40 protein-coding genes (2 of these 40 only partly in view) are annotated in these 57,671 nt (G+C 42.8%); 26 read left to right on the forward strand and 14 right to left on the reverse strand.

Going from position 1 to position 57,671, the window contains the following annotated elements; all coding sequences use genetic code 11:
- Positions 1–377 carry the start of a zinc metallochaperone GTPase ZigA gene (zigA, locus tag QUF19_RS06310; protein ID WP_286297634.1) on the reverse strand. Its footprint begins 823 nt before the window's first position, so 377 of the gene's 1,200 nt are visible here — the first part of the coding sequence; its start codon is at positions 375–377; its stop codon lies off the left edge, out of view.
- Positions 378–571: 194 nt separating this feature from the next.
- Between zigA and QUF19_RS06315 the strand changes: the two genes are divergently transcribed.
- The 7 genes from QUF19_RS06315 to QUF19_RS06345 all read left to right on the forward strand — a co-directional run bounded on the left by QUF19_RS06315 (position 572) and on the right by QUF19_RS06345 (position 7,925).
- A complete protein-coding gene (locus QUF19_RS06315) occupies positions 572–739 on the forward strand; it encodes a hypothetical protein (protein WP_286297636.1) in 168 nt (55 codons plus the stop codon).
- A gap of 517 nt (positions 740–1,256) precedes the next feature.
- Positions 1,257–1,466, forward strand: coding sequence for a MerR family transcriptional regulator (locus QUF19_RS06320; protein ID WP_010434910.1), 210 nt, complete (start codon positions 1,257–1,259; stop codon positions 1,464–1,466).
- Positions 1,467–2,729, forward strand: a complete 1,263-nt coding sequence (locus tag QUF19_RS06325; protein ID WP_286297666.1) for a site-specific integrase — start codon at positions 1,467–1,469, stop codon at positions 2,727–2,729. It abuts the gene before it with no gap.
- 468 nt (positions 2,730–3,197) lie between these two features.
- The gene (istA, locus tag QUF19_RS06330; RefSeq protein ID WP_286291968.1) at positions 3,198–4,730 is read left to right on the forward strand and encodes an IS21 family transposase; all 1,533 of its coding nucleotides are present in this window, start codon (positions 3,198–3,200) and stop codon (positions 4,728–4,730) included.
- Between the two features lie 10 nt (positions 4,731–4,740).
- Positions 4,741–5,463, forward strand: coding sequence for an IS21-like element helper ATPase IstB (gene istB / locus QUF19_RS06335; protein WP_171763054.1), 723 nt, complete (start codon positions 4,741–4,743; stop codon positions 5,461–5,463).
- A 101-nt stretch (positions 5,464–5,564) separates the two neighbouring features.
- Complete coding sequence (locus tag QUF19_RS06340; protein ID WP_286297668.1) at positions 5,565–6,440, forward strand: hypothetical protein; 876 nt, start codon at positions 5,565–5,567, stop codon at positions 6,438–6,440.
- 621 nt (positions 6,441–7,061) lie between these two features.
- Complete coding sequence (locus tag QUF19_RS06345) at positions 7,062–7,925, forward strand: phage integrase N-terminal domain-containing protein (protein WP_286297670.1); 864 nt, start codon at positions 7,062–7,064, stop codon at positions 7,923–7,925.
- 250 nt (positions 7,926–8,175) lie between these two features.
- Here the strand turns inward: QUF19_RS06345 and QUF19_RS06350 are convergent, their stop codons facing one another.
- Positions 8,176–10,893: an N-6 DNA methylase gene (locus tag QUF19_RS06350; RefSeq protein ID WP_286297671.1), complete on the reverse strand. Its 2,718-nt coding sequence runs from the start codon at positions 10,891–10,893 to the stop codon at positions 8,176–8,178.
- A 597-nt stretch (positions 10,894–11,490) separates the two neighbouring features.
- Complete coding sequence (locus QUF19_RS06355) at positions 11,491–12,369, reverse strand: DUF6602 domain-containing protein (protein ID WP_286297673.1); 879 nt, start codon at positions 12,367–12,369, stop codon at positions 11,491–11,493.
- Positions 12,370–13,386: 1,017 nt separating this feature from the next.
- Here QUF19_RS06355 and QUF19_RS06360 point away from each other — a divergent pair.
- Positions 13,387–15,480: a retron Eco8 family effector endonuclease gene (locus tag QUF19_RS06360; protein WP_286297676.1), complete on the forward strand. Its 2,094-nt coding sequence runs from the start codon at positions 13,387–13,389 to the stop codon at positions 15,478–15,480.
- A gap of 164 nt (positions 15,481–15,644) precedes the next feature.
- Entirely contained in the window at positions 15,645–16,706 is a 1,062-nt protein-coding gene (locus QUF19_RS06365) for a reverse transcriptase domain-containing protein (protein WP_286297678.1), read from the forward strand.
- 158 nt (positions 16,707–16,864) lie between these two features.
- On the opposite strand, the gene QUF19_RS06370 is transcribed toward QUF19_RS06365, so the two are convergent.
- The gene (locus QUF19_RS06370; RefSeq protein WP_286297681.1) at positions 16,865–18,304 is read right to left on the reverse strand and encodes a hypothetical protein; all 1,440 of its coding nucleotides are present in this window, start codon (positions 18,302–18,304) and stop codon (positions 16,865–16,867) included.
- Positions 18,305–18,805: 501 nt separating this feature from the next.
- On the opposite strand from QUF19_RS06370, the gene QUF19_RS06375 reads away from it, so the two are divergent.
- Entirely contained in the window at positions 18,806–21,382 is a 2,577-nt protein-coding gene (locus tag QUF19_RS06375) for an AAA family ATPase (protein WP_286297684.1), read from the forward strand.
- Between the two features lie 569 nt (positions 21,383–21,951).
- Here the strand turns inward: QUF19_RS06375 and rplY are convergent.
- Positions 21,952–22,230, reverse strand: a complete 279-nt coding sequence (gene rplY, locus QUF19_RS06380; RefSeq protein WP_017079048.1) for a 50S ribosomal protein L25 — start codon at positions 22,228–22,230, stop codon at positions 21,952–21,954.
- A 369-nt stretch (positions 22,231–22,599) separates the two neighbouring features.
- On the opposite strand from rplY, the gene QUF19_RS06385 reads away from it, so the two are divergent.
- The 3 genes from QUF19_RS06385 to QUF19_RS06395 all read left to right on the forward strand — a co-directional run bounded on the left by QUF19_RS06385 (position 22,600) and on the right by QUF19_RS06395 (position 25,256).
- Positions 22,600–23,328: a glycosyltransferase family 2 protein gene (locus QUF19_RS06385; RefSeq protein ID WP_286297695.1), complete on the forward strand. Its 729-nt coding sequence runs from the start codon at positions 22,600–22,602 to the stop codon at positions 23,326–23,328.
- A 14-nt stretch (positions 23,329–23,342) separates the two neighbouring features.
- On the forward strand, positions 23,343–24,650 hold the full coding sequence (locus QUF19_RS06390; RefSeq protein ID WP_286297697.1) for an LssY C-terminal domain-containing protein: 1,308 nt from the start codon (positions 23,343–23,345) through the stop codon (positions 24,648–24,650).
- Positions 24,651–24,875: 225 nt separating this feature from the next.
- Positions 24,876–25,256 carry a VOC family protein gene (locus QUF19_RS06395; RefSeq protein ID WP_017111624.1) on the forward strand — a complete coding sequence of 127 codons (381 nt, stop codon included), beginning with the start codon at positions 24,876–24,878 and terminating at the stop codon, positions 25,254–25,256.
- Between the two features lie 186 nt (positions 25,257–25,442).
- Here the strand turns inward: QUF19_RS06395 and QUF19_RS06400 are convergent, their stop codons facing one another.
- The 4 genes from QUF19_RS06400 to radD all read right to left on the reverse strand — a co-directional run bounded on the left by QUF19_RS06400 (position 25,443) and on the right by radD (position 29,975).
- On the reverse strand, positions 25,443–26,792 hold the full coding sequence (locus tag QUF19_RS06400) for an ATP-binding protein (protein WP_286297702.1): 1,350 nt from the start codon (positions 26,790–26,792) through the stop codon (positions 25,443–25,445).
- A gap of 102 nt (positions 26,793–26,894) precedes the next feature.
- The gene (locus QUF19_RS06405) at positions 26,895–27,554 is read right to left on the reverse strand and encodes a response regulator transcription factor (RefSeq protein WP_017111626.1); all 660 of its coding nucleotides are present in this window, start codon (positions 27,552–27,554) and stop codon (positions 26,895–26,897) included.
- A gap of 87 nt (positions 27,555–27,641) precedes the next feature.
- Positions 27,642–28,040 carry a PepSY domain-containing protein gene (locus QUF19_RS06410; protein WP_286297708.1) on the reverse strand — a complete coding sequence of 133 codons (399 nt, stop codon included), beginning with the start codon at positions 28,038–28,040 and terminating at the stop codon, positions 27,642–27,644.
- Positions 28,041–28,232: 192 nt separating this feature from the next.
- On the reverse strand, positions 28,233–29,975 hold the full coding sequence (gene radD / locus QUF19_RS06415) for a DNA repair helicase RadD (protein ID WP_286297712.1): 1,743 nt from the start codon (positions 29,973–29,975) through the stop codon (positions 28,233–28,235).
- Between the two features lie 97 nt (positions 29,976–30,072).
- Here radD and rsuA point away from each other — a divergent pair, with 97 nt between their 5' ends.
- The 3 genes from rsuA (at position 30,073) to QUF19_RS06430 (ending at position 32,860) form a co-directional block, all read left to right on the forward strand.
- Positions 30,073–30,768 carry a 16S rRNA pseudouridine(516) synthase RsuA gene (gene rsuA / locus QUF19_RS06420; protein WP_009847085.1) on the forward strand — a complete coding sequence of 232 codons (696 nt, stop codon included), beginning with the start codon at positions 30,073–30,075 and terminating at the stop codon, positions 30,766–30,768.
- 215 nt (positions 30,769–30,983) lie between these two features.
- Entirely contained in the window at positions 30,984–32,201 is a 1,218-nt protein-coding gene (locus QUF19_RS06425; protein ID WP_286297724.1) for a Bcr/CflA family multidrug efflux MFS transporter, read from the forward strand.
- The gene (locus tag QUF19_RS06430; RefSeq protein WP_017108238.1) at positions 32,201–32,860 is read left to right on the forward strand and encodes a DUF2913 family protein; all 660 of its coding nucleotides are present in this window, start codon (positions 32,201–32,203) and stop codon (positions 32,858–32,860) included. Before QUF19_RS06425 ends, QUF19_RS06430 begins: the two co-directional genes overlap by 1 nt.
- A 78-nt stretch (positions 32,861–32,938) precedes the next feature.
- On the opposite strand, the gene QUF19_RS06435 is transcribed toward QUF19_RS06430, so the two are convergent.
- Positions 32,939–34,411, reverse strand: coding sequence for a DUF2867 domain-containing protein (locus QUF19_RS06435; protein WP_286297730.1), 1,473 nt, complete (start codon positions 34,409–34,411; stop codon positions 32,939–32,941).
- Positions 34,412–34,509: 98 nt separating this feature from the next.
- Between QUF19_RS06435 and QUF19_RS06440 the strand changes: the two genes are divergently transcribed.
- From QUF19_RS06440 to nhaA, 5 genes are all read left to right on the forward strand, one after another.
- Positions 34,510–35,883, forward strand: coding sequence for an MATE family efflux transporter (locus QUF19_RS06440; RefSeq protein WP_286297732.1), 1,374 nt, complete (start codon positions 34,510–34,512; stop codon positions 35,881–35,883).
- A gap of 122 nt (positions 35,884–36,005) precedes the next feature.
- Complete coding sequence (locus QUF19_RS06445) at positions 36,006–36,677, forward strand: ABC transporter ATP-binding protein (RefSeq protein ID WP_017108235.1); 672 nt, start codon at positions 36,006–36,008, stop codon at positions 36,675–36,677.
- Positions 36,658–39,111: an ABC transporter permease gene (locus QUF19_RS06450; RefSeq protein ID WP_102439034.1), complete on the forward strand. Its 2,454-nt coding sequence runs from the start codon at positions 36,658–36,660 to the stop codon at positions 39,109–39,111. The genes QUF19_RS06445 and QUF19_RS06450 overlap by 20 nt, the downstream gene beginning before the upstream one ends.
- Positions 39,112–39,113: 2 nt before the next feature.
- On the forward strand, positions 39,114–40,250 hold the full coding sequence (locus QUF19_RS06455; protein ID WP_286297739.1) for a lipocalin-like domain-containing protein: 1,137 nt from the start codon (positions 39,114–39,116) through the stop codon (positions 40,248–40,250).
- 273 nt (positions 40,251–40,523) lie between these two features.
- Positions 40,524–41,687, forward strand: coding sequence for a Na+/H+ antiporter NhaA (nhaA, locus tag QUF19_RS06460; protein ID WP_029223633.1), 1,164 nt, complete (start codon positions 40,524–40,526; stop codon positions 41,685–41,687).
- A gap of 257 nt (positions 41,688–41,944) precedes the next feature.
- On the opposite strand, the gene QUF19_RS06465 is transcribed toward nhaA, so the two are convergent.
- Together QUF19_RS06465 and QUF19_RS06470 are read right to left on the reverse strand one after the other, a co-directional pair.
- Positions 41,945–42,556, reverse strand: coding sequence for an OmpA family protein (locus QUF19_RS06465; RefSeq protein WP_286297743.1), 612 nt, complete (start codon positions 42,554–42,556; stop codon positions 41,945–41,947).
- Positions 42,556–43,863 (reverse strand): TolC family outer membrane protein, encoded by a 1,308-nt coding sequence (locus QUF19_RS06470; RefSeq protein WP_102439040.1) that lies wholly within the window; start codon positions 43,861–43,863, stop codon positions 42,556–42,558. Before QUF19_RS06470 ends, QUF19_RS06465 begins: the two co-directional genes overlap by 1 nt.
- A gap of 308 nt (positions 43,864–44,171) precedes the next feature.
- Between QUF19_RS06470 and QUF19_RS06475 the strand changes: the two genes are divergently transcribed.
- The 4 genes from QUF19_RS06475 (at position 44,172) to fabV (ending at position 53,517) form a co-directional block, all read left to right on the forward strand.
- Positions 44,172–48,695 (forward strand): VCBS domain-containing protein, encoded by a 4,524-nt coding sequence (locus QUF19_RS06475; RefSeq protein ID WP_286297746.1) that lies wholly within the window; start codon positions 44,172–44,174, stop codon positions 48,693–48,695.
- Positions 48,696–49,137: 442 nt separating this feature from the next.
- On the forward strand, positions 49,138–49,767 hold the full coding sequence (gene psrA, locus QUF19_RS06480) for a TetR family transcriptional repressor PsrA (RefSeq protein WP_054546579.1): 630 nt from the start codon (positions 49,138–49,140) through the stop codon (positions 49,765–49,767).
- A gap of 55 nt (positions 49,768–49,822) precedes the next feature.
- Positions 49,823–52,105: an acyl-CoA dehydrogenase gene (locus tag QUF19_RS06485; protein WP_286297750.1), complete on the forward strand. Its 2,283-nt coding sequence runs from the start codon at positions 49,823–49,825 to the stop codon at positions 52,103–52,105.
- Positions 52,106–52,314: 209 nt separating this feature from the next.
- Positions 52,315–53,517 carry an enoyl-ACP reductase FabV gene (gene fabV, locus QUF19_RS06490; protein ID WP_029223635.1) on the forward strand — a complete coding sequence of 401 codons (1,203 nt, stop codon included), beginning with the start codon at positions 52,315–52,317 and terminating at the stop codon, positions 53,515–53,517.
- Between the two features lie 296 nt (positions 53,518–53,813).
- On the opposite strand, the gene QUF19_RS06495 is transcribed toward fabV, so the two are convergent.
- Positions 53,814–55,496, reverse strand: coding sequence for an aspartate:alanine antiporter (locus QUF19_RS06495; RefSeq protein WP_017077841.1), 1,683 nt, complete (start codon positions 55,494–55,496; stop codon positions 53,814–53,816).
- A 250-nt stretch (positions 55,497–55,746) separates the two neighbouring features.
- Complete coding sequence (locus QUF19_RS06500; protein WP_009847069.1) at positions 55,747–56,010, reverse strand: GrxA family glutaredoxin; 264 nt, start codon at positions 56,008–56,010, stop codon at positions 55,747–55,749.
- A gap of 406 nt (positions 56,011–56,416) precedes the next feature.
- Here QUF19_RS06500 and QUF19_RS06505 point away from each other — a divergent pair, with 406 nt between their 5' ends.
- Positions 56,417–57,671 carry the 5' portion of an iron-containing alcohol dehydrogenase gene (locus tag QUF19_RS06505; RefSeq protein WP_286297804.1) on the forward strand. Its footprint extends 47 nt past the window's final position, so 1,255 of the gene's 1,302 nt are visible here — the first part of the coding sequence; it begins with the start codon at positions 56,417–56,419; its stop codon lies beyond the right edge, outside the window.

Here is a 57,671-nt window from a genome sequence, read left to right on the forward strand (position 1 = left end):
TCTGAAAGCGAAAGCCCATTATCATCAGCGAAAGTAAAAGTCTCTGCAACGGGAAGTGGCTCAGCGATGCCAGTGGACTCAATCACTAAGTAATCGAATCTACCTTCTTGAGCGAGTTTGGTAACTTCTTCAAGTAGATCCTCACGCAGGGTACAACAGATACAGCCGTTACTCATTTCAACCAGTTTTTCTTCACTGTGGTTGAGAGAAACTTCATTCTGAACGGTCGCTGCATCGATGTTGATTTCACTCATGTCGTTGACGATGACCGCAACTTTTCTGCCTTGTCTGTTGTTAAGAATATGACTTAAAACGGTTGTTTTTCCTGCGCCGAGAAAGCCGGATAAAACCGTAACAGGGAGTTTTTGGGTTTTCATGCTCATGCTCTTTTTATTAGTGTAATGTTATAATATAACACTAAGCATGATCGGTGATCTTAACTCTGGCATCAAGCAGTTTATTTCTGTGTCGAGCACTGCACCTTATTGGAGCCTTTGTTCGTTTTTAAGTTGTGGAGGCTCAGATGCACGCAACAAAGGGCATCTGACTCTTATCTTGGTGTGGAGGTTCTATGAACGAAGAGAAAAGTAATGTCATGACAGAAGAAGAAATTGTTGCTGCGCCCGAGACGGATTATATGGATGAAGCTCAGCTCGCTTCTTTTGAAAACCGAGTGTTTGAGCTTGATGAATCGACATGTGCAGATATTCTTAAATCACACTCTACAAGAATTTTATAGTATCGGATGGTGGCATGGGGGAGAGGTGTTGTGAGGGCTTATAAGAGTGAATAACAAGCCATTTGAGCACTGTATATTGTCACCATAGTGATCTTTCGTGCTTTCACTATTTACCCATTTATCGTCTAAGGTTATGAAAAATCATAATATTCCTCGATTTTCTAAACCCCAGAAACGGTGAAACCCCGATGTTGGTAGTAATCTTAGCTGTATGGTATTGATTTATATGAATTTCATGTATTTAGAGCTGGTGATTAAGCTCTAATTGGCCTAAAAAACGGTTAAAAAGGCCAATGAAATAGTCAAATAAAATCAATGTATTAGCAACTCGGTACTACTGTATTAGTCCACCCTAAAGTGGGCTTGAAATCGATTCGTTGAATCGTTTTACGCTTCGGGAATCCTTTTCGTTAATTGCTGCGCAAATAGAATGTCACTGAAAAAATCGTGCATAGTTTTTCTACCAGTAGATGAAAAATCTTAATTTTCATGTAGTGAGAAAGGTAAGGAGAACGACATGGCGACGCGTAAAATCAGACCTAGACAATTTATTGATGAGTTTTACCCTGATTCAGGGATATGCAATACCACCATCATAAACTGGATTAAACACGGCAAGCTTGAGGGTACTAGAACGCCAACGGGCCGATATTTAGTCTGTGTTGACGACGAAATAGGGAACCCTGCAGACAGGGTCAGTGAACTTCTAAGATTCTTGGAGTCATAAATGGTTGGTAGAGCTAGAAGCAAAGAAACGGCTCATTACCCTCCATTCTTGGTGAAAATGAGCCATAGGGGCCAATCTCGATTTCGGTTTACGACCGTAGATGGTGTGAAGAAGCTATTTCCTATCGGGGCTGTAGAGCAAGAAGCGATACAAGCTGCGCATGTTTACAACTTGCAATATCGTCCTGAGCTAGGAAGCGCGTTTTCCCTTTCTGAGATGACCCCATTTCGCAAAGCTGTCTCCAAAGGCCGCAAGGACAAATTTAATCGGCCTTTAAAAGAGTGGCTTCCATTAGTGTTGTCTCGTGTGAAGAAAGAAGAACGGCTTTCCAAAGACGTTTATCGAAATTTGGAGAGGGACTGTTACCGCCTTGATGAGTTCATGGGGCGGCTGCCAACCAAATCGATCAAGTTACAGCACATCAATGAGTTCCTTTCGAAATACTATTCAGACTTAAGTAATCGTCAGCTCAACAATAAGATCAGTAACCTTAAAAAGGTATTTTCCTACCTTGCTGATGAGAGCGCTATTGAGAGTAATTTTGTACTCAATAAAAAACAGCGTCGATTGACTAGAGAAGATTACACAAAAGCTCGCCACGACCTAGATATCGAAAACTACCAAAAGGTCTACGATGCAGCACCACTGTTTCTTAAGGTCGCAATGAGCTTAACACTTGAGACGACTCATGCTGTGAGAGAGATCTATAGGCTTCGTTATCGAATATACAAGCCACGGGAAGGCGTGTGTGGGATTCTTTGGAACCCTGACAAAGAGATGGAGTATGTTGATGGGCACGCTGTGTATGGAATGCTTTATGTTCACCGAGAGAAGGTGAAAAAGTCCGATGCTTCCACTGTTGCTATTCCCGTTACTCAGACGATCAAAGACATTGTAGACCTTTCTAAAACATCCAGATTGATTTGTCCTTATATCGTTCACCGCAAACCTAAACAGCAGCAACGTGGCATTTCAAAAGAGACCGACCACCTCTACCAAGTACATCACCACAATATAAGTAAAGAGTTCAGTAAGGTTCGAGACTCATTAGGGCTTTATAGTCACCTAAAGAAATCGCTAAGGCCAACCTATCATGAAATTCGAGGACTAGCTGCTCGAATGATTGAACAGCAAGGGCAGAGTGCTACCGAGCGAATGGCACATGCGAACGCTAAAACGACAAAAATCTATACAGGCACAAGTGACATTATTTGGCACCAAGTACCACCTGTTGAGGTTATGCCTAAAGGTGGCCAGAAGTGATTTGTGTGAGTTGTTTAGTTATGGAGGAATTCGGAATCCGAATTTGATAAAGGGTCGCTTTACCCTATTAACTTTAATTTGAATCTATGCACATTGTATTGACTCGAAAACGGTTACTGAATAAAGTCAGATATAGGTTATGCGCGACCTATCAGCTCACGGATGAAGCGAAAGCAGCGCGAAGTGAATTATCACTTCATCGATTTTGTATCTTTATTACGGTTCGTGAGCCCGTAAATCTAATAGGATGCTTAATCATGTGCATATTTCGGAGCTAGCCGACCGCCTATTTCGGTTTTAATCGACCACCAAATCCGTTTTTAACCGACCACTCATTTCGGTTTTAATCATCCACTTTTCGGTGTGTTTCCGAAATCGATGGTCGATTTACCGAAATAAACCTCTTTTCTCTTTTAAATCAATAGGTTTAACCTGAGTCTTTCATGTTGAGAGCACTAAGGATAAATCATGCCGAAAAAGAGAATGCCAATGAATAAAATTAAGGAAATCTTACGCCTCCGATACGAGTGCAATCTTTCTAATCGACAGATCGCCGCTTGCCTCAATATTGCTCATTCCACTGTATCCCAGCATCTATCCCGATTTAAATCCAGTGGCCTCACGTGGCCACTGGAAGAGACTCATCATGAAAATCAAGTCACCCAAGCTTTGTTTGATGGTCGCTCATCTTCTCAGCATAAAGTGATGCCTGATTTCACTCTCTGCTACTTAGAATTGAAGCGTAAAGGGATGACTAAAGCTTTGCTTTGGGAAGAGTATTGTCATCAGCATCAAGACAAAGCCTATGGCTATACACAGTTCTGCGAACTGTATAGACGTTGGCTAAAGACACAAAAACGCAGTATGCGCCAACTTCACCATGCTGGTGACAAGCTCTTCATTGACTACTGTGGCCCAACGATCCCTGTTGTGAATCCAGATACAGGAGAATGCCGACATGCTCAGGTATTTGTCGCCACTTTAGGAGCGTCAAATTACACCTATGTCGAGGCGAGTGAGAGCCAAGGGCTTGAACACTTCCTCATGGCTCATGTGAATACCTTTAATCACTTTGGTGGTGCTCCGAATCTACTTGTACCTGATAATCTGAAATCTGCTGTAACGAAAGCAGACTGTCATAGCCCTATCCTCAATGAGAGCTACCGAAAACTGGCACAACATTACGGCGTTGCTGTGATGCCAGCCAGGCCCTACAAGCCTAAAGATAAAGCCAAAGCTGAGAACGCAGTTCTCATCGTAGAGCGCTGGATAATGATGCGCCTTCGCCACCAAGTGTTCTATACAATGGCTGAGCTGAACCTGGCTATCCGAAAGCTGATGCATGACTTAAACCAACGAGAGATGAAACAGCTTGGTGTCAATCGACATGACTTGTTCAACAAAGTTGACCGTCCAGCGTTAAAACCACTGCCATCGCAACCATATGTGTATATCGAAACTAAACGAGCAACCGTCTCCCCTGATTATCACATTCAATATAAAAAGCACTTCTACTCTGTGCCGCACCAACTTGTTGGGCAACAAGTTGAGCTTGAAGCAACGCATCAAATAATACGTATCTACCACAAAGGGAGCATTGTTGCTCACCACTGCACAAGCCAAAAAGAATATGGTCTCTCTACCGTTTACGAGCATATGCCAAGCAACCATCAATACCAATCATGGACACCCGAGCGTTTTATCCGTTGGGGAAAATCTATTGGGCCAGCCACAGGTGAACTGACTCAGATGTTGCTCAAACGCCCAGAGCATGAAGCATTGGCCTTTAGAAGTTGCTTTGGGTTACTAAGTCTTGCCAAAAAGCACTCAGACGCACGGTTAGAACAAGCTTGCCGAGATGCCTTAGTGACAGAGAAGCCATACCTTGGCTTCGTCAAAAACTTATTGAAGAACCATCGAGAAGGCACTCTCTCTCAGCCTTCCACTGATACCCCAAACCTTAAACACACTAATGTTCGTGGTTCCAACTACTACCACTAGGAGAAACAATATGGACGCAATAATCCAACAGTTAAAATCACTACGCCTAAGTCATGCTTCTGATGCACTGGAACAGCAAAGGATACACCCCGCGACCTATGCTGAACTTGGCTTTGAAGAAAGGTTAGGACTCATCCTTGATCATGAGATAGTGAACCGAGATCAAACCAAAATCCAACGACTTAAACGGCAAGCCAAGCTGCGCCTAAGCGCTAGCGGTAATCAACTGGACTACCGCCCAGAACGAGGCTTAAAAAGAGCAATGATGGGAGAGTTATTATCAGGCACTTATTTACAAAAGCGACAGAATGTCCTGATTACAGGTGCAACAGGTGCAGGTAAAACCTATGTTGCTTGTGCGCTCGCCGAGCAGGCGTGTGAGCAACACTGCCCAAGTCGTTATTATCGCCTAAATCGTTTACTTGATGACCTGAGTAGTAGCCGCCTTGATGGCAGCTATCAAAAGCTGCTACTGAGCTTGTCTAAGAAAAAACTGTTGGTTATCGATGACTGGGGAATGGAAAAACTCAGCCAAGAGCATGCAAGTAATCTTCTCGAAGTGCTAGAAGATAGATACCAAGAGTGCAGTACGATCATTATCAGCCAACTACCTGTAAAACAATGGCACGAGATGATCGACAACTCGACGATCGCTGATGCGATCTTAGATAGGTTGGTTCATCAAAGTCATAGAATCGAGTTACGAGGGGAATCAATGAGAAAACTGGCTTAAATCGACCACTTGGAGTAAAACTAAGGAAGAGAAAAGAGAGGCTTAAAAAGGTGGTCGATTAAAAACGAAACTAGGGGTCACATCAGCCGAAATACGCAATCATGCTTAAATACCCATCAGTGAGCCAATCTGAGGCCCACGCAAAGTACATTTCAAGAACTTTAAAGATCAAGCTCAGTTTTGCAAAAGAAGCTGTCGCATTTATGTATGGCTTTGACAATTTTAAAGAGTTATGCAGTAGCTCTGATCTAGAGATGCTCGACAGTAATAACAAATACTCGGCAATTCCATACAAGCAGGACTTAGAAACATTGGAGCTCTTGTTGCAACCTCACTTACCTGCTATTCGTGCTCACTTGAACCCCAATATTCATTTGGATTGTTCCGTATTGGCGTTAGTAGTAAACAACAGACTAAATTGTATATCTCATGATGCTGTGAACCATCTCCTTTCATTGGGAGACTCTTTTGATTGGAGCGATGCGAAATCTATCATCAATGAACTTGAATTTGTTGATGATACTGTATCGATAGTACTGGCAAGTCGAATTGCCATGAATAGAGTCAAAAACAAAGTAAACCCATGGATAGAGTTTTCATCGTTCGGTATCAGAGCATATGGTTACTATAACTTCTCCGGTAAAACCGTCTGTATTGAGATGCGTGAACTCGACATTATGTTTAAGTATCCGAATGGGTATAGAGATATTTCGAGCCGTAAATGGATTGGTGATTATGTCATTGGTTTTTTAGGAGTGCTTGCCAAGCAGTTTGATACCTTAGGGTATACAGGCGAAATACAGCTTTCAAATGTTAACTTTCCAATAAACTTAGCAAATGAGATGAACACCCTAAGGGATGAGGTGAGAAATGCTGATCTAATACGTGGAGTAAAAGTTCCACTTGATGTTTTGCTAAATGAAAATGATCCACAAAACATCTGGTTAAGAAAAAACCTAGTGAATGAAATAGGGTAATACTAATCTCATAAAGCTTCGACGATATCAGTCGAAATAGCTTAAATGCAGAGGCCGAATATGAATATATTCGGCCTTTTTTACGCCTAGTCAAAAGGGTATCCAGTCCTGTCACTCCAAAATTTTGGGGAGTGACAGGACGGGCAGCACTCACCAATAGGGGGCTACGAGCGAATTATCGGAATTGAAAAAGAATGACGGCGAGAATCTATGGCGCTGAGAGCGCCTCCAAAGTTGCGAGTAGAATGGGTTGAGACAATAATGGAAGAGAACTAAAAAGCAGCCGTTGCTGCAAAGACTACTAGACGAAGAAATCCTTTAATTACCAGCGCATTCTTATCTCAAACGCCCAACGGGCTTCTGGGAATTAGCAATTGCACATGGCTTACAGTCATTCAATTGTTCGGAATTTCTGAACCGCGCAGTAGTCTCGCTTCATTACCTATTGACTTGATTTAAGCAGTAGGCGTTCATTCGAAATGAACGGGAGCAATAACACTAATCTGAAATCGCATTGATACCTACTACTGTACCCATGAAATAAGAACCTTGAAATGACTGAGATAAGAGCCGCTAACGAAAGCGGCTTTTTTTTTAGAATTAACATATTGAGGTAGCACTATGGCAACGAACTTTTTTTTCCAAATTACCCGAGTTCTAAATCGTAACCTCGATGGCTCTAAAGCGACTCAAGCAGAGCGAAAGAAGATACTAAAGTTAGCTGACAAACAACTAAGAGAGCTTAACGTCAGAAAGCTTGAGCTAAGGAACTTGGGCCGCAAGCATATCGAGAAGCTTGTAACTCATTGGCAAGATCAAGGTCTAGCAGCGGGCACGATCAAGACACGTATGACTCACCTGCGTTGGCTCTCTGAAAAAATCGGGAAGCCAGGGCTAGTTCCTAAAAGCAACGCTTCCCTTGGTATTGAAACCCGCAAATATGTCACCAACCAGAATAAAGCCAGATTCTTAGTAAATTCAAAATTAGCAACACTCGATGACAGGTATCTTGACGCGAGTTTTCGTTTGCAAGCCGCGTTTGGTTTGCGCCGAGAAGAGTGTATGAAAGTCCAGCTTCATTTAGCAGATAGAGGCGACCATTTACATCTAGTAAAAACCAAAGGCGCAAGACCTAGAGATGTGCCTATTCGCACTCTGGAACAACGTCAGTTAATTGATGAGGTGAAAAAGTGGGTAGGGGATCGCTCTTTAATTCCAGAAAAAGCTAAGTACGTTTCTCAGATGAAAAGATACGAAAGAGCTTGTATCAAAATGGGCTTAGACAAAGCGCATGGGTTACGGCATGGGTATGCGCACCAGCGATACTTTGAATTGACGGGTTTTAATGCTCCTGCTGCGGGAGGGCCGTCAACCAAGGGATTAACAGGAGAGGACAAACAGCGCGACTTTGAGGCAAGAATGGTCATTACTGAAGAATTAGGGCACGGAAGAGAAGAGGTTACTGCAGTTTATTTAGGCCGTTAAAGCTTGAAAGTTAAGTTCGGATTCCTAATTCGGAATCCGAACTACTTGAAGTTTTCTATTGGTATTTTGAGTAACAGGATAGCAAACAGGTAAAAATGGGTTAGATAGCTTGTTGGCAAGCAGTTTTTATTGGTGGAATGCCCCTATCTAGTTTTGGCAAACGTCACAGACAAATATACTCTTTCGTGTTCTTTCGAGAAAACAAAGAAGAAGACCAATGTTAAGTATTAAGACCGAGCTCAATCCATGTTCAATCAAGATTACCCTTTACGGCACCGAGCCAAAAATTAAGATCGGCATCAACATTATGGCATTCAATGGATGTCCCTGAGTCGAAGCTTTTGAGAATCAGTCCATCTCGCCTACGTTTATCGAAACTGAATATTTCTGCTTTTTTAGTTTTTGGGTTGTAAAGACAGCTTAGAAACGGATATAGGCTAATGAATTTACTATTGTGGCGAATGTAAAGTTTTTCTCTGCTCAACCTTTCATCGCTTTCAAATACTATGCTTTCGAATGCTGGATGATCGCCTCGAAGTAAGCTTGCACTATAAGTTGTATTTCCTGTTGCCCATTCAGTATCGATGCTATCTATAAGAACTATCTCGCATTGGCTCAGAAACTCGACCTCTTCGAGGAGTCTACTTATGACTACTGTCTGCTTCTTCCCCAATTCTTTGTATTCATGGGAGTTGACGGGGCCTCTTCCATGTTTAAAGTTGTTCAGAGGTTCAACAATGTGTTTGTTAGTACTTGTTGCAAATTCTGATTCTTTTTTACCTCGCCCTTTAAACCACATAGATGAAAAATCTTCTGCAAGAGGCGCATCCTCAACACTTCTTAAAACAGTACACGACTTTTTTAGTATCTGGCGCCAGTGGCCAGGTGACAAGCCCCCTACAAGCCCCTCGGTTAGAAGAGAGCTTACCTCATTAAGTGGCTCATTAATATGTTCCTTATATTCGTATAATAAACTTAGACCTAAAGATGCAAGAAATGATATTAATAGCTCACCATACTTCATTTGTCGGTCATATATTGCAGCATATTCTCTTTCTGCATAAATATTTCTATAAGGATACGCTAAAGGAAAAGGGTAGAGGCTTTTCACTTTGTAATTAATATCATCTTTTTGGGAAAGAGCATTTTTTAAGACCTGGGATGCTAACTTAACTTTCTTTATATTTGTTGATAAATCAACTTGATCGAAACCACCAAAAAGAGCGATTCTAAGTTGTGCTGCTTTCTGATACTCAGCACGGAGCGCTGCTTCAATGGCATTCATTTCCTCAACTAGCGATACAACTTTTTCATCAGGAACAGGAACCTTGATAGACCTTATGGATTTTATGGACTGAGTCTGTACAACTGAGTAAGAACTAGAGTCCCCAATTCTTTTATAACCCTCCTCAGAGTTTATGAATTGACAGATAAATCTAATAGTCTTAGCTTTTAATCCTTTAAAACGAAGAATAAACACAGTATCTGCTACTGCAATTCCTTCTTCAGTTGTAATAAAATAAGCGGCGGGTTTATCTCCTATTCGTTGCAGTAATATATCGCATGCTTGGGTGCGTCTAATTGGTTTACCAAAATCGGCGAGCTCTTTACTTTCTAATTCGTTGATACTTAGTTTTTCAACTCGAAGATCTCTTCCCTGAATGATTGGTTCATTTCCGTCTTTCAACTTAGCGAAACTACCACCTCGAAGGATTTCAGCCATATCACCAATTGGTTTCCATATTTTAGAGAGGCTTAAATTGATCCCCGCTATATCTCGATCCATATATTGCTCAGGAACGAGAGAATACTCATTATCTTTTATTAGAGTTACGTCCACGCTCGATGCATTAGAACCGTCGTTTACATGTAATACTCTTCTAGTAATGTCTTTTATGTCCTCACTACTTAGAAAACGTTTTCCTTTTTTAGCTTCGTGAAAACAGTCGTCAGATTTGACAAATTTAATTTTTCTATCACTCTCATGACTACTATCCGAATTTTTCTTAAAAACTAAAATTGCACATTTCAATCCCGTATGTGCTAAGAGTTTTGATGGAAGGCTAATTACAGATTTTAACATCCCGGAATTAACCCAATGACGGCGTATTTCCTGTAATTCTCCTCCAACAAATAGCGGTCTCATGTTGATTAAAAATACAGCACGACCACCAAGCCTGATATTCTGCAATCCTAGCGCTACAAAGTTCAATGACATTTCTGATGATATAACTTGATATCCTAATCGCTCTTGATAGCGAAACTGAGCTTCTGAAAGTGGTAGTCTTTGAACGGGGGGGTTGCAGAGGATCACATCAAAAGAGTTAGTAAGTGATGAGAGGTGAGGAGAAAATGCACTACTTCTATGTAGGGTGGAGTTTTTGTCACGGAAAAGATATTGATAGAGACTAGATATAAAAAATGACTTAACGTTGATTTCTATTCCTGTAAAACTAACCGTTTTATAATCCTTAGCTCTAAGTGCTCTATAGAACCCAGCAACCCCCATTGCTGGATCCAATATACTTTCATTTTCTTCTACTTGAGCAAGCTTAATCATTAGTTCTGCAACTTCTGGCGGTGTCGAAGAGTCAGAAAGGTTGATGTCAGAATAGCTAATTATCCAGTCCAAAGTGTCTACAAAATCTTGGTTTGATAATTCTAAACTGTTACAAGTAAACAGAAACCTATGTAATGAAGGGTGTTCAAAATTCAAGTCTAGTACGTTTGATATAAGTACTTGCTTAGTTAAGTTAAGAGTACTTAGTAACTCATATACAGCATTGTGTATTGTGCTTGGGTCATCGAGTTTTGTGCTTTGGCGATTAAAATTTTGTGACGCAAGTAAAATCGTAAATGCGCTCAAGAAACTATCTTTAATTGGCCTACCATTATTTCTTACCCCATCAGCAAAATCCCAAAATTCTGCTTGAATACGCTCTGAATTCATAGTCGCTTCAACTTGCACTTCTTAATTATCCTTATAGATTTAACGAGAATCTTGATTCAGGTAGAGGCTGACATTGGATATATTTTGCCTAGTTACATAATTAACTCAAGTTTCTACTGGGATTACTGCAAAAAATGGGATCTGACGTTTAAAATGCGTTTGTAACAGGTGGTTTAACAAAAATCATTCAGCTCATTGTCATATTTACATAAACGCATCGTATATGATGATACAGGTCATCATTAATATCGGAAAATACTGCCATATGTATCTTATAGCAATGTTGTTTCAATCCATGATTTCTCGTGCTTTTTGGGTTGTGATAAAAGTATCGTTTGGTTGGCTTAAAATTTACTGCTAAGAGAAAGAAACCTCGAGTATCGGATCATATCTATGGTAGCTTCGCACGTTTGTTGGTAATTATTACTGTTTTGATCGAAGGTGCGCCTAAAAACTTCCAAGAAAGCGCTCTAACTTTAAATTAAGGCGTGATGTACGCTTGGCTGCGCTGAAATGAAGCGAAAGTGCCAAGCGTGAGGAATTGCTATTATATTGTGTGGGATAAAGATTTCGCTAAAAATTAGATATCAGCACCATCGACTCTTGTTATAACAATTATCTCAGGCCAGTACATGGCACTTCCCCAGGGAAACTATCTGGACTTCTACCTGATGGAAATGCCGTGTAACCAGGACGTCTAATGTTACGGCGAGTCTCATCATAAAATACACTCAGCACACCCGTTAATAAAAACTGAAGTCCCAAATGTTCCTCGTTTGGCTGATGGTCAAATGATAGGTACTTTCCAAACATAGGACTATTTACGGGACAGGGGCGTTTTTTGAAAATAGACCAAGAGTCCAAGGCACCAATAAAGCCTACAAGATCATCAAATTTTGGTAACTCTTCTTCGTCATAAGCTTCTTGGAGCTTTGAAAAAATCCAGTTCAACGTGCCTAATTGAGGTTTGTTAATATGAGAGTGCATGCTTACTAAAGCGAGGTATGGCCCTCTCACCCTTGTCTGATTGATTGTTTTTGTACGACACAATTTTGAAGCATTCCACAGTGCCTGGCATTCCTTAAATATATCTGCGTCATTTAAGTGTTTTTTCACGGAGATTATTGCAATAACTCCTTCGGGTGGAACTATGACGCTGTCAGCAAAGCGTTGGAATACTGGATAAGTATCAGTGTCATAAATTATTATATCTAGTTGGGTTGAGTGTTGGTCAACATCTCTAGAGCGTTCTCTTCCCGTATCACCAGTTTTGACTGCTGGGCGAAGAATAAACCCGGTTAATACCTCTAACCCTTTTGGTAAAAATTTCCGTAGATATTCTCCGATAAGGTCCTCGACATATCGACCATCTTCTCCCTGATGAGCAGCACCGGCTCTCGTTTGTGACGGAACTAAAATTTCAAATTGCTTATACGTGGCAAGTAAAGCTTCTACTTCTTTTGACCAATAGTTCTGGATTCTTACTCCATCCATCAGATACTCCTCTCAAAAAATTTTTGTACATCTGGTTAATTTGATGTGCACACAACCTTAATCCCTAAACTTAACCCGTAGTTAAAATGCCGCATATAACGAATCAATGCAGGACGGCTCGTTTACCGTACTGCAATCTACATCACTCATGTAATACAGTGAATCGATCAAGCATTGAGCTTTTTCCAAACTCTTTATATCAAAATACTCAACAACGGGTTACTTGAGTCTTTTCACTGAATGACAAAAAACTATATAGCCGATATTCGTAACCTTACGTTTCAGGTGAAGTGACTAGTTTTGAAGCACATTTATACTTTTTCACTACAGCTACTTTTGATTTGTGATCTTCATATAACCTATTATAAAAACTACTCACGACAATGCGTGGTGCCTAATTTCTTAGGATGCTCCATAATAATTAGTTCAATAATTCTCGCATCAACTTCCTGAATTTTCTCACTTGAAATGACACATGGTAAAATCTGGTAGTTCTATGTCATGGTTTTGTTAACGGTCGTTATATAGAAAGCCTCTATGTTAATGCGAAATTTTCTTATTTAATTCTTTACAGTAAAAATTTTTCAGGAAATTTTCATTTGAAACAGCGAATTATCAACCTGATTTAGCTATTCAAGTCCAAAACATAGGACTATGTCAAATAAATTTAACGAAGTAGTACAAAAGCTTGTTGCTAAAGACAGGATAATTATTGGCATAATAAACGTAATTTGATGGTGCAACTATTGACATGGCGCGAATTGGTAGGGACATACCTGAGTCTGAATAGAATGCATAGACAATAGTGAGTCGCTACACATAAATCAATCTGGTTTAGGATGACTTCAAGCGTATAACCCATACGCCGCATCTACATCTAAATAAGGCGAGCGAAAACTCAATTATTAAATGTTTTAAGTATGGTCGGTTATTGTCTTAAAGTTAAGTTGTTGTTATTACTGATTAATACCAGTATAATGATAGATGTTATTGTTATCAATCTTAAAGGCAAATGATATGTCGATAAAGAGCATAAAAATTAAAAATCTATTGTCATTTGGCAGTATTGAACTAAAAAGCATTGAAGAAATAAACGCGATTGTTGGTATGAACAATGTTGGTAAGTCTAATTTTTTATCATTAGTTCAATTTTTCTATGACAAGATGGCAAGTGATAGGATTTTAGCTCCTGAATTGAATTCAAATTATAGTCCTATTGGAGAGGTTACGATAACGTACGATCTTTCTCGGATAAAAAAGATTGTCATGTCGGGGCGGAAAAATAGTAAGTTTTTCAATATTATTTACAGCGCACTTATTAAAGATGAATCTGTTTCTTTCTTTGAAATGTTCAACTCTAGTTTTAAAAGTGAAGCGAAAACTTTTGAGCTGACGTTAATTGTTAACGCCAATGGGTCTTCATATTGGCTAGAGAAAGACAAGCAAAGAATAGAGATAATTCATTACTTGTTTCCTTTTTTTCATATTGACTCTAGACATATAGATTTACATGATTGGGATAAAATATGGGATTTGATTGCTAGTATAAAATCTCTAAATGTGGATAAGATCGACATGGATGACTTTAAAGCATATATCGATTCAAAGCTTAGTGATAATGGGACGATATTTAGTGATTATATAAATATGATCGAAGACTCTATTACAATTGAAAAATATGCACATAAGGAAAAAGTTTTAAGTATTATAAAGTCTGCAGTTAAAGGTAGCGTTTTTAGTAGTGGAGGTAAAGATACAAAATACCAATCTGATGGGACAAACTCTTTTAATTATATAGAATCCACTTTAAAGCTATTAATGCTAATTACAAGAAGTGAGTATATAACTCCGTTTGTGTTCGTAGATGAGCCGGAAGTTGGTTTACATCCTAAGAAGTGTGAACAGTTAGTAAATAATATTTATAATACATATCAGAAATATGGGTTTAAAAATGGAAATCGTCGATCTATTCCTTTCCCTAAGATAGTTTTTTCGACTCATTCATCTAGTATAGTTAAGGAAGTAATAAAAAACTTCCAAGAAAACCATCAGGTTATTCATTTCTCATTAGATGAAATGAATAATACCAAGTTGCAAGTTATGAACTCAATATATAAAAAGAATAATTTTCTTAGTATATTTAGTGACAATGAAGCACGACTTTTCTTTAGTAAGTTTATTCTATTTGTCGAAGGTGAAACAGAACAAGAAATTTTTGGGAATTTTAAACTTCAGAACAAGTTTAAATCTCTTAAAGAGATTGAAGTATATAAGTGCTCAAATAATAAGATCGCCGAAGCCATTAACCCATCATATTCTAACACCTCGATCCCTTACTTGTTTTTATATGATGCAGACAAGTTTTATGAGTTTGGTATGCAGCATAGTAAAAAATTAGAAATTAAATTTTGTAATGCTACCAAAGATGTTGGTATAAAAAATGAAAAGTTGGTTCAGGAAATGAAGTATTATAAGAGAGGCTTTAATAAAGAACATAAAGAAATTTATGAACGATTAGTTCAAATGTCTAGTTTCCAAGGAGACGAATTTGAAACAGATAGTACAGGCATGTTTTTTAAGAAAAACTCGCCTTTTTATGCTTTTAGAATACAGGTTAGAGAGTATCTAAAAAACAAAAATGTTACCGTTTTTAACGATACTATTGAGGGGGCTTTAATTAGCGATAACTCAAAAGAACTGTTTTTCAAATGGCTGTTATCGGAACATGGTATTGATGTAACCCATTTGCTTGGATCAACTGTACAATTACGGACTTCAGGCAAGGTAGTTATAGATGATAAAGTTTTACTTGCGTGCATTAAGCTAATGTTTGGTGGAAAATCAGATACGCAATTTAAGAAGACACGAAAATTTAAACAAGTGGAAGACCTTGTTTTCTATATCAATGGAAAAGCAGATTGGCCACCGATCTCGAAAACCTCGGGTTGGGTAACTTCATTTTTAGATTTTTCTATTGCTGAAATAGAAAAAGAGAGTTTAGCGAACCAAGATCAAAATTTTTATACTATTTTTAATGGATATTTCCCTGAGCTTTATGCTATATTAAACAGGCTTTATCCTGATAGACTACAGAGGTCATTATCTCATTAGAGTTAATGAAAAGAGGTAACTCTTCAGAAGTTTAATTTTATCTATTTTATAGATGATTTTTTGCTTCAACGCCTCTAAATCATAGCTTGATTACAGTTATGTCAAAGTGTTCAATGTGTCACACAGTGAATTTTTGTTTTTGTATCAAAGATAAAGTGTATTGTATGTCAAAATATAATGATATTAAGATTAGTCCTTCCTTGACTTCTAAGTTGCTTGCTAACATTGATTATAATGTAGTAAGTGAAATCAAAGTTAGGAAGGACTTTACATACTCCATAATGAACAACAGTAACTTAGATGTTTTGAATCGAGAGTTAGTGTCAAGTCTTTTTTCTAAGATTCCATTAAATAACTCATGTGTAGGTTTTGTTAAGAATAAATCTTATCTAGATTTACTAGAACCTCATCGTTTTTCAACAAAGTTCACGCGTTTAGATATCTCCTCTTTTTTTCATTCTATTTCTCTAGAAGATATTAAGTTATCAATAGAGCCATATATAAAACCAAAATTTCTGGATAAGAATAAGAAAATATCCTCAATTGAGGAAATTATGAAGGCTATAACGTATGCTGTTCCGGAAGGGGCTGAAAATGTTAAGTTTAGGGGGGAAACTGTTCTGCCGATGGGGTTTTCTTCGTCGCCTATAATCTCTAATATTGTGTTCAGAAAAATTGATGTTCAAATCCACAAGTATTGCAATGAAAATAACATTATTTATACTCGTTATGCCGACGATATGTTATTTTCTTCTAATAGTGAGTTGGTTAGCCAGACCATTTTTATCAATAAAATTAGATCATTGGTTTGTCAGCTTTCGTTAAAAATTAATGAAAGGAAAACGATTACGACATCAGGTCATATTTCATTAAATGGTTATGTTATTGACGGGCGATCTGGAACTATACGCTTATCTAATCAAAAATTGTCTAGGATAAATAAGATAACACATCAATTATTGGTGAGAGGTAGGGCACCATCAGAAGTAGCAAAAAAGCTTTATGGTTATTCAATATCTAAATATGACTTTAAGTTCGGATATAGCCCAGAGTTCTTTGAGCAATATTGTAAAGATCAACTCCACAATAAAATTGCTGGAAATAGATCTTATTTGATATCAGTACTTAAGTTCAACGAACAGTATGAATGTATTTGTCCTAAATATGTGACTAAGTCCCAAGTCATGTTAGAGCGGCTCAACAAAATTCTTGATAACTGGTCTTAATTAATTCTTCACCTAATAGCGGTAAATGTATTGTTTCAAAGGTGATTAATAAGAGCAGTAAAATACTGCTCTTTGATAGTAAGTCATTAATAAAACCTACTTACGAATAATTATCTATACTTATTCATAAGCTTAATTTAGTGCTTAGTTGTATTAATTCATCTAGAAATGAATTTACTCAATTTAAGTTTCTGATTTTTCTTAGATAAGACCTCGTTACGTATAATCCACTGTAAGCCGTAATCATGAATGGCAAAATTCATTAAGGCTAGATGCCTTTTTATCCAAAAATAGACTGACTTGCTTCTTCCTTCAATTGCTCTTTCATTCGATTTAAACCCCAGAAGCTCCTTCAACCAATCGTTTTCAGCTAACTGGCCACAGTCTACGAATTGGTATTTGTTAAGAAAATAATTCAAAATAACCGATTGCCAGACATAATTTGGAGCATTCCAGTGGTAGTTAAACTTTTTTTGTTCCTCCGATATCTCTCCTGGTTGGATTGCCATCCTTTTGGCCATATCTTGAAACTTCATGTCGTAAGATAACCCCCTAAACTTAGATACGAAGCTTTGTATCGATTCTGATTTTAACTTCTCAGATTTATTTATATATTGTGTATAGCGCGACTCCCAAATCTCTAAGTTCATCCAGTAAAGACTTTCTAGTTTGATGTTATCGTGCGTGCTTGAATACCTGTAAATGAGATGTACACCGCGATCCAAAACACTTGTATGGGAGTTACTAGGCACAAAAAAGATTCTGATGTTAGTTTTATCATTTAGTTGGATTGTTGCCTTAAAAAAGGGTTTGTCCTCTAAACGGGTAAGATTAGTAATAATGGAAGTGATAACCAGTTTGGGCTCCGGTAGTGTTTTTTGATGTCGGCCAAACAATGCCACACCAACATTAGGTAAGGGTTGGCTACCTACTGCTTGCTGCAGCCAAGCTTTTGCTTTATTACTAACAAGAGCAAGACGATCTTTTACAGTAGAGCGGGATTCTTCCTGCAAACTCTGATTTACGCTTTGTATTAGTGACTCTTCCTTGCGATTGAATAGCCATGCACGAGGAGCTTCTTTTAGCACAAAACGTTTCAACTCACCTGGCGTAGTATCCAACTCAAGCATACTTATATCGATCTCGATACCACTTAGCTGACTAGCTTGAAACTTAGCTTTGTCTTGCTCCGATTTTTGGTGGCGATAATAAATTTCAACTGCGAGCCGTTCACCACCATGCTCAATGAGAGCATCCGCAATTACTTCACCTACTCTTTGTTCAACCTTGGCTGAGTATGTTGTTAACTTACTTAGCTGCTTATCAATGAGATATTCGTATGTGCAGCCCAATGGATCAACATAATTAACTAGGTGCTGGATTCTCGGTAAAAACAAGCCCTCACTCGTGAACTCTACAATTATCTGCTTAGCTGCAAAGTGAAGCGCTGATTCCCCTTTACAGGCGGTATTAGCTGTGTGGGCAAAGTGTTTAAGGCGATCTTTCTTACCGCCATTCTTAGCGACCAAAGCTTCGTTACAATCTGTGCAATAACAGCCACAGGCGAGGCCGTTTTCTACTTCTGTTATGTGTTTCATTTGACCCGAAGAGTGGCGAGCCCAAACTATGGTCTTTCTTTTTTCCGAAAACACCCTCTCAGAGTACAAATTTAAATTCCCCTAAAATATCTTCATAGCCGATGAAACTAAAATATCATACAAAGCAAATAGCAAAAATGATCAAAGGTAATATAGACATGGATTGAATCACTCGTAAATATTTAGACACACTCGTGGTATTGCGATAAGTAAGATAAATGTTTTTTTTTGGTGGGGGGGGGGATTACCCCGAGATACACAATGTGGCACTTCTGGGCTTCGAAGTGCCACATTGTGAAGGCTCTTGACAAAACGATTTAGAAGTATTTATCTAAACAGTTTACTAGGCTAGAAAAGTAACTTTACTCTCAACCAAAGCAATTGAGTAGCTTCTAACATAAAATAAAGTATTGTTCTGATAACGTTTTTTTCTATTACAGATTGACGCTGATTTGAAAAATTATATATTTCTCTAATGCAATATGCGCATTGAGGAATAGTATGTCGATTGAAAGCGTTGTGAGCTGGGCTAACAAGTTGAAAAAGAATCTGTGGTGGCGCCATGCCATCAGGTTAGCTATTGAGAAAGGTGAATTAGGAGGCGATGACTTACAGATTCTATTTACTGTTGCCAAAATGGAACATGACCTAGAGACCCAGGATGAATCATACTCAGACTATATTGCGCCACTAGACCTTACCGGTTTTGGTGAAGAAGTACAGGCTGTAACCTTAAAGAGTATTGGCAAAGTAAATCATGTATCAGCATTGGTTTCTGATGCCTTGCTGGAATTCAAAACAGAAGGCCTGACTGCGGTATATGGTGACAACGGCTCTGGCAAGTCTAGTTATGCAAAAATCCTTAAAAACGCCTGCTTAACTCGTGGTGATACCCCTAACATCCTACCTAACATATATAATGATAAATCTGGAGACCCTTCTGCTGAACTTTCGATTGTCATTGCGGAAGAACAGCATTATGTGGAGTGGGCTCTGTCTGCTGCCTCTCGAGAAGACCTAAAGTCTATTCGAATCTTCGACAACACCTCTGCCGCTCACTACATTTCTGGTGAAGATACTATTGAGTACAAGCCTGTAGGAATGAAGCTCCTGGCGCAGCTTATGCGTGCCTGTGAATTTGTGCGTGCTGAAAACGAGAACGAGAAGAGACCATATGTGTCATCTTGTCCATTGCCAAACTTTAAACCTGGTGGTAAAGCTCTCGCTTTGGTCTCGACCTTGTCGGCAAATACAAAGCCTGAAGATGTAAACGCGCTTTGTATAGATAAAGAAACAGAAGAGTCGATCCCTGCTCTTATTGAAGAACTAACGAAACTAAGAACTAGTACGCCAGAGCAGCTTCGTAAAGGTTACAGTGACAAGTGCAAAGGTTTACAGCCGCTGCTTGTTCACTTGGTGAAGGTAAAAGATAAGTTAGAGCAAGAACGTTTCGATTTAATCAAGGCTTCTTACGATGACTATAAAACAAAGCAAGGCGCGGCTGAGTTTGCTCGCAGTCAGGCTGTTGAAGGACATGACCTTGTCGGTATCTGTTCACAAGAATGGGCGCTTATGTGGTCCCACATTAAGACATTTGTTAAGACCCACAATAATACGCTGGCATTTCCACCAAATGAAGGTTCATCATGTCCTACGTGTCTCCAATCTATCTCGGGAGAAACTGAAGCTAAGCTGAAATCGTTTGATGACTACTTGAAAGACCAAACTCAGGTCGAAGCCAAGAAAGCGAAGGGAACATTTGACGCTTACATTGCAAACCTGAAGACCCTCAACTTCGATCTAAAACCGTATGAACTAGCTTTAAGCATGATCCGCGACTACAAAGCTGAGTATGCGGAGAGCATCATCACACTGAATGCAAACCTTGAGACTCTTCGCGATAACCTAATTAAGAGCGAACCGGACTTTACTTCAGTCAAGGTCGATTTCAAGGGTGTTGACTGGATTACTGCTCAGCTCGCTTCTTGGAAGATGAAAGAAACTGAAGTTGCAACGAACGAAGGCTTGGCTAAGAAAATTTCAGACATAACGGCTCAGCTCCAAGAGCTTGAAGACAGAAAAGCCTTCACCGCAGCTAAACAGAATGTAATGAGTGAGATAGGTCGTTTGCAGGCGCTCGCTCTATACAACAGCCTGAGCGGTTCTTGTCAGTCGACTTCTATCACCACTCAAACTAACGCTATTGCGAATAGTGGCGCCGTAGGTGCTCTGCAAACTGCATTCAGTGCGGAGTTGGAGAAGCTAAACTTTGACAGCTTCAATGTGGGTACCGTGACTCGCGGGCATCGCGGTAAGCAAATGCTGAAGATTCGCTTAACAGACAAACCTAATGGAATCTCGGATGTAGCAAGTGAAGGTGAGCAAAAGTGTGTTGCTTTAGCCAGTTTCTTAGCCGAACTTACTGTAGATGACAGGAGATCAGCCATCATCTTCGATGATCCGATTAACTCGCTGGATCACAGATGGCGCCGTATGTTTGCAAATCGTATAGCTCAAGAAGCTTTAACGCGACAGGTTATCGTGTTTACGCACGACATGTCGTTCTTGAAAATGCTAGAGGAGTCCACTGGGGTAGCTCAAGCTAAATTGGATGTAATTTCTATCCGAAAATTAGGTGATGTAGCCGGTTACCCATTCCAAGAACCGCCGTGGGACGCTAAGAATACAAGCGCTCGAGTTGGTGAGTTGAAGAACTTGGCTCCTAAACTCAAAAAGATGGAAACATCAGGTGATTTCAGTTACGAAATGAACGTCAAGCATGGCTATGGTTTGATGCGCGAAACCTATGAACGTCTTGTAGAAGAGTGGCTACTAAGAAAGGTTGTTGAGCGATTTGGGCGAGCGGTTAAGACTCAAAGCTTGAAAGAGATTGTCGGCGACGTTACATCTGAGGATAACGATATTATCAATGCTGCGATGTCAAAGTGCAGTACTTACATGTGCGGTCATGACAATGCGACTGGGTTGGCAGTTGACTGCCCACGAGCGAGTGAATTTGAGAAGGATGTGAACGCTTTGGACGCATATTTCAAAGCTCTGAAGAAGCGTCGTAACTAAAGTAACAATAAAGCGTCTTACTGGAGGCGCTTTAATTATTCTAGCCCCTAACCTCAGTCTTCTAAAAAGTTTCTATCAACTAATGGAATAAAACCGGAAACCAAAACAAAATATACTTCTGCTTGCCTACATAGCCGCAGGCTTGCTCTGTATAGTCAATACCTTATGCCAAGTTCGGTAACTTTCCACACTTTTAGTTATTCTTGCATTGCTAAGTAGCAAAGTCATTGGCACATTTCTGGCCAGAAACGACTTAGACAGTTTTCCGATAGTTGAATTTGGCTTGAAATGCGCCTAGTATTTTAACCAAGAAAAACTACTGTATAAGTCCACCTTTCGTCCACCCTTAATCCACCCAAGCAATATTGGAATAAAGTGGGGAAGGGGAAAGTTGATTATTTTCAGTGTATTGAGCGAGATTTACGACGTTTTTGATGGCTCAAAAACGGTGAAACCCCGATGTTGGTAGCATCGGGGTTTCGAATTTCTAGATTTCTCGACTGGTAAGATCGATAGTCTTTTCTATGCAGAAGGCTTGGAATTATCCAATCTTATTCCTTGGTAGGGAATTAGATACGGATGAAGTCCATGTGCTCAACTTTAGGCTTGAACGCGTGACGTTGAACGTCTTGCGGCTTAACCTTAACTTCTGCGCCGTCAATCAGTAGAGTGATTGCTTCGTAGAATTCAGGCTTATCCATTTGGTTGATCACTTCAGCGTGAACAAGTTCGATAGCTACAGCTGCTGCTTCGCCACCGTAGATTACAGCTGGGAATTTACCAGCGTGACGTAGGCGGCGGCTCGCACCTTTACCTAGTTCAGTACGTACTACTGCTTCAAATTTCATAGTTTTACTCTCAAATTAGTAAAAATTAACTTCACACCTCAATGCGACCTTGAGTATGTGGTAAAGCTTATGCATAAACGAGTTCATGCTTAAGCGAGCGCGGATACTAACATCACATTCAAATCTGAGCAAGTCAGAAGCCCATCTCAAAGTGAATTTCCTTCGATAAATGATTCGTTTGGAGATAAAACGTTCACTAACTCTTATTTACCCCATTTTATCGCCTTTTAGATTGCCAATCTTATCTATTTATAGTGCTGCTAAATCATCAAGTTAATGAACGGAAAATGAATGTTCGCCTAAGACTTGGTTAAGGCTTGGTTAGTTATTCTTAATGCTAATCAAACAGCAGAATGAATAGGTGAAGTTATGGAACCAGTAAGCATTGTCGTTATTACATTAAACGAAGAGAAACGAATTGGTCGCTTGATGGAAGAGTTGAGTGTGCAAACCCACCAAGAGTTCGAAGTGATTGTCGTCGACTCCAACAGTGAAGATAACACCAGAGAAGTCGCTCAGGCTTATGAAAGCGCCTTGCCAGAGCTGACTGTGCATCATATGGAAGAGCGTGGCGTGAGCTTAGGGCGAAACACTGGCGCTTCTTTGGCTAAGCATTCGAGAATCCTATTCCTAGATGCCGATGTCAGTTTGCCTCGAAACTTCTTAGCAAAAGCGCTCTATGAGCTTGATGAAAGAAAGCTGGAAGTGGCTGGCGTATACATGAGCTCTAAAGGGTTACCTTTGGTGCATAAATTAGGTTACGGGCTGTTCAACGCAGGTTTGCTTACAACCCAATACTTTTTTCCAACAGCGGTTGGTGCTTGTATTTTCTCGACCAAACGAGTGCATCAAGAGATAGGTGGCTTTGATGAAGCTATCGTCCTTTGTGAAGATTGTGATTACGTGAAAAGAGCCAGCAAGACTTGGCGTTTTCGCTTCCTTAACATGACTTTTGGATTCGACCCTAGAAGGCTTGATCAAGATGGGATCATGAAAACGGGTATGACGTATTTGAAAGCCAATGTACGACGCTTTTTCTCTGGTGAGATGCGTAACAATAAAATGAAATACAAGTTCGGACACTATAACGAGCAATAAGCGTTGGGGTTGAAATGTTTGAAGGAATAGGACTTTTCTTAGGGGCTTTAGGTGATGCGTTGATTGGCCCCAACTTGTTTGTGCCCGGTGAGCCCTTCTTTATCGCAGCGGGGTACCAAGCGTATTCAGGGGTTTGGTCTGCGCTGGTGTTTGTGATGTTTGGCGGCCTATTGGGTGATCAGTTGAGTTATTTGATTGGTTACCGATACGGCGCAAAAGCACAGCGTAAACTGATCAAGTTCCGCCCTAAAACCAGAAGGCTGATTGCGCGTTGTCGATACTTAATTGCTCGTAAGGGAACCTATCTCATAGTATTCGCCCGTCTGTTAGGGCCTATTGCATGGGTTGTGCCATTCATTGCCGGTTCTCACCGTGTACCGTGGCGTAGTTTTAGCGTATTAGCTTTGTTTGGGCTCATTCTTGGCGGCGGACAATTTATCGCTTGGGGTATGTTATTGGCGCATGGCGTCGAGAGCTTTCCTTTGCTCAACAGCGTTAAGATATTCCTCGCTGAACACCAAAGCTTACTACTTGGCGCATTTGCCGTTTTAGTCGTCACGATTATCGGTTATAGAATGAAATGGCGACACCTGATGCTGAAATCGAGTGCCTTGTTGTTAGCATCGGTTGTATACGCTAATTACGCGCATTTCTTTTGGAAAGCGGATGATTTTTTAACTCAGCAAATATCTGAAGAGGTCGCTTCTATAGACCTTGAGCAAGTGACATATAAGGCATTTCCCGGCCTGTCTCCAATTTATGACGCGCAAGCGATTAATGTTGTTTACGTTGGGGAGTCACCGCGTGAATTGATGAATCAGCTCGGTTGGATAGAGAATCAAACCTTCTCTCGTAATGAGATTGAATGGACAGGTTATCTCGCATTGTTGAAAGAGAAGACGCCGCCAGTGTCTGATTTGTACTGGCAAAACAAGCCGCAGGATATGGCTTTTCAACTGCCGGGGAATCTGATGAAAAGAAGCCATATTCGTTGGTGGAATGCAGGGCTTGATCATAATAGCAATCGACCTAAGTGGTTAGGCGCAATCAGCTACGATGATGGTCTTAAAGTGACCCCGTACTCTGGTATTGTCACCATTCTTCATCGGGTTGATCCCAATGTGGATGAAGAGCGCGATAGATTGGCAGAACAGATTAAATCGATTAATCCGAGTCTAGGCATCGCGAATTTGCCACTTGCCAAGGCTGAGGTGATGAATGATAACAATGACTATTATACCGACGGCAACATACTCATGATTGGTGCGAGTTCCTATGGTTTTGACGAACAGAAACTGGATGTTGCAGCCAATGATATATAGACCCCCGAACCAACACATAACACTCAATTCTTCCTCTTCTCCGGTTATCCCATTGATTCTTGGAATGTTCCCATTGAGCCTTGTTTGAACCCTTCTTAACATCATGCTCAGTGGGATATTCACCACTGTTGAGTTCCAAATCAAAGTCCTTGTTCCGCAATAATATCTCTGCCTTTGTCTATGCTAATAAGGTGCTATTAAGAAGCACAAGCTAAGGACAAAGTTATGCAAATGAATCCGATTGGTTGGTTTGAAATTTACGTCGACGATATGATGCGAGCGAAGGCTTTTTACGAGGCTGTGTTTAATGTCACTCTTGATAAGCTAGATGTTGAAGCTGGAATGGATGTTGAAATGTGGGTGTTCCCTTGTGATATGGACAGCTACGGCGCTACAGGTGCGCTGTGTTATATGTCTCATGTCAAAGCTGGCGGCAACAGTACAATGGTCTATTTCTCTTGTGAGGATTGTGCGACAGAAGCTAGTCGAGCCGCTGAAAACGGCGGTGCTTTACAAGTGCCGAAAATGGCGATTGGCCAGCATGGTTTTATCAGTATTGTGAGTGATAGTGAAGGCAACATGATAGGGCTTCACTCCATGCAATGACTGGCGATGGTTGGAATGACTATGATCGGATTGAATAAGGTCGGACTGACCATGGACGTGCTGGTTATGTTGAAGATGTAGCCGCTCAATACAACGGTGTATTGGTAGAAAAAAGCAGGAGTTTGCCAAATTGTGCAAACTCCCACTTTTATGTACCGCTTAGCTTTTATGTTCCGATTAAGAGCTTTATACGACTTTAGACACTTTAAGAACGAGAGAGGCTTTCAAGCCACCCATTGAACTTTTGCCTAGAGTTAAGCTGCCACGATAGCTGTGTGCCATCTCATTCACGATGTTAAGCCCTAAGCCTGTACCTGGTGTGGTTTCGTCAAGACGTACGCCTCGCTTAGTTACCTGTTCGAGCTTCTCTTCTGGGATGCCTTTACCGTCATCTTCAATAATCAATTCGACATTACCGTCGGCAAGCTCATTGGCGTGTACGCGAATAATACTGCCTGCCCACTTGTAGCTGTTTTCAAGCAGGTTACCGACCATCTCATCAAGGTCGGTTTTTTCTACTGCGACCTCAAGCTCTGAATCCAGCTCATTTATCATGGTGACATCGTTAGCCGCGTAAACCTTATCAAATGCCATCGCGATAGCTTCAACGCGCTCACAAGGCGATGACTTCACTGAAAGGATGTTCATCGCCCCCGCCATGCGTGCACGGCCAAGATGGTAATCGATTTGACTTTGAATTTGATGAATCGGTTGCTGTAACAGTTTCTTCTCGTTGTCTGGCAGCATTTCGATTTCGTTTTTCAGAACCGATAACGGTGTTTTTAACGCATGAGATAAGTTACCCGCGTGGTTACGCGCTCGTTCCAGTAACTCTTGGTAATGAAAGAGTAGGGCATTGAGGTCAGAAACTAAGGGAGAAACTTCTTTCGGGTAGTTATCGCTTAACCCTTGTTGTTCGCCTTTTCTCAACATCACCAGTTCACGCTGCATTTTGCTCAGTGGCAATAGCGACCAGCTGACTTGAATACCAATCAACATAAGTACACCAACAAACAATAGCATCAGAATTAACCATACTTGGCTGGTCAGCTCGGTAAGGGTCGATTCTAATGGATCCTCATCAATACCTATGGTGATCGTGATAGGGTCAGTGAGCTCAGGTAGGTAGATATCTTGCTCAATATAAATCAGTCTTTCTTTCTCTGGCCCTTTGATGGATGTGTGAATCGGCGAGCGTTTGATGGTGAGGTCTTTGTCCCACAGAGAGCGAGAACGAATGATCTGTTCTTGAGTCGCCGCACGCCAATAAAGGCCACTGTAAGGTTGGTTAAACCTAGGGTCAGACAGGCGCTCAGCCATGATTAGATTGCCATTTGAGTTGGTTTCGATATTGGCGGTTAGCTCGTCCATGGTGAGGCTGAGTTGTTGCTTCATATCGTCGACAAGATAATCATTAACCAGCTTTGGTATACCGATACCCGCCGCTAATATCATGGCACCTAACCAAAAAGCCGCAGCGAGGAGCAAGCGGCTTTTTAGACTGATGTTTTTAAGCGTTCTTTTTTTAAGATTCATACGTTACCAGCCTGTCTTTGCTCATCTTGTTATGAGAACAACGACGAACAGCACAGGCTGTCCATTAATTGGAGATTGCTCTTAGCTTAATTAAATACAGCACTATTCAGCATTGAGTTGGTAGCCAAGGCCACGAACGGTTTTGATGATCTTTGGTGCGATTTTTTTACGGATACGGCCGATGAAAACTTCCACAGTATTAGAGTCACGGTCGAAATCTTGCTTGTAGATATGTTCCACCAATTCTGTGCGTGAGATAACCTTGTTCTGGTTATGCATGAAGTAAGCAACCACCTTGTATTCCAATGCCGTTAGGCTTACTGCCTGACCTTGCCAAAGTACTTTAGAGCTGCGAGTGTCTAGGCTTAAATCACCAATTTGAAGAACAGGAGCAGCGCTACCAGACGCGCGACGTAATTGCGCACGAATACGAGCAATTAACTCAACCATTTCAAACGGCTTTGTTAGGTAATCATCTGCGCCTGCGTTCAAGCCTTCTACACGCTGAGTAAGAGTGTCACGCGCACTTAAGATAACGACTGGTGTATTGATATTTTCGTCTCGAATGCCTTTCAACACGGTTAAGCCATCCAGCTTCGGTAAGCCTAGGTCGAGAACTATGGCATCCCACTCTTCCGATGTTGCACGGTAGAGTGCGTCGATACCGTCTTGAGAAAGCTCTGGAACCCAGTCGGCTCCCTCAAGGGTTTCTAGAATTTGTTGGCCCAAGCGAGGTTCGTCTTCAACGACTAAAATTTTCATAATTGTTCTTCTTAATTCTTGTAATGACTGTTCGCGGTGCTTAATTGCTCGTCGTGATTAATAGTATCTTTAAAGTTGCGCCCTTAATTATTCGTCGTGTTTAATTGCGTCTTTAAAGTTTCGGCCTTTAATCATGAGCATCTCTAACGTTTCGGCGTTGTATTCGACTTTGATGATGTTGTTTTGGTAATTAATTTTTAGTTCATAAACCCAAATATCATCGTCTTCTTCTAGTTCTACTTTAATGATTCGACCATGAAGATCGTTCTCAACGGCCGCATACATTTCTGAGAAAGGGCGAATATAGCCTTCGCGTACCGCTTCGTAGACTTCGTCTTGATCTTCTTCAAATTCGATACGAGTTCCTGCTTTATGAACATCTTGCACTAAGTCGTGGCCGTTATGATGTGAGTCGGCCCATGCACCAGCAGAAACAAATAAGCCTAAGCTTATAGAAAACAAAGAAATCATAGCTTTACTAAACATAGCGAATCCTAGAGAAGGTTGATAGCGTTCAGTATAAAAAAGTAATTCTGAACAGAAAGTGAACCTGATTAATAATGAGAATTTGATACCTAAAAACTGAACGCTTAATAGCGGAAGGCCTGATAAATGAAGACTAACTGCCGAGTGTTAAGAACGTAATACTTATCTTTATACTTATACTTATACTTAACCTTAACGCTGCTGTAGCTCGTCTTCGAATATCTTGTCTCTCATTTTCCAAAAGCGTCCCACTTTACGCGCAATCACGAATTGAGGTGGGCGGAATCGATGTTGGTGAGCAACCACTTTACTTGGTGAAGCTTCTTCAAATGGTCGGTGTCGGTCGGCAAGGTGAGGGCGAACAAACTGGTCCTTAAAGTTCTGCTTCTGTTTCTTGGTGGTCAATGACCAGAACTCATGCACTTGTGCTTGGTTCTCACCGCGGTAGGTAACCTTAAGTTGCGACTTGCCTTTGTCGTCCTTGAGAACGTTAAGGTCCATCTCTAAACACTCAAACACCAACGCATCTTTTAGGTTTAATGCTTCTTTCAGCTTTTTATCTGGGTCAACTAAGGTGGCATCGCACTCATGACAAATACGCGCGGCGATGTCGTTGTCTGCGCCGCATTCACCACAGTACTTAGCGCGAAAACGATAGTTACAGTGCTCGCGTTCCCCTGTGTCTTCATCGGTAAAGTAACCTTGGCATTTACGGCCAAAGTGTTCGAGTAAGAATCCATTGCTGTCTAGCTTGCCCCAAAAGTTATTATTGAAGCCGCAAGCAGGGCAGGGAATGGTGATGATTTCACTGTCAGAATCGGGTTTTGGGTCGCCCACTTCAGGTTGATAAAGGTCGTAACTGTTGCCTGCATAGTCGAGCACTAAACACTCTTTTTTACCTGGAGACAAGCGCAGGCCACGGCCGACGATTTGTTGGTACAAACTAATAGATTCAGTTGGGCGTAGAATCGCGATTAAATCGACATGCGGCGCATCAAAACCTGTGGTTAATACCGATACGTTAACCAAGAACTTGATTTTACGTTCTTTGAAATCGTTAATGATTTGGTCGCGCTCTAGCGTAGGCGTGTCGCCGATTACAATTGATGATTCACCTTCCGGTAGTAAGCCAAGGATCTCTTGTGCGTGTCTAACCGTCGCAGCGAATACCATGATGCCGAGTTTGTCTTTGGCCAGTTCAATGATTTGGTCGACAATTTGTGGGGTGGCTCGTTTAGACTGCTCGATCACCATATCGAGTTCGGCTTCTTTGTATCGACCTGTACTTGCTGGTTTTAATTGAGAGAAGTCGTAGCTCAATACGGGCGCATCGATCATTCGAGCTGGTGTGAGAAAGCCTTCGTCCAACAAGTAGCGAATCGGGAGTTCGAAAATACAGTCTCTGAAAAAACGAGGTTCTTCAGATCGAACTTGGCCACGGGTGTGATATTGGTAAAGCCACCCCATACCAAGACGATAAGGCGTCGCGGTCAATCCAAGCACCTTTATGCCCGAATTATTCTCACGTAAGTGAGTGATCACTTTTTGATAGCTACTGGTCTTTTCATCTGGCACGCGGTGGCATTCATCGATAACCAATAACGAGAATTGATTGGAGAATGAATCGAGGTTTCGAACCACGGATTGAACTGAAGCAAACACTACTTGTTGGTCGGTCTCTTTACGCCCTAAACCGGCAGAGAAAATTGAACCTTTTAGCCCATAACCTTCATATTTTTCATGGTTTTGCTCAACGAGCTCTTTTACGTGAGCAAGCACTAGAACTCGACCTTTAGCAAGCCTTGCTAGTTCTGCAATCACAAGGCTTTTTCCAGCGCCTGTCGGCAACACAAGAACAGCCGGTGTTTGGTGTTTTCTGAAGTAATGAATCACTGATTTTACTGAGTCAGCTTGGTACGGGCGGAGTGTATACATATCGTGTCTTGTAAAATGAAAAACAAATAGTGTGAAATAGCTCAACTAATTGAGCAAAGGTGACTATAATACCCGACTTAGATTAGTTGAGGTATTCATGCGTTTAGATAAATTTCTGTGCGATGCATTAGGCGTCACTCGAAGAGAAGCAACACACTTATTAAAATCAAAAGCAGTAACAGTAAATGATGTCATTCAAAAAAGCGGCTCACTTAAGGTAACTGAAGAGTGCGTTGTGGAATGGCAAGGCAATGAACTGAATGTTCACGGCCCGCGTTACATCATGCTTTACAAGCCAGAAGGTTTTGTTTGTTCGCATGAAGATGGTTCAAATCGTACTGCGTTTGAACTACTCGATGAAATCAAAATGGATAAGTTGCACTTTGCAGGTCGTTTAGATGTTGATACTACAGGTCTTGTCTTAATGACAGACGACGGTAAGTGGTCTCATCGTATTACGTCGCCAAAGCATAAGTGCGAGAAGATGTACCGAGTGTGGTTGGTTGAACCTGTTGAAGACGATTACGTTGAAAAGTTCAAAGAGGGCATCCAGCTTAAGAGCGAAGACGGCCTAACACTTCCAGCACACCTTGAAGTACGTGCAGAGCGTGAAGTGTTACTAACGATTCACGAAGGCAAATACCATCAAGTAAAACGCATGTTTGCAGCTCTTGGTAACAAGGTAGAAGCACTACACCGTGAACGTATTGGTGAAATCGAGATGGACGAATCTTTAGAGTTGGGTGAATACCGTTACCTAACACAAGAAGAAGTCGACTCTATCTGGAAGTAATCTTTTCTACCGTAGATGTGGCCGACTAAGGATAGCGTCGGCTGATTATTTTTGACTGGTACTAGGACAGTTTCAGCCATTATTACTATATGTTCATGTATGTGTGCGCATATTCGTGTATCACTGTGCGTGTTCGTGTATGGCTATGTGTATATTCGTATATTGCTGCGTGCATGCTCGTGCTCACATAGAACTTAGTACTTAGTCGGAGAGTTATGCAAACGTCTACCTCACAGACCCCAAGCTCACAATCACAAACTCCTCAGTTAGGTTGGATGCTATTTTTGGTTCTGGGCGCTATTGGTGCTTTAACACCACTCGCCATCGATATGTACCTACCTGCAATGCCAACGATCGCCAAAGATCTTGGTGTGACAGCAGGGGAAGTGCAAATCACACTTACCGCGTACACCGCAGGCTTCGCTTTGGGTCAGTTGTTACATGGCCCGTTAGCCGACAGTTATGGTCGAAAGCCCGTTCTACTGATTGGTGTATTCTTCTTTGCGCTAGCGTCTGTCGTGAGTGCGACGACTCATGGCATTGAAGCGCTAACGTTAGTTCGTACCGCTCAAGGTTTTGCAGGTGCGGCGGCGGCGGTCATTATTCAAGCGGTTGTGCGTGATATGTTCGACCGTGAAGATTTCGCGAGAACCATGTCGTTCGTTACCTTAGTGATGACGGTTGCGCCACTTATCGCGCCGATGATTGGCGGCTATTTGGCATTGTGGTTCGGTTGGCGTTCAATCTTTTGGGTGTTGGCTATTTTTGCGGTGATCGTGATTCTCGCGGTGATAATCAAAATCCCTGAGACTCTGCCTGTTGAAAATCGTCAACTATTGCGCTTTAAAACCACGATTCGTAATTACGCTCGTTTATGTAAAAACTCGACCGCTATGGGCCTAATTTTCTCGGGTGCGTTCTCGTTCTCTGGGATGTTTGCATTCTTAACCGCAGGCTCTTTTGTCTACATTGATATCTATGGCGTACGTCCTGACTTGTTCGGTTATCTGTTTGGCCTAAACATCGTAGCGATGATCCTGATGACAACCATCAATGGTCGAATCGTTAAGAAGGTCGGTTCTCATACGATGTTGAGAGCGGCGTTGGTTATTCAATTACTGGCTGGGTTAGGCTTGCTCGTCGGTTGGGCGTTGGATTTAGGACTTTGGGGAATTGTGCCATTTGTGATGCTATTTATTGGCACCATTTCTACTATCGGCAGTAACTCTATGGGTCTACTGCTAAGTGGTTATCCAAACATGGCAGGTACGGCTTCATCGCTTGCGGGAACATTAAGATTTGGTACTGGTTCTGTCGTTGGGGCTATCGTTGCGATGCTGCCAAGTGACAGTGCTGGGTCTATGGCTATGGTAATGGCTGCGTGTGCAGTAATGTCAGCATTACTATATTGGACATTAGGAAAGAAGGCATAATGTCAAAATACTATATTGAAATTCAGAAGTTAGTGAATGATGCATTGGGTGAGCTTTACGCTCTACACAAAGCAGGCAAAGCGATTGATGCGCCTATTGCGAACAACCTTTATTTGGTTCGTTGGGTGACGAAAGCGATTAAGGCTCAGTCTTATGATCGTGTGATTGTTCCTGATTTGGTGCGTTGGCAGAAGCAGGGTCGTTCAAAAGGCAACAACTCTGATTTAACCTTTACCTTCAAACGTATTTCTGCGTTTTACGGTAAATTCTTCCCTGAAGGCGAAGAACCAAAAGCGTTGAAAGACAGCGACGTTGAAGCCTTTATGGACAAGATGTACGAGATGGGTTGGAGCGTATCGAGTGAAGATGAGCTGACGACTGGCGGCAAAATTCAGTTCTTCACTGATGGTGAGCACTCTTTTGCACTTTGTGGCAAACAGTGTGATGACTCGTTCGACGGTGAGCTAATGGTTAAGCCAATGAACTGGTTTGTTCGTGGTAACCACGCTGAGTTTATTCAAGCAGCGATGGAAGCAGGTTTCATGCTTCACAAAGTCACTGACTACAAGTCAGCGGTGAAGTACCACGGTGAATACATCGTGTATCCTGCTAACCAAGGCAACCAACTTGCAGAGATCCCAATTAGCGTTGTCGGCTAGTAGCGGATTCGGGATACGAGATGAGAGATACGAAGAGCGGAATTATCCGCTCTTTTTTGCCTCTCACTGAGCATGTCGCTAATTTGCTGTTAAGTCTTTTCGCATCCCGTCACCCGAATCTCGCATCTGCTCTTGTGCCTGCTTCTCAATCGCCTTCACCATGCCTTTAAAGATAAACAGGTGGGCTGGCATCATTGCGAACCAATAGAGTAGACCTAGAAAGCCTTTCGGGTGCCACCAAGCAGATATATTGAGCTCTCGTGACTCTCCATTATCCGACACGGTGATTTCTAAGCGTCCTAAACCGGGTCCTTTCATTCCAAAAAGCAGAGACAAAAACTGGTTCTCTTCGCAGCGAATGACTTTCCATGAATCGATTTTGTCACCGACTTTTAGATTCGGCCCTTCTGGCATTTGTCGAACCGGAATACCGCCGCCAAATAAAAGGTCGAGCCATTCTCGTGTACGCCACAATGCATTAGCAAAGAAGTAACCTTGCTTCGGGCTTCCTATCTGTTGTGCAATCTGCCACAAAGACTCTAATGATGCCGTTGAGGTAATACTGGCTCCGGTTTTCTTTGGGTAATAACCATACCCAGCCTGCCAGCGTTTAAACGCGGTTTTATCGAAGCCCCACACATTACTTTTCACGAAGTTGCCTTCAGAGTGAATGGTTTGTTCGACCATGCGCTCGAACGACATCAGCTTTTGTGGGTACTTTTCACTAATGGTAGTCGAGTTAGCAATGAAGTCATGCTTAAGGCCCGCGAGAAGTGCTCTGCCTATATTTGATGGGACAGAGGTCACCACGCCTAACCAATAAGACGCAATTTGTGGTGTGAGTAGCGATGTCGCCCATAGTCGAAGAGGGCGGTCCGCGGTTTTAGCGATATGAGCAAACTGGTTTCGATAAGAGACAATATCAGGCCCACCGACTTCGAAGGTTTGGTGCTCTGTCGGAGTGTCTTGCGCCAGTTTGAGTAGGTAATGGTTGAGGTTCTGCAACGCTATTGGATTCGCTTTGGAATCCACCCATTTTGGCGCAATCATGATGGGTAGGTTGTAAACAAAGTCTCGCATGATCTCGAACGCCGCTGAGCCTGGGCCGATAATCACGCCAGCTTGCAATTCGGTTATTGGCACTGAGCCTTTTCGTAATAAGTCACCGGTTTGCTTGCGGGCTTGTAAATGTTCCGAATCCGCCGTTTGTGGTTGAAGCGAACTTAGATAGATCACGTGTTTATTATTCGGAGTTAACGCAGAGATAAAATTGCGCGCCAGATTCAATTCATAGTCGATGAAATCGTGGCCCTCAGCCATCCCATGCACCAGAAAGAAAATAAGGTCAAAGTCAGGGACGAGCGCTTGAGTCGCTGCTTGATCGGCAAGATCAAGATACACGAGCGATAGATTATCGTGAGGCTCGGTTCGTGCTTTTAAATAGTCGATATGCCTTGCTGCTGCGGTGACTTGATAGCCTTGTTCAAGCAGGAGAGGGAGGAGCTGCGAACCAACATATCCAGAAGCGCCTAAAACCAGTACTTTCTTCATTGTTACTCCATTTATATCTGTGGTTAAAAACCGAACATTGATATAATAGCGCGATATTTATCTTTATTCATCAATACGTTCCGTTTAGGTCTCTCTATATGTTGCTCTCTTCAATTATCCATCACACTCGAGGTGATTTTGTTCGTAGGCTTATTGCGATTGCTTTGCCTATTACCTTGCAGAGCATTATGTTCTCAAGTCGAGGCCTTGTGGATGTGTTGATGTTAGGGCAACTGGGTGAAGCTGATATTGCTGCGGTGGGTGTAGCGAGTAGAGCTATGTTTGTCACGACCATTATGTTGGTGGGCGTGACCACGGGTGGTGCGTTATTGACTGCGCAATATTGGGGAGCCGGCAATAAGCAGGGCGTCAGAGAAAGTACAGCGTTAACTTGGTTAGTGTCTACGTTGTTTGCGTTGCTGACTATTGTGTTCTTTGTATCATTCCCAGGCCAAATCATGGGCGTGACGACCGACTCACAAGAAGTCATCACCCTTGGTGTTGACTACATCGTGATTACGTCGTTTAGCATGTTAGCCGTGTCTTGTGTCAGCAGTATGGCCGTAGGCCTAAGAGCGATGCACAAGCCGGGTTTGAGCACGTTCTTTAGTGGTATCGGAATTCTATCGAATGTGTTTCTAAACTGGGTTTTGATTTTTGGTAACTTGGGCTTTCCTGCTCTTGGAATCAAAGGTGCGGCGATTGCGACAGTGTTGAGTGGTGCAATCGAAGTAGCGACTTTGTTTGGCTATCTTTATTGTTCAAAGCATCTCTTGGCTTTCAAGTTCTGCGATATAAAAGCGGCAGCTTCGATCGAAAAAGTGGTTCGTTTCTTAAAGTTATCGCTTCCGACGACGTTTAACTTCTTAGCATGGGCTGGTGGCTTGTTTGCTTACCACGCGATAATGGGGCAATCAGGCGTCCAAGGCTTAGCTGCACTTTCAGTAATGACACCTGTTGAGTCTATCTCATTGAGTTTGTTGATTGGCCTTTCGAATGCGGCAGCGGTTCTGGTGGGTAACCAGCTTGGCGCGAAGAACAATGAAGCGGTTTACTATCAAGCTCTAGGTTTAACGATTTTGTGTTTCTTGACCAGTATCGTGGTCGCGATTTTCCTCTACTTCGTACAAACGCCAATACTGAACGCCTTTAGCGCTTTGACAGAAGAAACCCGAGCGCTTTCAGAGAAGTTCATTCTGATTCTCAGCGTGGGTATTGTTATTCGCTCGGTACCGCTGACGGTCATTGTTGGTGTGTTGAGAGCCGGCGGTGATGTGAAGTTCTGTCTCTATCAAGATGTGATTGCTCAGTGGGTGATCGGTATCCCGCTGGCTGCGATTGCCGCTATTTACCTTAAGTTTCCACCTGAGTGGGTCTATCTGCTTTTCCTCACTGAAGAAGTGCTTAAGTGGGGTGGGTCACTTTATCGTATGAAAACAAGAAAATGGATTAAAAACTTAATAGGAAGTTGAAGTAGGGCGCACCAATCGCATCACTTTATCGTTGGCATGTGATCTATCTTTCAAAATACTTCCTCCTAACAGGGAATTAGTGTAGATTCTCCTTCCAAATTCTAACTAATGCGAGCTGTTTAATGTTAAAGCTGTCAGACCTATGTAAAGGCTATGTCGACGGGGGGGAATTTCACCCTGTTTTGCAAGGTGCTGAATTAACATTAAACCAAGGTGACCAGCTGGCATTAATGGGAGAAAGCGGTTCTGGTAAAAGTACATTACTGAATCTTATTGCGGGTCTAGACCTAGCAGACTCAGGCGAAATCGCTTTCCCAAACTTCAATATGCACGATTCGACAGAACGTAATCGTACTGCTTATCGTCGAAACAACATTGGTCATATCTTCCAGCAATTCAACTTGCTACCAACGCTTAATATTGCCGACAACATTCGTTTTTGCCGTCAATTAAAAGGCTTACCTGAAGATAAGGGGCTTTGGCGACAAATCCTTTCTGCTTTAGACCTTATGCCTTTGCTTGGACGTTATCCTGAAGAAGCTTCTGGTGGCCAACAGCAACGTGCGGCCATTGCTCGTGCTTTGTACATGGAACCTAAAATCCTATTAGCCGATGAGCCTACAGGTAGTTTAGATGAGCGTAATGCTGAAGCAGTAATGCGCTTGCTGACGTCTTTAGCTCGTGAGCTGGAATGTACTCTGTTGCTTGTTACTCACAGTGAAAAAGTGGCACAGCATATGGACGGACGTATTCGTCTACAGGGAGGGCAACTTCATGTTATGGCCCGTAGTTAAAGCGCTACTCGGTCATTATCGACGTTACCCACTTCAGATTATTTTGGTATGGCTTGGTTTAACCCTCGGCGTATCATTACTGGTTGGTGTTACCGCAATCAATCAGCACGCTAAACAGAGTTATGCTCACGGCGAAAAACTGTTTTCGAATCCTCTTCCTTACCGTATTCGTCCCAAACATAACGCCAATAAGATCCCTCAAGGTTTTTATATCCAGCTACGCCGTGAAGGCTTTCAACAGTGTTCTCCTTTTGACCACCACCGTATCACTGATGAAAATGGCGCGAACTTCATGCTTATTGGCTTGGACCCTGTGTCTATGCTTCAGTTGCATCCGGGCGTTGCGCTAAAAGATCTCACAACATTAAACCTAATGAAGCCACCTTACCCAATCCTTGTCAGCGATGATCTTGCTGAGCATATGGAATGGAAGAATGGTGACTATATTCCTCTTCTGGATGGCTCTGAACTTGGGCCTGTTGTTGTTGATCAAAACAACCTCATTAACGGCACTCGGCTGATCGCGGATATCTCGCTGCTAAGAATGTTGAAACGTAGCGCTGGACTGTCTGTTATTGCTTGTTCAGATATGCCGCCAGAGAAATTAGAACGCCTTAAGAATATGTTGCCTAATGGACTGACGATTTCTCGCAGTTCTAAAGCTGAATTGGAATCTCTAACCAGTGCTTTCCACTTAAATCTAACGGCGATGGGTATGCTGTCGTTTGTCGTGGGCTTGTTTATCTTCTATCAAGCGATGTCGTTGTCATTTATTCAACGTCAGCCATTGGTCGGAATATTAAGGCAGACAGGCGTTTCTGGTTGGCAACTGGCTAAAGCGCTATGTTTAGAACTTTTGATCTTAGTGCTAGTGAGCTGGGTGTGCGGCAACATCTTTGGTGTGATGCTGGCTAACCAACTGTTACCGGCAGTTTCTTCAAGTTTAGGCGACCTTTACGATGCCAATGTGGGTTTAACCATCAATTGGAATTGGCGCTGGAGCGGTTATAGCTTAATGATGGCCTTACTAGGTGCCTTCCTAGCTTGCGCTTGGCCGTTGGTTCGCTTACTTAAATCTCAACCTATTCGTTTGTCATCACGCTTATCTTTGATGCGCTTTGCGGGTACGGAATTTACGTGGCAGGCATTGATTGGTTGTGGTTTCTTAGTTGCTGCTGTAGCTGTCTATCAAGCGCCACAAACACAAGAGTCTGGCTTTGCTATCATCGCGCTTATGCTCGTGAGTGTAGCTCTGTTTACGCCGTTCTTAATGTGGAAGCTGTTCAATAGCTTGTCTTATTCATTACGCTGGGTTCGTGCTCGTTGGTTCTTCGCTGACGCAGCATCAAGTATGAGCTACCGTGGTGTTGCTACCATGGCCTTTATGCTGGCGTTATCGGCGAATATTGGCGTTGAAACCATGGTCGGTAGCTTTAGAGACACCACTGATAAATGGTTAACACAACGTTTGGCCGCAGACCTTTATATCTATCCGACCAACAATGCAGCGGCTCGCATGAGTAACTGGTTGTCAGAACAGCCTGAAGTTGATTCAGTGTGGTGGCGCTGGGAAAAAGATGTCTCTTCTGCCAAGGGTAGCATTCAAGTGGTCAGTACTGGGCCTTCAGAAGGTGAGCTAGAAGCGCTGACCATCAAGCTCGGCATTCCAAACTATTGGTATCATTTACATCATTCTAAAGGGGTGTTGATCAGCGAATCAATGTCTCTCAAGTTGGGTATTCGCCCTGGCGATTATATCGATCTGCACGACAGTCTTGGCTCGGGTTGGCAGGTTGTCGGTGTTTATTATGATTATGGTAATCCATATCATCAGGTCATGATGTCGCATCGCAATTGGTTATATGGCTTTGCAGGCCGGGGCAATGTTGGATTAGGCGTTATATTAAAAGACGATGTAAATGCCATTGGTTTACGCAGTCGTTTAGAAAGTGTGTTTAGGCTAGGGTCTGAACGTATCTTTGATAACAACAATATTCACAGCCAAGCAATGCGGGTCTTCGATAGAACCTTTGCGATTGCTGATACGCTGGGCAACATTACCTTAGTGATTGCGGTATTTGGTATCTTCTTCGCGACCGTCGCGGGTGAAGTCTCTCGTCAAAGACATATTTCACTTCAACGCTGTTTAGGGGTCTCAGCCAAAGAGCTGATATTCACCGGAAGCCTGCAGTTGTTTGTGTTCGGACTCATTTCATCCTTGATTGCTGTGCCATTAGGTTTAGCGTTAGCAAGTTTGATCGTTGATATCGTTATTAAGCAGTCTTTTGGGTGGTCACTCGAGTTACAAGTGATTCCATGGGATTACTTAGTGACTTTTGCGTGGGCGATGGCAGCATTAATGCTCGCTGGTGCTTTACCAGTGATGAGAATGATCCGAAATACGCCGATGAAGTCATTGAGGGATGCGCTTTAATTATGTTTCAACGCAATGGCTCAAAAAAACTAAGACATCGTTTTGTCTCTTCTATTCTACTGATCAGCTTCTTCGGCGCACTCCTAGGCGTGTGGGCTTATTATTCCTATTTTGTTGACGTAGGTGATAAGGGCATTAACGAGGTTAATTCAGTATTAGTGAGTGAGCACTTTAATGTGTTTGAGCCTGTATTGCCTGACAGAAGCGTTTCTCTACCGCGTGATTTCCAATTCCACCCTGAATTTCAACATGAATGGTGGCATTACTTTGCTTCTTTAAAAGGGAGTGATGGAAAAAAGTATTCGGTGCAGTGGAGCTTTTTCCGCATCTCAACGGATGAACGTGAAACGCCTGGATGGCAAAGCCCACAAATCTATATTTCAAATGTCGTCATTTCTTCTGACTCTAAAGTGTGGAAAGAGCAGCGTTTAGCGCGTGGCGGTATTGGTCAGGCGGGAATGACGAATAGCCCCTTTAGAATCTGGATTGATAACTGGAATTGGCGAGCGCTAGGTAACACGCCGTTTCCGGGTCGACTTCAAGTGAATACAGATACCTTTGGTCTCGAGTTAGATACGGTTGCGAAAGGGCCTTATGTGCTCAATGGCGACAATGGCTATCAGAAAAAACACGATTTATTGCCTGTTGCTTCTTACAATTTCAGCGCTCCTTTTTTATCTTTGACCGGCACATTGCAACTCGATGGCGTTGCCAAGGAAGTTGAAGGAACGGCATGGGTTCATAAAGAGTGGGGAAGCGGTTTAGTTGGCGTGGGTCAACAAGGGTGGGATTGGTTTGTCTTTAACTTAGATGACGGCACAGCATTGAGCGTTAATCGTTACCGCCACAACCAACAGATGCCTTATGTATTTGGAACGCTCGCCACTCGCTCAGGCAAGGTTTTTCAGCTGACTGAATCCGACATATCTATTAAGCCTTTGCAGAATACAACGCTGCTTAATGGGCGAAGAATGCCTCTTCAGTGGATAATTAACGTCCCTGGGCATGATATTAACCTCACTACACGCATCAAACGCCGAGATATGTGGCTTCCTTTTGTGATTCCGTATTGGGAAGGACCGATCATGGCAAGTGGCAGCCATGAAGCGACAGGCTTCATGCAACTCACTGGTTACTAAATACACCTAAGGCTATCATTTGATAGCCTTTTTTATATTCGTAGCACCCTCCAGACTTGAATTAAATCTGCATACAGCTTCAGGGTTCTCATCTATACTTATTTCATAATACGTAAAAACATTATGGAATATACGACGTATTGTTTAGTATTTGTAGGAAAAACCGAAGTTAAACATCCAAAGAAGTGATTATCTATCGATTGGGCTTGTCTATACACTCGTGGTTATTCTTTGTTATTCGTTTATTTAAATAATAAATATAAGGGCGAAATCATGACCGACGTCATCCGTGACTTCTTTAAAATGGAATCTGCTGGCGGCATCATACTAGTCATCGCTGCGGCGATCGCAATGTTTGTAGCAAACTCACCACTGAACGAAATGTATCAAGGCGTTCTACACAGCTACGTTCTTGGTATGTCTGTATCTCATTGGATTAATGATGGCTTCATGGCTGTCTTCTTCCTTCTAATCGGCTTAGAAGTTAAGCGTGAACTTTTAGAAGGCGCATTAAAGTCTAAAGAGACAGCAATCTTCCCAGCTATCGCAGCTGTGGGCGGTATGCTAGCTCCTGCACTTATTTACGTGCTATTCAACTCTGGTAACCCAGAAGCATTACAAGGCTGGGCTATCCCGGCAGCAACAGATATCGCATTCGCATTGGGTATCATGGCACTACTTGGTAATCGTGTACCAGTTAGCTTGAAAGTGTTCCTACTGGCTCTAGCAATTATCGATGACCTTGGTGTTGTTGTTATCATTGCATTGTTCTACTCAGGTGATCTTTCAACGCTTGCTCTAACGGTTGGCTTTATCGCAACAGGTGTCCTGTTTATGATGAATGCTAAACATATGACGAAGCTGAGTGTTTATTTGATTGTCGGTGCAATTCTGTGGTTCGCAGTATTGAAATCTGGTGTTCACGCAACATTGGCTGGTGTAGTGATTGGTTTTGCTATTCCACTCAAGGGCAACAAAGGGGAACGTTCTCCTCTCAAACACCTAGAGCATGCTTTGCACCCGTACGTTGCTTTTGCCATCCTGCCAATCTTTGCATTTGCAAACGCAGGTATTTCATTGGAAGGCATTTCTCTATCAAGCCTAACCGGAATGCTACCTTTGGGTATCGCGATGGGTCTACTGGTTGGTAAGCCACTGGGTATATTCTTATTCAGCTGGGGCGCAGTGAAAATGGGCATAGCTAAGCTTCCTGAAGGCGTGAACTTCATGAACATCTTCGCTGTCTCTGTGTTGTGTGGTATCGGCTTTACAATGTCTATCTTTATCTCTTCACTGGCATTTGGTCCAACGAACGCAGAATTCGATACGTTCGCTCGACTAGGTATCTTGATGGGCTCTACGACAGCAGCAATACTGGGTTACTTCCTACTAAGTATTTCTTTACCGAAGACTAAGCAGCAAGAAGTAAAACTGTAATCAGTAACGGGCTCGCTTAAACAAGCCAGCCCACTTAATGAACAACAAGAATTGATCACATGAGTTACTACGAGTCTCATGTGATGACAAAGAACAAAAAAGCCGTGATGGGTAACCCTATCACGGCTTTATTGATCTTGTGTCCTTACAACAAACCTTGTCAGTATTCTTTGATAATCCTTTTGGTAGTCAGCGCTGTCCTGTGTTCGTATCTCCGTCCAACATTTGCGCATAAGAACTATTGTGACAGTGTTATGCTATTTCTCTAGCGTGGTAAAGATAGTCCATTCTTCTACGATTTGTTCATCGAGTCCGACTACTGTCGCGGTTACTTTACGGTTTAGAGCGTGTGCAGTGGCATCATCGCCATCACTTTCCAGACGCTCTTCCCCATAGCCAACAATCCTAACGCGGCTTGAGTCGACCCCATTCGACAGCAATTCGTCTTCCACGTGGTGAGCTCTTTTCTTTGATAACTCTAAGTTGTACTCATTGGAGCCTACTTTACTGGCGTAGCCTTGGATCTCAATCGATGCACTTTTATAAGTTTCTAAAAATTCCGCCATGGTTGTGATTTGGTCAGAGAAGATCGGGTTCACTTCGTAAGAGTCGTTTGCAAAAAGGATTTTCAACTGTCTGACTTCTTGCGAGCGAACAGTTTCCCCGCAGCCAGCGTTATCCACTTGAGAACCTTCGGGTGTACCAGGGCAGGTATCTCGTGCGTTTACCACACCATCTTTGTCATCGTCTTGCAGGTCAGAAATTTGCTCAGCTTCAGGTGTCTCGATGTAGTCTTCTTCCTGCTGATTAGAACAGGCAAATAAAGTCATCGATAATACGGGAAGTAGTAAGTAAGTTATTTTCATCATTAATACTCCACGGCCGTTGTCCACTCTTCTGGAATGTCGACCAGTAGAGCATTCAATAAAGAACCTGTTGCGTTCATTACACGGTACTTAGCGTACTGCTCAGAGTAATGCGCATCGAGATAATCTTTACGGGCTTCAAATAGTTCGTTCTCGGTGTTGAGTAGATCGAGCAAAGTACGTTTACCTATTCGATATTGTTTTTCATAAGCGATAACGGTTTCCGAAGCTGAATCAACATGATCAGATAGGAAGTTCTTTTGTTGCAGTGTTAGATCTAAGGCACTCCATGAAAGGCGAAGGCCTTCCTCTACTTGTCGATAAGCTCGGTCTCTCAGATCTTTCGCTTTGTTTAGTTGATAAGCAGCGGCTTCAGAATTAGCGCTGTCCGTTCCACCGTTGTACAAGTTGTATCGCATTCTCAGCATTGCTAGCGTTTCTTGGCTCGAACCTTCATCGCCCCCCGCATCATCTCGCCATGATTGAGATGCTTCGATAGAGAAAGTAGGGTAGTTAACACCTTTCGATTGTTTGTACTGAAAATGCGCTGAATCGACATCTGCAGAAGCGACTTTGATGACTGGATGTTGGTCCAAAGCATCAACTAAGGCGTCTGATAATGACAGTGGAATCATAGAAATATCGGCTCTTGGGTAAACCAAGCCTAATGGTTCCTGACCGACCACTCTTCGAAATTGGGTATGGGTATCGATTAGATTGTTCTGTGCGGCTAACAAGTTGCCGTGAGCTTTTGCGATCCTAGCTTCTACCTGCGATACATCTGCAGTTGAACCTATGCCTGACACAGCGCGCTTTTTGATGTCTTTATAAATTTTCTTGTGGATAGCAAGGTTACTTTCCGAAAGGGCTAAAACTTCAGTCGCTTTTACTGCGTCTAAATATATCTGTGTTACCTCCAAGGCTTTGTCTTCGGCATCCGCTAACAGTTGTAAACGAACCGATTCTGCTTCTGCGGCAGTACGATCAATGTCGTTTAGAGTTGATGAACCATCCCATAACAGTTGAGTCAGGGAGATTGTAGCTTCCTTTCTTGTAAGGTCTGTATCTGGGCCGTTGTTCGGTGCAGGGTTTATGCCTTCGTAACCAATACCTGCATCAAGGTCGATACTAGGTCGGTAAGCACCACCAGCAGCGTCATTTCGTTTTTTGACGCTCACATACTCGTTAAAGATGCTTTTGATCTCAGGATTGGTCGCCAAAGTGATAGCAACAGATTGTTCCAAAGTTTGAGAGGCGACTGGGGCCGCTGCAATGAAGCAGCATACCATGGATAACTTAAACAATTTCAAAGTAGCTCTCCTTCTACTTTTATATGTTTCGATCAATCTCGTAGCAGTATTTTCTGCTTTAGTGAGACACAGACTGTATTAAAGAAGCTTAGGACATCTGTAAAAAAATGCGAAGTTTGTTTGTTTTTTTTGATGGTAAGTCGCTATTGCTATTGACTAATTTAAAAATAGCCATATGCACGCCCATCTTAGTGAGTTGATTATCAATAGTGTCGATACTAAATTTACTGTATGCGACAGCCATAACGCAGAGCTGGGAGTGAGCTAGCGTGTGGTTTGTTCTGGGTAGAGGAAGTGGGAACTTAGCTATGGGAAACTTCAACCTAAACATACTAGGCCTTGCTAGCGGCAGTGTTGTGCTCGACGCTCAAGGCCAAGTTAGACGTTTGTCTCCGGGCGAACAGCCAGCTGCCAGTGATGTAGTCATCAGTTTCGATTCTAGTGAAGCCAGTGTGCCAAGTGTTTCTGCACGATTTGTAGATAACCAGGGCCAACAAAATGTGCTAGATACTGATGATGCAATCGCTCAAGTACAACGTGCTATCGAAGAAGGATTTGATCCAACGGAATTAGGAGATGAGTTTGATACAGCTGCGGGTGAGCAAGGCTCAAGTTTAACCAACAGCGGTAGGATTGAACGTACCGGGGCTGAAACTCAAGCTGCGACAAACTTTGAAACTGACGGGCTTGAGTCTCAAGGGTTGTCAGAAACTCAAAGTATTGCTCTTTTTGACATCATAGCTTTTGCGCTTGTGTCAGGAGAAGCTAATGTTGTTGAGTTTGAAAGTGACGAGCCTATTGAAACTGGGGGGACCTTAACCATTGAGGAGCCGGGTATAACCTTTATCGCTAAAAGTGTGGAAGGGGATAATGGGTTAGGGAGCTTTGTCGTCAACGAAGATGGAACATGGACCTTTGTAGCCAACAGTCCATTTGACGAACTTACCGACGGTGAGCAAATTCAAGATACAACCACAGTACAAACTTCTGATGGAGGTGAGCAAGTTATTACAGTCACCATTATTGGTACTGATGATGTGGCAGTTGCTGCAGATGATACAGGCAGTGTGACTGAGGATGTAGATGTCGATGAACTAACCAACCAACTAGTCACCTCTGGACAAGTTACGATCACCGACGTAGACGGTGATACTCCTACTTTCTTACCTGACGGTGAGTTTAACCTTGAAGGTTCGACGAATGAATCACAACTAGGCGTGTTAACTATAGTCCCTGATGGTGCTTGGACTTACGTTGTCAATAATGATGATGTGCAGTACCTAGATGACGATGAGTTTGTCACGGAAGTTTATACGGTCACTGCGATAGACGGCACAACAAGCGAAGTGATCGTCACCATTAACGGTGCGGATGATCCATCTGACATAACCGCAGGAGAGGGTGATTCGGATACTGGTGAAGTAACTGAGGATGTCGAGGTTGACCAAGAGAGCAACAACTTAACGACGTCAGGTACTTTAACCATTACCGATCTTGATGACAATGATACACCTGCCTTCAACCCAAACGGCATTTTTAACACCACGGGTTCAACTAATGCGATACCGCTCGGGGCGCTGACCATTACGTCCGATGGTGAGTGGACCTACACTGTCGACAATTATGCCGTTCAATACCTTGATGATAACGAAATTGTTACTGAGGTCTACACGGTGAGTGCAACAGACGGCACTAACAGTGAAGTGACCATCACCATTAACGGTGCCGATGATCCATCCGAAATTACCGTCGGAGAGGGTGACTCTGACATGGGTGAAGTGACGGAAGATGTGGATGTCGATGACGAGTCGAACACGCTTGAAACAACAGGCTCGCTGACTATCAGTGATCCAGATACCAGTGATAATCCCGCCTTTAATCTATCTGGTGCGTTTAAACCTTCCGGTTCAACGAATACTATACCTCTCGGGACGCTGACGATTACGTCCGATGGTGAGTGGACCTACACTGTCGACAATGATGCGGTGCAGTATCTTGATGAAAACGAAACCGTTACTGAGATCTATACAGTGAGTGCCACAGATGGCACCACTAGCGAAGTGACCATCACCATTAATGGCGCTGAAGATCCGTCTGAGATCACTGTTGGTGAAGGTGATAGTGATATGGGTAATGTGACCGAAGATGTGGATGTCGATGAAGACACCAATAATCTTGAAACCACAGGCTCATTAACCATTAGCGACCCAGATACAAACGATACACCTGCATTTAACCCAACCGGCGGGTTTCAACCTGCGGGTTCAACCAATGACACACCTTTAGGCTCATTGACCATCACCGCTGATGGTGAGTGGACCTACACTGTCGATAATGATGCCGTTCAATACCTTGATGATAACGAAATTGTTACTGAGATCTACACGGTGAGTGCAACAGACGGCACTACCAGTGAAGTGACCATCACCATTAACGGTGCCGATGATCCATCCGAAATTACCGTCGAAGAGGGTGACTCTGACATGGGTGAGGTGACGGAAGATGTGGATGTCGATGAGGAGTCGAACACGCTTGAAACAACAGGCTCGCTGACTATCAGCGATGCAGACACCAGTGATAATCCTGCCTTTAATCCATCTGGTGCGTTCAAACCTTTCGGCTCAACTAATGCTATACCTCTCGGCAAGCTGACGATTACGTCCGATGGTGAGTGGACCTACACTGTAGACAATGATGCCGTTCAATATCTTGATGATAACGAAACTGTTACTGAGATCTACATGGTGAGTGCAACAGACGGCACCACCAGTGAGGTAACGATTATTATCAACGGTGCGGAAGACCCATCGGAAATTACGGTTGGTGAAGGTGACAGTGACACGGGTAGCGTTACGGAAGACGTGGATGTCGATGACGAGTCGAACACTCTTGAAACAACAGGCTCACTGACTATCAGTGACCCAGATACCAGTGATAATCCTGCCTTTAATCCATCTGGTGCGTTCAAACCTTCCGGTTCAACTAATGCGATACCTCTCGGGACACTGACCATTACGTCTGACGGTGAGTGGACCTACACCGTAGACAATGACGCTGTGCAGTATCTTGATGAAAACGAAACCGTTACTGAGATCTATACAGTGAGTGCAGCAGACGGAACCACAAGCGAAGTGACTATCACCATCAATGGTGCGGATGATCCGTCTGAAATTACCGTTGGTGAAGGTGATTCGGATAAGGGAGAAGTGACCGAAGACTTGAATGTCGACTTAGAGACCAACGAACTTATGACATCGGGTACGCTCACGATTACCGATGTTGACACCAGTGATATGCCGGCCTTTAAACCTAATGGTGTATTCACACCTGTAGGTTCAACCTATGCACTAGCATTAGGTATGTTAACTATCACCCCTGAGGGCGCATGGAGTTATGTTGTTGATAATGATGCCGTTCAATATCTCGGTGACGACGACACCGTTATTGAGAACTATGTGGTCACTGCAATTGATGGTGTTGAACATGTCATCGAAATAACGATCAATGGTGTCAACGATGCCCCTGAAGCAACAAGCTTTGTGGTGGTCAATGATGACGATGCCGTGATTCCTATTTTGTTCGACTCTGAAGATGGTGGCATGCCTGATTACATCTCAGATATAGAAGATGATCACAATGAGATACCTCTAAATGTTCGCATTAACACCTTGCCAACCAGTGGCACCCTTCTTTATACCGATGAAAATGGAGACACCAGGGAAATAGTGCAGTCCGATGTGGATAGTGGTGTGCTGTTTGTTCCAAACAATATTAGCTTTGTTGCTGGGCCTGGAGATCTGTTTGAAATGGGCTTCAGTGGCGATCCTGAGGACATGCCTGACCTTGTTGATGGCTTCTATAACTGGGGAGTGGCGGTATCTCCAACGGAAAGGCTGATCACCTTAGCTAACGGCAATACCATTACGATATCGATTGATGACAATAATGACAAACCCCTACAGCAATATCAAGGTGAGCAGCCTCATGTTGGTTATGGGATTGGTGATACTGATGGTAAAGGTATGAACATGCAGGAGACCTTGATCATCGACTTTACCAACAACCCACTTGAAGTTGTTCATTTTGGGTTAGATGGTATGGGAGGAGAGTTCAATACCAATAGCAGTGTACATATTGAAGTTACTTACACCTTTGCTGACGGGACTACAGCTAGCGAGCAATACCAAAAAGACGAAGGCGATACAGGCAACCAGCAGATTCTGTACGAGTTCAGCTACTCGTCACCAAGTAATCCGATTGTTGGTATGGAGCTTTCATCTTCTGGTGGTAATTGGGAGCTGCGTTATGTCCAAGGAAACGAGGCAGTAACCGATGATCCTCAGTTTGACTATGTCGCAGTAGATTCAAGTGGCGCTGAAAGTACAGTCGAAACGGTGACAGTTGATACTGAAGAACCACAGCTATACAACGTGATCAGTGCTGCGAGTAACGAACCGCTGTTTGCTGCTGCTGGCAATGATTTATTGATTGGTGATAGTGAGGACAATATCTTTACTTGGTTAGATTCAGCGCTCGACAACGGTACAGACATCATTAAAGACTTTGAGCTTTATACTAACGGCTCTGGTGATTTAATTGACCTCAATGATCTCATTGAAGACCCACAAGACGAAACTCAAATGGCAGAATTGCTTGATATGATTGAAGTCTCGGTCGATGGTGAAGACATTGCTTTGTCTATTCCAATCAATGGTGGAGTCGACGTTCAAACAATCGTGGTAGAAGGGATTGCTACGGAAATGGGCGCTTCGGTTGATCTTGGTAGTGATCTCGCGATATTGGGAGAACTTATCAAAAACGATGCAGCTTAGTCGGTATCGTGAAGTGTTCTATGGCTTAACGTAATGAAAGCCCTCGGTTTCGGGGGCTTTTTTGTACCCAGCATTAGCCGAAGAAAAATTGCCTGAATCATAGGCAAAAAAAAGCCCAAACCAACACGGTTTGGGCGGATACAAGTATAGGAGTTAATAAGGAAAATGCAGTAATTAAGAAAGCAGGGGAGAGACAAGTTTGACGGCCTGTTAAACTTCTAAATACTCTGTTTTCTACTTAATTTATGACCCTCCATTTCTATTTCAGTTCCCAGAAAATTCATTAATTTTTCCTTTTTTTGTAAACATGCATCGATTCAATCGCTTAGTGAATAAAGCGATTAACTGGTACGACCAATTTGTGAAAATGTGATGTTGCTTGCTTGTTAAATAAATGTACTAAGCGTATATTTCAAACAGTTGTTTAATACGAGTGATTGAAATGGCACCAAGAAGTACAACCAAAGACAAAATCTTAGATGTGGCTGAAGGCTTATTTGCTGAGCACGGTTTTAATGACACCTCTTTACGCACTATTACGGGTAAAGCCAATGTCAATCTTGCTTCAGTGAACTACCACTTTGGCGATAAGAAGACTCTGGTTCGTGCCGTATTAAATCGATACTTAGAAGCATTTATGCCTGCACTGCAAGACGCTTTAGTGAACTTAAACTTGAACGAAACGTATTCTATGAGTGATGTGTTTGAGTCTTTAAGGCAGCCACTAAGAGCACTGAATGATGTAAGGCCAAATGGTACGAGTCGATTTATGTTACTCATCGGTCGAGGTTATACGGATGTGCAAGGTCACTTGCGTTGGTTCATTACTACTCGCTACAGCGAAGTACTGACCCTGTTTACCAGCTCAGTGATGAAAGCCAACCCGAACCTCACTCAAGAACAGTTATTTTGGCGATTGCACTTCACCCTAGGGACTTGTGTATTCACCATGGCATCTAGCCAGGCTCTGATAGAAATTGCAGAGAATGACTATGACAGAAAAATAGATGCTAAGGCAGTGGTCGATATTCTCATTCCATATTTGGCCGCTGGCATGTCAGCAAAAGAATAAAACAATAAAAAGCAAAATATTCACAAACAATATAGTGAACAAAAGGATCTGAACTATGAGCTCTCTAAGACAAAAATGGGTAAGTGACCCAGCTTTTAAACTCTTTAAAAAAGTACTACCACCACTATCTAGCACCGAGAAAGAAGCGATGGAAGCGGGTAGCGTGTGGTGGGACGGAGAGCTGTTTTCTGGTAAGCCAGATTTCACTAAGCTTCACCAGTACCCAAAACCTCAGCTGACAGCAGAAGAGCAATCGTTCATGGATAATGAACTTGAAACTTTGCTCGCTATGCTTGATGACCACAAAATTGTGAAAGAAGACAGAGACCTTCCAGAGGAAGTTTGGAACTTCTTACGCAAAGAGCGTTTCTTCTCGCTAATTATCGCGAAAGGGTACGGCGGTCGTGAGTTTTCGGCGCACGCCAACTCTACAATCGTAACCAAGATTGCAACTCGTAGTATCAGTACTGCGGTTTCGGTAATGGTTCCAAACTCTCTTGGCCCTGGTGAGCTACTGTCTCACTACGGTACTCAAGATCAAAAAGACTACTGGCTCCCACGTCTTGCTGACGGTACAGATATCCCTTGTTTCGCACTAACAGGCCCTGAAGCGGGTTCTGATGCGGGTGGTATCCCTGATGTCGGCACTGTGTGTATGGGCATGCACGAAGGCAAAGAGACACTAGGCATCAAGCTTAACTGGAATAAGCGCTACATTACGCTAGCACCAGTGGCGACGGTACTCGGTCTGGCTTTCAAATTGCACGATCCAGAAAAACTACTGGGTGACAAAGAAGACATTGGTATCACTTGTGCGCTTATCCCAGCTGACCACGAAGGCGTTGTGATTGGTGAGCGTCATGACCCTCTTGGTCTTGCGTTTATGAATGGTCCAACTCGCGGTCACGATGTGTTTATTCCTATGGAATGGCTAATCGGTGGCGCAGATTACGCAGGTAAAGGCTGGCGTATGCTGGTGGAATGTCTGTCTGCAGGTCGTGGTATCTCATTACCAGCACTTGGCACGGCGATGGGTCACCTAACTGCGAAAACGACTGGCGCATACGCTTATGTTCGTAAGCAGTTCGGTATGTCGATTGGTAAATTTGAAGGTGTTGCAGAGAGCTTAGGCCGTATTGGTGGTTTAACGTATCTATTAGAAGCGACTCGTACACTGACAACCACTTCACTTGATATGAAAGAGAAGCCGGGTATCGTAACGGCAATCGCGAAGTATCACATGACAGAAATGGCTCGTACTATTCTGAATGACTCGATGGATATCCACTCAGGTCGTGCAATTCAAGATGGCCCAATGAACTACTTGGCTGCGCCTTACCTAGGTATTCCAGTTGCTATCACAGTAGAAGGTGCGAACATCCTAACTCGTAACCTGATGATCTTCGGTCAAGGTGCGACACGTTGTCACCCATACGTATTGAGCGAAATGGAAGCGGCAGCGAACCCAGACGAGAAGCAAGGTGCAAAAGACTTTGATAGCTTGTTGTTCAAGCACATCTCACACGCAACTAAAAACACGTTCGGTGCTTTTGGTGCGGCACTAACGGGTTCTAAGTTCATTAAAGCCGACATGAGTGGCCCAACGAAGCCTTACTACCAAGATCTGACTCGTTTAAGCCGTGCGCTTGCAGTCAGTGCGGATTTCGCAATGCTGACGCTAGGTGGCGAACTGAAACGTAAAGAACTTATCTCTGCACGTTTAGGTGATGGTCTAAGTTACCTATACATGGCGTCTGCTGCACTTAAAAAGTATGAAGACGAAGGTCGTCAACAAGCTGACTTAGACTACGTACACTACGCAGTTCAGCACTGTTTCCACAATGCGGCTAAATCACTACAAGAAGCGTACCGTAACTTCCCGAACAAGATGGTTGGCAAAGTACTTAAAGGTCTAGTTTTCCCTGTAGGTAACCACTTCGAAAAACCGAGTGATAACCTAACAGTTCAACTAGCAGAAAGCTTGATGACTCCGGGCGCACACCGTGAACGTCTGACTCACCTTTGCTACATCGGCAAGGAAGAGGATGATAGTGTTGGTCTTATGGAGAACGCTTTCAATGCGATGTACAGCATCAAGCCTCTGGAGCGTAAAATCTTCAAAGCAGTGAAAGAAGGCAAAGTGGCTCGTAAAGGCTTGCTGGCAGACAAACTGGCTCAGGCACTTGCTGCCGATGTTCTAACGCAAGAAGAAGTCGACCAAATTATTGCAGCTGATAAACTGCGTTACACAGCGATTCAAGTTGACCACTTCAGTCATGACTTTAGTGAAACTTTGACGCGAAAAGAGTTAAAACCTAAGCTAAATAGCGTTGCTTAGATAACGAAATGATAAAAGGCACCTAATCAGGTGCCTTTTTTGTTTTTGTCGTAGAAGTCTCAATAGAAGCGTTAACAAATGGCGACTTAGTCAGCAAATATCAGTTGAGTGCTCCAACCACTTGCATTTTCACCACATTTTTACAGAAATTAGATGCCATTTGCGCACGAAACTCTTATCCTTAACCTGATTTTTTAAGGAAGTTGAATATGATCATCAAACCTCGAATTCGCGGATTCATCTGTACTACAACACATCCAGTCGGTTGTGAAGCTAATGTAAAAGAACAAATTGCTTACACAAAAGCTCAAGGCCCAATCGCAAACGCACCTAAACGTGTACTAGTTGTTGGCTCTTCAAGTGGCTACGGCTTGTCTTCACGTATTGCGGCAGCATTTGGTGGCGGCGCTTCTACTATCGGTGTTTTCTTCGAGAAAGCCGGTACTGAGAAAAAAACTGGCACAGCTGGTTTCTACAACTCAGCAGCGTTCGACAAGCTAGCTAAAGAAGAAGGCCTGTATTCAAAAAGCCTTAACGGCGATGCTTTCTCTAACGAAGCAAAACAGAAAACAATTGACCTGATCAAAGAAGATCTAGGTCAGATCGATATGGTTGTGTACTCACTGGCGTCTCCAGTGCGTAAAATGCCAGAGACTGGCGAAGTAATTCGTTCAGCTCTTAAGCCTATCGGCGAAACGTACACATCTACAGCTGTAGATACAAACAAAGATGCGATCATTGAAGCAAGCGTTGAGCCTGCTACTGAAGAAGAGATCAAAGACACTGTTACTGTAATGGGCGGTGAAGATTGGGAACTTTGGATCAACGCACTTTCTGAAGCGGGTGTTCTAGCTGACGGTTGTAAGACTGTTGCTTACAGCTACATCGGTACTGAACTAACGTGGCCAATCTACTGGGATGGCGCGCTAGGTAAAGCTAAGATGGATCTAGATCGTGCAGCGTCAGCGCTAAACGAAAAACTAGGCCAAACTGGCGGTACTGCAAACGTGGCTGTTCTTAAGTCTGTTGTGACTCAAGCAAGTTCTGCGATTCCTGTTATGCCTCTTTACATCGCTATGGTGTTCAAGAAGATGCGTGAAGAAGGTATTCACGAAGGTTGTATGGAACAGATCTTCCGTATGTTCAGCCAACGTCTATACAAAGAAGATGGCAGCGCAGCAGAAGTTGATGAAGTGAACCGTCTACGTCTAGACGACCTAGAACTTCGTGACGACATTCAAGAGCATTGTCGTAACCTATGGCCTCAAATCACAACTGAAAACCTGAAAGAACTGACTGACTACGTTGAGTACAAAGAAGAGTTCTTGAAGCTGTTCGGTTTCGGTGTTGAAGGCGTTGATTACGAAGCTGACGTTAACCCAGCTGTTGAATTTGATGTAGCTGACATCTAATTCAAACAATCGAATCAAAATGAAATAGGCGCTCACTGAGCGCCTATTTTTTTGTCTTAAAAGCAGAAACGAGATACGAGTATCGGGATGCGAAGAGATTTAAGAGCTGGTGCGGGATACGAGATGCTAGATACGAGGAGATTTAAAGAGCAGGTGCGAATAGCGGGATGTAAAAGCTCTAAGGTCAGACTTTGGATACAATGAAAGCTGAGAACAAGTCATAAAAAATGCACTAATCCAAAGATGAATTAGTGCATTCGAAATATCTAATCTGGGCTGCTTTTAAGCAGCAGACGCTAGCTAATGATGATGATGAAAGTACCTGCTAAGGTCATCAATATATTGGCTATCGCGTATGTACCGGCGTAACCCAGTGCTGGAATGGTTGAGCGAGCGTGGTCATTTACGATGTCCATCGCCGGAGCACAGGTTCGTGCGCCAATGATCGCACCAAATAAAAGAGCGCGGTTCATCTTCAACACGTAAGCGCCAACTAAGTAAGCAAAGAATACTGGCAGAACACTCACGACTAGGGCTATACCGATGACCTGGGGGCCTACTTGCGTTAAGTGTTCAAACATCTTACCGCCGGCACTTAAGCCTATACCGACCATGAAGAACATCAAACCCAAGTCTTTGACCATGTTCAATGCCCCTTGAGGCACGTAACCGAAAGTAGGGTGGTTCGCTCGTAAGAAGCCAAGCATGATGCCCGATAGAAGTAGGCCAACCGCATTACCTAAGCCAAATGAAACCTGACCGAATGTCATGGTGATCAAACCAAACAAAATGCCCAGAATGAAGAAGCTACAGAAGGCCATCAAATCCGCCATTTGGCTGTGGATCGAGATGAAACCAATTTTCTCAGCTAGACCGTGAACGCGACTCTTTTCACCACTGACCTGCAGTACATCACCTTTAGAAAGCACGATGTTTAAGTCCATCGGCATTTCAATCTGAGCTCGTACTACGCGGTTAAGGAAACAACCATATTCAGACAGGTTTAAGTCTGACAGGCGCTTACCTGCGATGCTGTCACTTTTAACGACGATTTCTTCTTCAACGATACGTAGATCGAGAAGATTACGGTCGAAAACCTCTTTACCGTTACGGAAGCTCGGGTCAAGACGCGCGTGGCTATCAGGGAAACCAACCAATGCGATTTCATCACCTTCTTGCAGGATCGCATCACCATCAGGGTGGGCAAGAATACCATTACGGCGAATACGCTCGATGTAACAGCCCGTTTGGCGATAAATACCCAGTTCACGCAGGTTCTTACCATCCGTCCAAGAGATAAGCTCTTGACCTACGCGGTAAGCTCGTATGATTGGAAGGTAAACCTTACGTTGCCCAGAAGCACCTAAGCCACGCTCTTGGGCGATTTGCTCCGCTGAATCGTGCAGGTTAACTTTCTGAAGCTTTGGAATAAGGCGAGCAAACATAATCATGCTGATTAAGCCAACTAAGTAAGCCATCGCATAACCCACTGATAGGTTTTCGATGATCAGGCCTATATCCATGTTTCTTGGTAATTCTGCAAGCCCAGAATTCAGCGCATCTTGAGCACCTACTAATATCGGCGTTGCTGTTAAGGCGCCCGCCATCATGCCTGCGGATAAACCAAAGCCCAGCCCGAGGTAATGACTGCTGAAATACGTTAAAGCAATTGCGGTAGAGAGCACCACAAGGCTCAGAATGAGATAATGCTTACCGTCTCTGAAGAAGATACCGAAGAAGTTGGGTCCAGCTTCAATACCAACACAGTAGATGAAAAGCATGAAGCCAATCGTAAGCGCATCAGCGTTAAACGAAAAACCAAGATGTCCCATGATAAGGGAAGTAATCAGAACGCCGATTGAATTGCCAAGTTGGAGGCTACCGAAACGAATTTTACCAATGGCTAATCCAATCGATAAAACAACAAAGATGAGGAGAATGGGGTTTTGTTCTAACAGAAAAACAACGTCGATATTCACAGTGGTCGCTCAATAATTGGCGTGAAACACAGGGTAAGTTTGAGAGGTGAATTGTATCTAAATATAAATAAATTATAAGCGATATTTTGCTATTTTACTTGATTTTGACCTTATTCTTATTCCGTATGAAAACTGGTCATAAAAAAAGCCCGCTACAGTGAGCGGGCTTCATATAAATCGTACAGTCTAATTCTAAAATTGGTTAGCTGTTTTAGGCTTTAGCCTTGGATCTCGTAAGAGAAGTCTTAGCTTAGTCGAAAAGACCTAGGTTTTCTTTTGCGTATGCTTCAAATTCTGTGCAGCCGCCGATGTGGTCTTGATCGATGAAGATTTGTGGCACTGTGTCTACTGGCTTACCAACAGTCTTCTCTAGGTCAGCTTTGCTGATGCCTTCAGCGTGGATGTCAACGTAACGGTAGTTGAAGTCATCGCGTTTAGCTTTAAGAGTTTCAGCATGCTCTTTTGCACGAACACAGAATGGGCAAGCAGGGCGACCAAAAATAACTACAAACATTTAATTTCTCCTAAATACGGGATGAGGCTCGTTAACTCTATTATGTTAACTATTCTTTAGTGAATGCCACTCAAAATTTCTTAAAACCAACTATGCCTCAATGCTATGGGGAAATAAAGATGGAATTGCCTCTTAATACGATAGCTTTTACCTATCAGCGCAAATATTCACCATAAATAGAAAGGGGCTCGCAAACTGCCCGTCACCATCGTTGAGTACCCACAAATTGAGAGTGTGAATTACCCCTAAAAATACGACTTTAATCCATCTTTAATGCCACAAGTTGCACCTCGTCAAAAAAAGCTCCTACAGAACGAGGCATCTTAATAGTGATGCACGATACAAAGGCTAAATTCCAATAACCAAGAGTTCGCAGTTTTGTTTGGTCATAGGCGCAGGAGGCACCATGTTTCAATTTATGACACCTACAAAGATCATCTTTGGTGATGGAGCACTTCAGGCTTCATTGTCCCTCTTTAATCAATACGGCTACAGCGTGTTATTGGTTACTGGCAACACGTTAGAACGCACTTCACTGGTCACCGATTATCTCGATGCGCAAAGCATGCGCTATCAACACATTGCCGTTTCCGGTGAACCCAATATCAAAATGGTCGAAGAGGCCGCCACTTCGGCACGCCGATTTAAGCCTGATATGGTGGTTGCAATGGGTGGAGGCAGTGCAATTGATATGGGGAAAGCGTTAGCAGCTGTTTTACCGAATCAAGGTAACTTATACGACTATGTGGAAGTTGTCGGTCGGAATGTACCACTCAAGGCTAAACCACTGCCGTTCATCGCGATTCCTACAACAGCGAGCACCGGCGCTGAAGTCACTAAAAACGCCGTGCTTAAGTCTGGACAAGATCAAGTCAAAATCAGCCTTCGAAGCCCCGATATGTTAGCCGACGTGGCGATTGTCGACCCGACCTTAACGTACGGCACCAACTTGTATTTATCAGGACGTGGCGCGATGGATGCCTTTACGCATCTAATGGAAGCTTATGTGTGTGGTGAACCTAATTCGCTCACCGATATGATCTGTGAGGAAGGGTTACGTAAGTTAAGTGGCTCTGTGGTTAAAGCGTGCGTTTATGATGAACCTCAAGCTCGCTCTGATCTTGCCTTTGCTTCTATGCTCGGTGGTATGGCAATAACCAATGCCAAGCTTGGAGCTGCGCACGGATTAGCTTCTGCGTTAGGGGGTAAGATATCCGCGCCACACAGTGTTATAACAGCACGCTTAGCGCCATTTGTGATGATGGAGAATATCGCAGTTGCGAGAGAGCAACAAAGAAGTGACATCTTAGCGCGCTATCAACGAATTGCTCAGATTGTTACTGGAAGTATTGAGGCAAAAGAGGAAGACGCGATTTCTTGGTTATCTGAAGTGTTGGACACGCTAAAGCTTCCAAGCCTACTGGAGTTTGGTGTCTGTGAAGCTCAGTTTGATGAGGTGTCTTCCGACGCGCTTAAATCTGTTGCGATAAAAGGAAACCCTTTACCGTTGAATCAAGAGAGGCTTGTACATATTCTTCAGCAGGTTTGTGCGGAATGCGGTTGTGGAGGGGAATACCATGAGACAGCCTCGATGAATCAAACAGCTCAAATAGCCCCAGAACAGGCTACGGAGTCGAGTTTTACTATTATTAACTCTTATG

It is taken from the genome of Vibrio sp. FE10, assembly GCF_030297155.1.
In the GTDB taxonomy this organism is placed as follows: domain Bacteria; phylum Pseudomonadota; class Gammaproteobacteria; order Enterobacterales; family Vibrionaceae; genus Vibrio; species Vibrio apostichopi.

Coding starts and splice junctions, on each gene's coding strand:
- QUF19_RS06440 (WP_286297732.1), top strand. CDS start 34,510: ATGTTGCTCTCTTCAATTATCCATCACACTCGAGGTGATTTTGTTCGT.
- QUF19_RS06315 (WP_286297636.1), top strand. CDS start 572: ATGAACGAAGAGAAAAGTAATGTCATGACAGAAGAAGAAATTGTTGCT.
- QUF19_RS06425 (WP_286297724.1), top strand. CDS start 30,984: ATGCAAACGTCTACCTCACAGACCCCAAGCTCACAATCACAAACTCCT.
- QUF19_RS06445 (WP_017108235.1), top strand. CDS start 36,006: ATGTTAAAGCTGTCAGACCTATGTAAAGGCTATGTCGACGGGGGGGAA.
- QUF19_RS06405 (WP_017111626.1), bottom strand. CDS start 27,554: ATGAAAATTTTAGTCGTTGAAGACGAACCTCGCTTGGGCCAACAAATT.
- istA (WP_286291968.1), top strand. CDS start 3,198: ATGCCGAAAAAGAGAATGCCAATGAATAAAATTAAGGAAATCTTACGC.
- QUF19_RS06430 (WP_017108238.1), top strand. CDS start 32,201: ATGTCAAAATACTATATTGAAATTCAGAAGTTAGTGAATGATGCATTG.
- QUF19_RS06400 (WP_286297702.1), bottom strand. CDS start 26,792: ATGAATCTTAAAAAAAGAACGCTTAAAAACATCAGTCTAAAAAGCCGC.
- QUF19_RS06465 (WP_286297743.1), bottom strand. CDS start 42,556: ATGATGAAAATAACTTACTTACTACTTCCCGTATTATCGATGACTTTA.
- QUF19_RS06365 (WP_286297678.1), top strand. CDS start 15,645: ATGTCAAAATATAATGATATTAAGATTAGTCCTTCCTTGACTTCTAAG.
- nhaA (WP_029223633.1), top strand. CDS start 40,524: ATGACCGACGTCATCCGTGACTTCTTTAAAATGGAATCTGCTGGCGGC.
- QUF19_RS06320 (WP_010434910.1), top strand. CDS start 1,257: ATGGCGACGCGTAAAATCAGACCTAGACAATTTATTGATGAGTTTTAC.
- QUF19_RS06410 (WP_286297708.1), bottom strand. CDS start 28,040: ATGTTTAGTAAAGCTATGATTTCTTTGTTTTCTATAAGCTTAGGCTTA.
- QUF19_RS06485 (WP_286297750.1), top strand. CDS start 49,823: ATGAGCTCTCTAAGACAAAAATGGGTAAGTGACCCAGCTTTTAAACTC.
- fabV (WP_029223635.1), top strand. CDS start 52,315: ATGATCATCAAACCTCGAATTCGCGGATTCATCTGTACTACAACACAT.
- QUF19_RS06385 (WP_286297695.1), top strand. CDS start 22,600: ATGGAACCAGTAAGCATTGTCGTTATTACATTAAACGAAGAGAAACGA.
- istB (WP_171763054.1), top strand. CDS start 4,741: ATGGACGCAATAATCCAACAGTTAAAATCACTACGCCTAAGTCATGCT.
- QUF19_RS06355 (WP_286297673.1), bottom strand. CDS start 12,369: ATGGATGGAGTAAGAATCCAGAACTATTGGTCAAAAGAAGTAGAAGCT.
- QUF19_RS06340 (WP_286297668.1), top strand. CDS start 5,565: ATGCTTAAATACCCATCAGTGAGCCAATCTGAGGCCCACGCAAAGTAC.
- QUF19_RS06345 (WP_286297670.1), top strand. CDS start 7,062: ATGGCAACGAACTTTTTTTTCCAAATTACCCGAGTTCTAAATCGTAAC.
- QUF19_RS06325 (WP_286297666.1), top strand. CDS start 1,467: ATGGTTGGTAGAGCTAGAAGCAAAGAAACGGCTCATTACCCTCCATTC.
- QUF19_RS06455 (WP_286297739.1), top strand. CDS start 39,114: ATGTTTCAACGCAATGGCTCAAAAAAACTAAGACATCGTTTTGTCTCT.
- radD (WP_286297712.1), bottom strand. CDS start 29,975: ATGTATACACTCCGCCCGTACCAAGCTGACTCAGTAAAATCAGTGATT.
- rplY (WP_017079048.1), bottom strand. CDS start 22,230: ATGAAATTTGAAGCAGTAGTACGTACTGAACTAGGTAAAGGTGCGAGC.
- QUF19_RS06370 (WP_286297681.1), bottom strand. CDS start 18,304: ATGAAACACATAACAGAAGTAGAAAACGGCCTCGCCTGTGGCTGTTAT.
- QUF19_RS06450 (WP_102439034.1), top strand. CDS start 36,658: ATGTTATGGCCCGTAGTTAAAGCGCTACTCGGTCATTATCGACGTTAC.
- QUF19_RS06375 (WP_286297684.1), top strand. CDS start 18,806: ATGTCGATTGAAAGCGTTGTGAGCTGGGCTAACAAGTTGAAAAAGAAT.
- QUF19_RS06395 (WP_017111624.1), top strand. CDS start 24,876: ATGCAAATGAATCCGATTGGTTGGTTTGAAATTTACGTCGACGATATG.
- QUF19_RS06360 (WP_286297676.1), top strand. CDS start 13,387: ATGTCGATAAAGAGCATAAAAATTAAAAATCTATTGTCATTTGGCAGT.
- QUF19_RS06475 (WP_286297746.1), top strand. CDS start 44,172: ATGGGAAACTTCAACCTAAACATACTAGGCCTTGCTAGCGGCAGTGTT.
- psrA (WP_054546579.1), top strand. CDS start 49,138: ATGGCACCAAGAAGTACAACCAAAGACAAAATCTTAGATGTGGCTGAA.
- rsuA (WP_009847085.1), top strand. CDS start 30,073: ATGCGTTTAGATAAATTTCTGTGCGATGCATTAGGCGTCACTCGAAGA.
- QUF19_RS06390 (WP_286297697.1), top strand. CDS start 23,343: ATGTTTGAAGGAATAGGACTTTTCTTAGGGGCTTTAGGTGATGCGTTG.
- QUF19_RS06500 (WP_009847069.1), bottom strand. CDS start 56,010: ATGTTTGTAGTTATTTTTGGTCGCCCTGCTTGCCCATTCTGTGTTCGT.
- QUF19_RS06435 (WP_286297730.1), bottom strand. CDS start 34,411: ATGAAGAAAGTACTGGTTTTAGGCGCTTCTGGATATGTTGGTTCGCAG.